The sequence below is a fragment of the Candidatus Neomarinimicrobiota bacterium genome, from assembly GCA_041154365.1.
Lineage (GTDB): Bacteria > Fidelibacterota > Fidelibacteria > Fidelibacterales > Fidelibacteraceae > Fidelibacter > Fidelibacter multiformis.
Genome location: AP035449.1, coordinates 2364530 through 2422200 on the forward strand (window position 1 = coordinate 2364530; position 57671 = coordinate 2422200).

General features: G+C 46.5%; 42 protein-coding genes and 1 tRNA gene (2 of these 43 running past the window's edge). 13 read left to right on the forward strand and 30 right to left on the reverse strand.

From position 1 onward, the window contains the following. Window positions 1–106: the end of a PIN domain nuclease gene (locus strainIA91_RS10125; RefSeq protein ID WP_400166661.1), read on the forward strand. It extends 305 nt beyond the left edge of the window; only the last 106 of its 411 coding nucleotides appear in the window; the start codon falls outside the window, past its left edge; its stop codon occupies window positions 104–106. Window positions 107–693: 587 nt separating this feature from the next. Here strainIA91_RS10125 and strainIA91_RS10130 read toward each other — a convergent pair. Further along, a tRNA-Asn gene (locus strainIA91_RS10130) sits at window positions 694–765 on the reverse strand. A 279-nt stretch (window positions 766–1044) separates the two neighbouring features. Between strainIA91_RS10130 and strainIA91_RS10135 the strand changes: the two genes are divergently transcribed. Continuing rightward, window positions 1045–1251, forward strand: a complete 207-nt coding sequence (locus tag strainIA91_RS10135; RefSeq protein WP_400166662.1) for a heavy-metal-associated domain-containing protein — start codon at window positions 1045–1047, stop codon at window positions 1249–1251. Next, a complete protein-coding gene (locus strainIA91_RS10140; RefSeq protein ID WP_400166663.1) occupies window positions 1251–3668 on the forward strand; it encodes a heavy metal translocating P-type ATPase in 2418 nt (805 codons plus the stop codon). The genes strainIA91_RS10135 and strainIA91_RS10140 overlap by 1 nt, the downstream gene beginning before the upstream one ends. A gap of 97 nt (window positions 3669–3765) precedes the next feature. Here strainIA91_RS10140 and strainIA91_RS10145 read toward each other — a convergent pair whose 3' ends face one another. The 4 genes from strainIA91_RS10145 to carA form a co-directional block, all read right to left on the reverse strand. Then, window positions 3766–6921: a family 10 glycosylhydrolase gene (locus strainIA91_RS10145; RefSeq protein WP_400166664.1), complete on the reverse strand. Its 3156-nt coding sequence runs from the start codon at window positions 6919–6921 to the stop codon at window positions 3766–3768. Between the two features lie 894 nt (window positions 6922–7815). Then, complete coding sequence (locus strainIA91_RS10150; protein ID WP_400166665.1) at window positions 7816–8154, reverse strand: hypothetical protein; 339 nt, start codon at window positions 8152–8154, stop codon at window positions 7816–7818. 152 nt (window positions 8155–8306) lie between these two features. Then, the gene (carB, locus tag strainIA91_RS10155; RefSeq protein ID WP_400166666.1) at window positions 8307–11528 is read right to left on the reverse strand and encodes a carbamoyl-phosphate synthase (glutamine-hydrolyzing) large subunit; all 3222 of its coding nucleotides are present in this window, start codon (window positions 11526–11528) and stop codon (window positions 8307–8309) included. Next, window positions 11521–12603, reverse strand: a complete 1083-nt coding sequence (gene carA / locus strainIA91_RS10160; protein WP_400166667.1) for a glutamine-hydrolyzing carbamoyl-phosphate synthase small subunit — start codon at window positions 12601–12603, stop codon at window positions 11521–11523. The genes carB and carA overlap by 8 nt, the downstream gene beginning before the upstream one ends. A gap of 215 nt (window positions 12604–12818) precedes the next feature. On the opposite strand from carA, the gene dacB reads away from it, so the two are divergent. Next, window positions 12819–14282 (forward strand): D-alanyl-D-alanine carboxypeptidase/D-alanyl-D-alanine-endopeptidase, encoded by a 1464-nt coding sequence (dacB, locus tag strainIA91_RS10165; protein ID WP_400166668.1) that lies wholly within the window; start codon window positions 12819–12821, stop codon window positions 14280–14282. A gap of 366 nt (window positions 14283–14648) precedes the next feature. Here dacB and strainIA91_RS10170 read toward each other — a convergent pair whose 3' ends face one another. The 6 genes from strainIA91_RS10170 to uvrC form a co-directional block, all read right to left on the reverse strand. Next, entirely contained in the window at window positions 14649–16703 is a 2055-nt protein-coding gene (locus strainIA91_RS10170; protein ID WP_400166669.1) for a beta-N-acetylhexosaminidase, read from the reverse strand. Between the two features lie 101 nt (window positions 16704–16804). Continuing rightward, entirely contained in the window at window positions 16805–17185 is a 381-nt protein-coding gene (locus strainIA91_RS10175) for a response regulator (RefSeq protein WP_400166670.1), read from the reverse strand. 93 nt (window positions 17186–17278) lie between these two features. After that, window positions 17279–18949 carry a formate--tetrahydrofolate ligase gene (locus tag strainIA91_RS10180; protein ID WP_400166671.1) on the reverse strand — a complete coding sequence of 557 codons (1671 nt, stop codon included), beginning with the start codon at window positions 18947–18949 and terminating at the stop codon, window positions 17279–17281. Between the two features lie 76 nt (window positions 18950–19025). Beyond that, window positions 19026–19685, reverse strand: a complete 660-nt coding sequence (locus strainIA91_RS10185) for a fumarylacetoacetate hydrolase family protein (protein ID WP_400166672.1) — start codon at window positions 19683–19685, stop codon at window positions 19026–19028. 19 nt (window positions 19686–19704) lie between these two features. Further along, window positions 19705–21705 carry an AIR synthase-related protein gene (locus tag strainIA91_RS10190; RefSeq protein WP_400166673.1) on the reverse strand — a complete coding sequence of 667 codons (2001 nt, stop codon included), beginning with the start codon at window positions 21703–21705 and terminating at the stop codon, window positions 19705–19707. Next, entirely contained in the window at window positions 21702–23552 is a 1851-nt protein-coding gene (gene uvrC, locus strainIA91_RS10195) for an excinuclease ABC subunit UvrC (protein ID WP_400166674.1), read from the reverse strand. Before uvrC ends, strainIA91_RS10190 begins: the two co-directional genes overlap by 4 nt. A gap of 497 nt (window positions 23553–24049) precedes the next feature. Between uvrC and strainIA91_RS10200 the strand changes: the two genes are divergently transcribed. Both strainIA91_RS10200 and strainIA91_RS10205 read left to right on the forward strand, forming a co-directional pair. Then, the gene (locus strainIA91_RS10200) at window positions 24050–24520 is read left to right on the forward strand and encodes a methylglyoxal synthase (RefSeq protein WP_400166675.1); all 471 of its coding nucleotides are present in this window, start codon (window positions 24050–24052) and stop codon (window positions 24518–24520) included. A 70-nt stretch (window positions 24521–24590) separates the two neighbouring features. Continuing rightward, window positions 24591–25070: a flavodoxin family protein gene (locus strainIA91_RS10205; RefSeq protein WP_400166676.1), complete on the forward strand. Its 480-nt coding sequence runs from the start codon at window positions 24591–24593 to the stop codon at window positions 25068–25070. Window positions 25071–25179: 109 nt separating this feature from the next. Here strainIA91_RS10205 and strainIA91_RS10210 read toward each other — a convergent pair whose 3' ends face one another. After that, a complete protein-coding gene (locus tag strainIA91_RS10210) occupies window positions 25180–25647 on the reverse strand; it encodes a DUF2147 domain-containing protein (protein WP_400166677.1) in 468 nt (155 codons plus the stop codon). 166 nt (window positions 25648–25813) lie between these two features. Between strainIA91_RS10210 and clpB the strand changes: the two genes are divergently transcribed. Beyond that, on the forward strand, window positions 25814–28396 hold the full coding sequence (gene clpB, locus strainIA91_RS10215; protein WP_400166678.1) for an ATP-dependent chaperone ClpB: 2583 nt from the start codon (window positions 25814–25816) through the stop codon (window positions 28394–28396). Window positions 28397–28644: 248 nt separating this feature from the next. On the opposite strand, the gene strainIA91_RS10220 is transcribed toward clpB, so the two are convergent. Then, complete coding sequence (locus strainIA91_RS10220; protein WP_400166679.1) at window positions 28645–29415, reverse strand: acyl-[acyl-carrier-protein] thioesterase; 771 nt, start codon at window positions 29413–29415, stop codon at window positions 28645–28647. 129 nt (window positions 29416–29544) lie between these two features. Here strainIA91_RS10220 and strainIA91_RS10225 point away from each other — a divergent pair, with 129 nt between their 5' ends. From strainIA91_RS10225 to strainIA91_RS10235, 3 genes are all read left to right on the forward strand, one after another. Further along, entirely contained in the window at window positions 29545–29883 is a 339-nt protein-coding gene (locus strainIA91_RS10225; RefSeq protein WP_400166680.1) for a NifB/NifX family molybdenum-iron cluster-binding protein, read from the forward strand. A gap of 10 nt (window positions 29884–29893) precedes the next feature. Continuing rightward, the gene (locus strainIA91_RS10230; protein ID WP_400166681.1) at window positions 29894–31252 is read left to right on the forward strand and encodes an FAD-dependent oxidoreductase; all 1359 of its coding nucleotides are present in this window, start codon (window positions 29894–29896) and stop codon (window positions 31250–31252) included. 113 nt (window positions 31253–31365) lie between these two features. Then, window positions 31366–32082 (forward strand): type II CAAX prenyl endopeptidase Rce1 family protein, encoded by a 717-nt coding sequence (locus strainIA91_RS10235; protein ID WP_400166682.1) that lies wholly within the window; start codon window positions 31366–31368, stop codon window positions 32080–32082. Here the strand turns inward: strainIA91_RS10235 and strainIA91_RS10240 are convergent. The 10 genes from strainIA91_RS10240 to strainIA91_RS10285 form a co-directional block, all read right to left on the reverse strand. Further along, the gene (locus strainIA91_RS10240; RefSeq protein ID WP_400166683.1) at window positions 32065–33216 is read right to left on the reverse strand and encodes a phosphodiester glycosidase family protein; all 1152 of its coding nucleotides are present in this window, start codon (window positions 33214–33216) and stop codon (window positions 32065–32067) included. The genes strainIA91_RS10235 and strainIA91_RS10240 overlap by 18 nt on opposite strands. Window positions 33217–33403: 187 nt before the next feature. Then, window positions 33404–35197, reverse strand: coding sequence for an NADH-dependent [FeFe] hydrogenase, group A6 (locus strainIA91_RS10245; RefSeq protein ID WP_400166684.1), 1794 nt, complete (start codon window positions 35195–35197; stop codon window positions 33404–33406). A gap of 14 nt (window positions 35198–35211) precedes the next feature. Then, a complete protein-coding gene (locus tag strainIA91_RS10250) occupies window positions 35212–36402 on the reverse strand; it encodes an NADH-ubiquinone oxidoreductase-F iron-sulfur binding region domain-containing protein (protein ID WP_400166685.1) in 1191 nt (396 codons plus the stop codon). 10 nt (window positions 36403–36412) lie between these two features. Next, window positions 36413–36871 carry an NADH-quinone oxidoreductase subunit NuoE gene (gene nuoE / locus strainIA91_RS10255; protein ID WP_400166686.1) on the reverse strand — a complete coding sequence of 153 codons (459 nt, stop codon included), beginning with the start codon at window positions 36869–36871 and terminating at the stop codon, window positions 36413–36415. Between the two features lie 147 nt (window positions 36872–37018). Then, the gene (locus strainIA91_RS10260; protein ID WP_400166687.1) at window positions 37019–37567 is read right to left on the reverse strand and encodes an HPP family protein; all 549 of its coding nucleotides are present in this window, start codon (window positions 37565–37567) and stop codon (window positions 37019–37021) included. 83 nt (window positions 37568–37650) lie between these two features. Then, window positions 37651–38697: a glycosyltransferase family 2 protein gene (locus tag strainIA91_RS10265; protein WP_400166688.1), complete on the reverse strand. Its 1047-nt coding sequence runs from the start codon at window positions 38695–38697 to the stop codon at window positions 37651–37653. A 32-nt stretch (window positions 38698–38729) separates the two neighbouring features. Next, window positions 38730–41375 carry a protein O-mannosyl-transferase family gene (locus strainIA91_RS10270; RefSeq protein ID WP_400166689.1) on the reverse strand — a complete coding sequence of 882 codons (2646 nt, stop codon included), beginning with the start codon at window positions 41373–41375 and terminating at the stop codon, window positions 38730–38732. A gap of 93 nt (window positions 41376–41468) precedes the next feature. Further along, window positions 41469–43547, reverse strand: coding sequence for an ATP-dependent DNA helicase RecG (gene recG / locus strainIA91_RS10275; RefSeq protein WP_400166690.1), 2079 nt, complete (start codon window positions 43545–43547; stop codon window positions 41469–41471). Window positions 43548–43553: 6 nt separating this feature from the next. Next, complete coding sequence (locus strainIA91_RS10280) at window positions 43554–44870, reverse strand: hypothetical protein (RefSeq protein WP_400166691.1); 1317 nt, start codon at window positions 44868–44870, stop codon at window positions 43554–43556. A 29-nt stretch (window positions 44871–44899) separates the two neighbouring features. Continuing rightward, the gene (locus tag strainIA91_RS10285) at window positions 44900–47554 is read right to left on the reverse strand and encodes a valine--tRNA ligase (RefSeq protein WP_400166692.1); all 2655 of its coding nucleotides are present in this window, start codon (window positions 47552–47554) and stop codon (window positions 44900–44902) included. Between the two features lie 559 nt (window positions 47555–48113). On the opposite strand from strainIA91_RS10285, the gene strainIA91_RS10290 reads away from it, so the two are divergent. The 3 genes from strainIA91_RS10290 to queF are packed head-to-tail and all read left to right on the forward strand — an operon-like array spanning window position 48114 to window position 50093. Continuing rightward, the gene (locus strainIA91_RS10290) at window positions 48114–48545 is read left to right on the forward strand and encodes a GNAT family N-acetyltransferase (protein WP_400166693.1); all 432 of its coding nucleotides are present in this window, start codon (window positions 48114–48116) and stop codon (window positions 48543–48545) included. Then, on the forward strand, window positions 48542–49681 hold the full coding sequence (mqnC, locus tag strainIA91_RS10295) for a cyclic dehypoxanthinyl futalosine synthase (RefSeq protein WP_400166694.1): 1140 nt from the start codon (window positions 48542–48544) through the stop codon (window positions 49679–49681). The genes strainIA91_RS10290 and mqnC overlap by 4 nt, the downstream gene beginning before the upstream one ends. A gap of 31 nt (window positions 49682–49712) precedes the next feature. Beyond that, window positions 49713–50093 carry a preQ(1) synthase gene (gene queF / locus strainIA91_RS10300; RefSeq protein WP_400166695.1) on the forward strand — a complete coding sequence of 127 codons (381 nt, stop codon included), beginning with the start codon at window positions 49713–49715 and terminating at the stop codon, window positions 50091–50093. A gap of 773 nt (window positions 50094–50866) precedes the next feature. Here the strand turns inward: queF and strainIA91_RS10305 are convergent. The 7 genes from strainIA91_RS10305 to strainIA91_RS10335 form a co-directional block, all read right to left on the reverse strand. Continuing rightward, on the reverse strand, window positions 50867–51451 hold the full coding sequence (locus strainIA91_RS10305) for a FumA C-terminus/TtdB family hydratase beta subunit (protein WP_400166696.1): 585 nt from the start codon (window positions 51449–51451) through the stop codon (window positions 50867–50869). Continuing rightward, on the reverse strand, window positions 51444–52331 hold the full coding sequence (locus strainIA91_RS10310; protein WP_400166697.1) for a fumarate hydratase: 888 nt from the start codon (window positions 52329–52331) through the stop codon (window positions 51444–51446). Before strainIA91_RS10310 ends, strainIA91_RS10305 begins: the two co-directional genes overlap by 8 nt. Before the next feature lie 12 nt (window positions 52332–52343). Next, on the reverse strand, window positions 52344–53201 hold the full coding sequence (locus tag strainIA91_RS10315) for a 2-oxoacid:ferredoxin oxidoreductase subunit beta (RefSeq protein ID WP_400166698.1): 858 nt from the start codon (window positions 53199–53201) through the stop codon (window positions 52344–52346). Window positions 53202–53203: 2 nt separating this feature from the next. After that, a complete protein-coding gene (locus tag strainIA91_RS10320) occupies window positions 53204–54988 on the reverse strand; it encodes a 2-oxoacid:acceptor oxidoreductase subunit alpha (protein ID WP_400166699.1) in 1785 nt (594 codons plus the stop codon). 226 nt (window positions 54989–55214) lie between these two features. Further along, window positions 55215–56732, reverse strand: a complete 1518-nt coding sequence (locus tag strainIA91_RS10325; protein ID WP_400166700.1) for a carboxypeptidase M32 — start codon at window positions 56730–56732, stop codon at window positions 55215–55217. An 85-nt stretch (window positions 56733–56817) separates the two neighbouring features. Next, complete coding sequence (locus strainIA91_RS10330) at window positions 56818–57474, reverse strand: energy transducer TonB (RefSeq protein WP_400166701.1); 657 nt, start codon at window positions 57472–57474, stop codon at window positions 56818–56820. Between the two features lie 13 nt (window positions 57475–57487). Next, window positions 57488–57671 carry the end of an ExbD/TolR family protein gene (locus strainIA91_RS10335; protein ID WP_400166702.1) on the reverse strand. Its footprint extends 227 nt past the window's final position, so 184 of the gene's 411 nt are visible here — the last part of the coding sequence; its start codon lies beyond the right edge, outside the window; it ends in the stop codon at window positions 57488–57490.

Genomic DNA, 57671 nt, shown 5'->3' on the forward strand with positions numbered 1-57671 from the left:
TTGCATCACCAATGGATTCATATTATTACACAATGATAAGGATTTTGAACCTTTTGAAAAGTATCTTAACCTGAACGTGTGCCATACAAATAATGCACAGAGTTAACACAAAAATGCTTCTGATGAGCATATTTTTTACGAATAAATTCACGCTCAAACATACATTTTGTAAAACCATTGAACGAATTGATATGCATTTTGTAAAATGATTTGACGAAATGCGGGTTATGCAAACATTAATATTTAATTAAAAATATTACATTGAAGACTTTGACTCTGCTGGCATCGATTACGCTGAGTCTCCGTTTTTTTATAATATCCATATCGTAAAAAAGCCCTGATAGTACATCAAGGCTTATGTCTTGGCTCCGGAGGAGGGGCTTCCCGACACGCTTTGCTATCGGGATAAACTTCTCGCCCCTACCCTTTTTTTACTTCATAACAAAAACCCCGACAACGTCGGGGTTTTAACTTGCTCCGGAGGAGAGGCTTCCCGACACGCTTCGCTATCGGGATAAACTTCTCGCCCCTACCCTTTTTTTATTTCATAACAAAAACCCCGACAACGTCGGGGTTTTAACTTGCTCCGGAGGAGGGGCTTCCCGACACGCTTCGCTATCGGGATAAACTTCTCGCCCCTACCCTTTTTTTATTTCATAACAAAAACCCCGACAACGTCGGGGTTTTAACTTGCTCCGGAGGAGGGGCTCGAACCCCCAACCTAGTGGTTAACAGCCACCCGCTCTGCCATTGAGCTACTCCGGATTGTTGGAAATTATTTTATTTCAAAAATCTTATACTGTTTCTTTTTACCGGAGATAAGGCTCGAACACCCATCCGTACAAACCTGTGCGGATAACAGCCACCCGCGATGTCCGCCTAGTGTCAGCGGTGGCGGAAGCTACTCCGGAATACCTCTTCATAAAGCCAGAAAATTTAAGGAGTCTCAACGATTTATGTCAATGATTATCTCAAATAAAATCTCGACCTCCCCCTGAAACTATTTGTCCCCTTTTTCATCATACGCTAAAACGGAGACATATCATGAAAAAAGACTATTACATACCCAATATCAGTTGCAAGCACTGTATTATGACCATTACCCGGGAACTGCAGGACCTGGTCGGAGTGACTTCCGTAGAGGGAGATGTTTCCACGAAACATGTGAAGGTGACGTGGAACGAACCGGCAACAGAATCCCAAATCCTGGATACTCTGGATGAAATCGGCTATCCGGCGGAAAATATTTGATGGCGGTTAAAAAGGAAATCCTCCCCGTACAAGGGATGACATGCGCCAATTGCGCCGCAACGATTGAAAGAACCGTTAAAAAACTGTCCGGTATCCGGTCCGCTTCGGTGAATTTTGCCACAGAAGAACTCACCGTTGAATACGATACGTCCTCCCTCTCTCTGGCGGATATCCTGTCCTCGGTGCAGTCCGCCGGGTATGATATCCCCCTGAAAAAGATCCGCATCCCCGTGGCCGGCATGACCTGTGCCAACTGTGCTTCCACCATCGAACGGGGACTCACCCGGAAGATTCCCGGACTGTATAAAGCCGCTGCCAGTTTTGCCGATGAATCGGTTTCAGTAGAGTATGTCCCGGGGCTGGCTTCCCCTGAAATGATGGCTGAACAAATTATTGATTTGGGCTATACGCCCTTAACCGATCAGGAACCGGGTGAAGAATCCACCATAGATACACATCACCGGTACCAACTAAGGGCTTTATGGACCGGAATTCTTTTTACAGCGCCCCTTTTTATTCTGAGTATGCTCCGGGATTTCGGCATCCTGGGCATGTGGAGCCACGCCCTGTGGATGAATCTTGTCTTCGCCTTTCTGGCCACCCCGGTCCAGTTTTATACCGGATTTGATTACTATAAAAACGGCTGGAAATCCCTCCGGAACGGATCCGCCAATATGGATGTCCTGGTGGCTTTGGGAAGTTCCGTGGCATATATCTATTCGTGGATTGTCATCCTGTTTCCAAATGCAGGAGACCACGTGTATTTTGAAACATCCGCCGTGATTATTACCCTTATCCGTCTGGGAAAATACCTGGAATCCCGGACCAAGGGACAAGCCGGAGCGGCTATCAAAGAGTTGCTGAACCTTCAACCGGAAACGGTGGAAAAAATCACGGATGCCGGAACCATCACACTCCCCCTCAGCCAGGTGGAACCGGGGGATATCCTCCTCGTGCGGCCCGGCGGGAAAATTCCGGTGGACGGGACAATCCTGGAGGGAGAATCGGCGGTGAATGAATCCATGCTCACCGGCGAATCCCTTCCGGTGGATAAAAGAAAGGGGGATCCGGTCACCGGCGGCACCCTGAATACATACGGTGTTTTAACAATCCGGGCTGACAACGTCGGCGAAGCCACTGTCCTGTCCCGGATTATTGCCATGGTCCGTGAAGCCCAGGGGAGCAAAGCCCCGATTCAGGCTCTGGCGGATAAAATCGCCGCGGTGTTCGTTCCCACGGTGATCGGCATTGCCTTCCTGACGCTGATCATCTGGCGACTTGCCCTGGGTGAATGGGTCCCGGGACTCCTCCGCATGGTGGCGGTCCTGGTGATTGCGTGTCCCTGTGCCATGGGACTGGCAACTCCCACAGCCATTATGGCAGGAACCGGCAGAGGGGCTTTGAAAGGTATTCTTTTCCGGAATGGTACAGCCCTGGAAACAGCCGCCCGGGCAGATGTGATTCTCTTTGACAAAACAGGGACCATCACCCGGGGAGAACTGACCGTCCAGGATGTCATCCCCCTGAAAAAGGCTCCGGATAACTGGCTCGCCCTCACCGTTTCAGCTGAAACCGCTTCAGAACATCCCCTGGGAAGAGCTGTTGTAAAATATGGTGAATCACAGGGGATCTCCCGGCAGCCTGTTAAAGATTTTAAAATTCACAGCGGGGACGGGCTTTCGTGCAGGATCGGGAAACAAAAAATCCGCGTGGGAAAACCGGAATGGATCCTCAAGGAAAAAAATGACACAAATGAAATCACATCACAGGTTCAGGACCTTCGCCAAAAAGGGCAAACGGTCATCCTGACAGAGATTGACGGACAGGTTGCCGGAATGGCAGGACTGGCGGACAGCCTCCGGGAAGATATCCCCGAAACGGTCCGGTCTTTACAGGATATGGGACTCAAAACAGCTATGGTCACAGGGGATAATCGTGTCACGGCAGAGGCCATCGCCCGGGAAGCCGGTATTGAAACGGTACACAGCGGCGTATTGCCCGATGGAAAAGCAGATATCGTTAAAGAATTCCAGCAAAAGGGTCACCGTGTGATCATGGTGGGAGACGGTGTGAATGATGCCCCGGCTTTAACCCTGGCGGATGTGGGTATTGCCATGGGAACCGGCACCGATGTGGCCATTGAATCCGGCGATATCATTTTATCCGGACATCAAAGTGCCCGGCTGACGGATACCCTCTCCCTGGCACGAAAAACACTCACAACGATTAAGCAAAACCTTTTCTGGGCCTTTTTCTACAATATCCTGCTGATTCCCGTGGCGGCAGGCATCCTCTATCCCATCGAAAACCTTCCGGATCTTCTGAGAGAACTCCACCCCATCCTGGCCGCCCTGGCCATGTCTGTCAGCAGTATTACGGTGATTATGAACAGTTTACGATTGTATTCCGCAAAATAGTTGTTTCATCTTTTCTCCTCCAATAACAGTACCCATAAAAAAAGCACCTTCTATCGATAGAAGGTGCTTTATGTTTCATGTGAATATGTTTTAAAAATTATTTCATCAGAACCATTTTTTGAATCCGTTGCACACCGTCTGCCTGGAGGCGCAGGACATAAATACCCGACGCAAGATGCGAGGCATTAAAATTCATGGAGTGATCCCCTGCCGTGATAAAGCCCTCATGGATAACCGCCACCCGGCGGCCTGTCACATCCAGGACATCCAACGAAATCCTTCCGTCCCGGGCAATGGTAAACGGTATGGTCGTCACAGGGTTGAAAGGATTGGGATAGTTATTTCCCAGGGCATAATCCAGGGGGACCTGCACCGGTTTTTCAATGGCAGTCAGACGACCATCCCCATAAACCACCTGGTAAAAATTATCCACCCCGATCGTCCCATAAAGGGCACTTCCCGGTGTCCGTTTCAACTGAAAGCTGTGAATCAGGTACTCATCCCCGTTCAGAATACCATCACCGCCACCTCCGGTCCAGGTTCCCACAGCGGCAGGATCATTCAGGGGCCATTCAAAAAGTTTCCAGCCCAGCCAGTTCAGGGTATCCCAGTTGGAAACTTCCAGTCCGGTAAGCACTCCGCCTGTCATTTCTTTCAGGCAGAGGCGGAAGAGATTTTCGCTTCCATCACTGTAAATGAAAACATGAAGTGTTTTTGTAGAGTCCAGGGTCCGTATCGCCGGTACACCATCCACCAATTCGACGGATAAAAAGCCGTCTGTGGTGTCAGGATTCCACATATAGGTCAGATAGCCGCTCTTTTCCGGTGTCTGTCCAGGCACGAAAAACTCCTCTGTATACCAGAAATTGGTCACACTTTCATTGATCCCATAGGTATAGGAAGACATTTGGGGATTATTCCAGGTTCCACGGGCAAACATCCGGTCAATATAGCGTGAATCAGCCAGATGACGGTTCTGGGTTGTAAAGGTCATTTCAAATGGTTCAGAAAGGGCATTCCCTTCGGCATCCTTCAGGTCCTGACTCAGGCTGATGGTATATTCACAGTCCGGAATAAATTCCGTATAGGATTTCAACGTAAGTACGGATCGATGATTGGCCGTTGTCACTTTCCATGCCACAGCCGGCGGATCGAGGGTATCGGGAATTCCTGCCGGTGTTTCTGTAACGGTCAGGGCCTGGTGAACGGTTGAACTGTCAATGATTTCATTAAAAGGAATTGAAATCAAGCCGTTGACGGAAAACCCCGTAATTTCAGTTGATCCGGGCTGTGGCCATTGACCCTGTGTATCCACAACGGGGCCTTCCGTATCCACCGGTTCAGTGGTAAAATTCAGGACAAAGGCATCCCCGCCATAGCCATCCCTGTTTCCATCCAGGGGAATCCGGTTATAAAGCCCTACGGCAGATGGTTCCACACGGAGTTGATAGGGGGTACCATATTGCAATTGTTCGGGGAATAGAATCGTTACGGCCTTCAGATCCTCCTGCCAATCGATCACCACATCCGCAGCCGGAGAGATGGACAAAGCAGATGAGAAAGTCTCGGGATCCACAGGATAATCAAAGGTAATTAAAAGATTCCGGTGGACAGGAATCTGCGTTTCATTTTCCCCTATGCTATGCCAGGTAACGGCCGGAGGATACATGGGAAGCGATTGTGTTTCAACCACATTGGATAATCCGCTTTCCATCCAGGCTCTGTTCAGGCTGGTGACAGAAAATTTCCAGGTATCCGGGTGGGGCATTTTGGGATCAAAATAGAGGGGGATATCAAAGGTAGAATCTGAGCGGACAATCTGGAAAATTGCCGAGGTATCGGGATCAAAATCCGGACTCTGCTGACGATAGACGGCAAACCAGTGTGGTTGATCCAAAGTACCCGGTTCCACATGAATCCGGTATCGGGCTGTATCATCCTGAATGAGGGTAATCACCGGATCGGCCGGAGCGGAATATCCCATAAACTCCGCAACCGGTGGTTTCACAAGCTGGTGAAAAATATTATTTCGTGCCCATTCCCAGCTGTTTGCATAGCTTTCCCAGCTTCCATAACTGAAAAACTGAAAGCCATCTACCCAGCCTAAATCCCGGGTATCATTTACAATTCCCCGATGATTGGTCCAGGCATTATAATCCAATAAAATATAGGAAGCAGGTCCGGCGGTATAATGATATCCGGCATCGAGTCCGGGACCAATATTGGGATACCAGTCCGTTTTCAAAGCATAGGAAAAAGTCAGACCCGTAGTCCAGTGGTAGTGCATGGGCATCAGGTGATTCACCCAGCCTTCATTGAACCATTTGGCAGCATCCTGGTAAACGCTGTAATATCCGTTCCAGCTGGCAGTCCCACCGGCTTTATAGCGACCCAGGGCAGCAGCAGATATCTTCACCCAGGGTTTTACCTGCCGGACTGAATCCGCCACCAGTTCGATAAACTGGTTCACCGATCCGCGCCAATAATTTTCCCAGGAACTGTATCCGGCGGGGACACCCCCACTATAAGGATGTTCCACGTCATAAAGGTAGCGGCCGCCCTTATTCTTTGTCAGGTCGTAGATCACTTCTTCAGGAGGGATATATCCATCGGGAAGGTCATGCTCTGCTACATCCCGGGCCCATTCCCGGCTGGTTTTGGAGTTGGTGTATTCATTCCAGCGGACATAGTCAAAATGGATCCCGTCGATATCATATTTATTGACAATTTCCAGCACCACATCACGGGTGTATTCACGCACTTCTGCCAGTCCGGGTGATAAACACAGGTTATCCTGCATGGGATTTCCATCCCGGTCCCGGCAGACCCAATTTGGATGTTTTTGTGCCGGAGCCCCTTTAGCGAGGGAAGCCGTGGCAAAGGTATTAAACCAGGCGTGGAGTTCCATCCCTCTGGCATGGGCTTCGTCAATGGCGTACTGCAAGGGATCGTAGCCGGGATAACTGTTATTGGTATACGTCCCCCAGGGTTCATAGTCGGAGTGATAATAGACCTCTCCTGCCCTACGGACCTGCCAGAGGACGGCATTCATATTGGCTGCTTTCATATTATCCAGGATTTCTCGGGTCCTGGCCTTATTTTTTTCAATCGATGCCTCGGTATCTGTTGAAGAAATCATATAATTCCAAATGATGACCCATGCCGTTCGAAATTCCCGGTTATTTAATTCAGTACCAAACATCTGTACGGCTAAAATCAAAATAATTAAGAGTGAAAAAATCCGATATTTCATACATACACCTTTATCTGTTGATTGATTCTTTTTACCATCGGTGATGTTAATGGTTTCTGTTTAAAAAAAACAGTCAAAAAGAGCAGGATTAGCCTTATGTATCTGATTGGAAAAATGATTTGCACCTTGACAGATCCCGCCAAACATAAGGTTTACCTGATAAGTGGGATAGTCTTGGAAATTGGAAATTAGAAGTTGAAATTTTGGGCACTTCGTGCCTGGTGTGTTTTTATAGTTCATAAGATTTTGGAGTTATAGCTGGCATTTCAATACGCCAGCTTTGCAGTTTACTCGGTAACTGGAATGGCTGACCTCCGATTTCAGTCCGATAGGTTATTCAACACATCATATATATGAATTACAATATTATCTTGCATTGTGTCGCATTTCGGTGTATTTTACCCCCGGGGTGGGGGGCGCTACCTAAACGAAATCATATATCCCAAATCTCTTATAATCCTTGCGCTAAATCAAATGAATCGCCAATTCTATTAAAGAAGTTGGAAGTTGGAAGTTGGAATTTGGAAGTTAGCGTCGCTTCGCTCCTGATATGTCCATCGATTTAATCATCCAATCAAACCAATCGAATCAATCCCCCGTGAAATATCCCGGTAAACCGGGTCCCTTTTCACGGGGCAGGCAATCATCTCCTAGAAGTTGGAAGTTGGAATTTGGAAGTTAGCGTCGCTTCGCTCCTGGTTTGTGTCGAGGTGTAGGGACAGGCTGCGGCCTGTCTGAAGTTGGCGTCGCTGCGCTCCTGATGGTTGGTTCAAGGGCTCAGGGGTTCAGGGGTTCATGGGCTCAAGGGTTCAATAGCCGCTACGCGGTATTCCAACGCCTGACGGCGTTCAACCCCCATTTCATGGGGTTCAAGTACCTCACTTCGTTCGGTGTTCAAATGCTGATGCCTGGAATCCTTGAACGCCGAAGGCGCTTGAATGCTGAACGCAGTGAAGCCATTGAACGGCACGAAGTGCCGCTTGAATTATTAATTGCCGCTTTGCGGCTTTCAAACGCTGCTGCGCAGCGTTCAAGGATCTCACTTCCTTCGATCTTCAATCCCAGCTTTGCAGATTTCAACAGGTGACTGAACTTCTTTTTTGAAGACTGCGAAGCAGTGCTGGAATGCTGAACGTAGTGAAGCCATTGAACGGCACGAAGTGCCGCTTGAATTATTAAACGCCGCAGGCGTTTGAACACTGAGCGCAGCGAAGTACCAATCCCCCCAATCATCCCCCCAGCCTCTCCGCGCTCTCTGCGAGAATCCCCAAAAAAACTCAGTCCCTCTGCGCCCTCTGCGCCTCTGCGGGAGAAAAAACTCAACACTCAAAACTCAACACTCAAAACTCCAACTCTCTACTCATCACTCATCACTCATCACTCTCTTAAATGTATTCTTCCCAACTCCGCACACTCAGATCCTTTTCTTCATAACGGGTCATGGCATAGACAAACGCGCTGGCCAGCCGGGCATTCGTGATAAGAGGGATATTATGATCAATGGCACTCCGGCGGATTTCATAATCGTTCTGAAGTTCACCCGTCGTCAGATTTTTGGGAATATTGATCACCAGGTCAATCTTTTTCTCCCGGATATAATCCAGGGTGTTGGGCTTTTTATCCTCATCAGGCCAATGGAGAACTGTTGTTTTAATCCCGTTTTTCTTTAAAAAATCATGGGTTCCCCTTGTGGCATAGAGCTTATATCCCTTTTCCTGGAGGAGCCGGCTGCTGATAATCATTTCCACTTTGGAGCGAAGGGGTCCTGTAGACAGGAGAATACTCTTTTGGGGGATACGGTAGCCGACTGACAGCATGGCTTTCAAAACAGCATCATACACATCTTCACCCAGGCACCCAACCTCGCCGGTAGAGGACATATCCACCCCCAGAACCGGGTCCGCTTTCGCCAGTCTTGAAAACGAAAACTGGGAGGCTTTAACCCCGACATAATCCAGATCAAAAATAGACTTATTCACGGGAGAAACATCCACCCCCAACATGACCCGTGTGGCCTGATCAATCAGATTCACTTTCAACACCTTCGAGACAAAGGGAAAACTCCGGGATGCCCGAAGATTGCATTCAATCACCTTAATCTGGTTGTCTTTCGCCAGAAGCTGCATGTTGAAGGGACCGGATATCCTGAGTTCCCGGGCAATACTCCGGGCAATTTTCTTGATACGCCGGACTGTTTCCAGATAAATCTTCTGGGGAGGAAAGACGATAGTAGCATCCCCCGAATGAACTCCGGCAAATTCGATATGTTCTGAAATGGCATAGAGAATCATGTTCCCGTCTTTTGCCACGGCATCAATCTCTATCTCTTTGGCTTCCTCAATAAATTTGGATACAACCACTGGATACTCTTTGGATACATTGGCCGCCAGGGAGAGAAAATGTTCCAGCTCATCCCGGTTGGATACGACATTCATCGCGGCGCCGGAAAGCACATAGGATGGCCGGATAAGGACAGGAAAGTCCACCATATCCACAAAGCGGTGAATATCCTCAATGGAAGTTAGTTCCTGCCATTCGGGCTGATCAATCCCAAGACGGTCCAGCATGGCAGAAAACTTGTGACGATTCTCGGCATTATCAATGGATACCGGCGACGTACCCAGTACCGGTATCTTTTGACGGTAAAGCCGCATGGCCAACGTATTGGGAATCTGTCCCCCGACAGATACGACAACGCCTTTGGGATTCTCCAGCTCCGCGATATCCATCACACGTTCCAAGGTCAGTTCATCAAAATAAAGACGATCACATACATCATAATCCGTACTCACGGTTTCAGGATTATAATTGATCATCACCGACCGGTATCCCTGTTCATGGATGGTTTTCAGGGCACTGACACTGCTCCAGTCAAATTCCACCGAACTTCCAATCCGGTACGCCCCGGAACCCAGGACAATCACTGATTTTCCATCCTGTGTGTATGTCACATCATGGGTTTGACCGTTATAGGTAAGATATAAATAATTCGTTTTTGCCGGAAATTCACCGGCCAGCGTATCTATCTGCTTCACAACAGGATGGATACCCCGGCGTTTCCGTTCCTCACGGACTTTGAACAAATCAGTTTCGATGGCATGGTTCGGACTTTTCAATACTGTCCGGGCAATTTGAAAATCAGAGAATCCAAACTGTTTTAACCTGAGCAGAAGCAGGTCGGGAATATCCGGGAGTGTTGAATACTCAGATAGCTGTCTGTGCAGGACTACGATATTTCTTAATTTTTCCAGAAACCAGGGATCGATGCGGGTAAGGGCATGAATTCTGTCCACGGAATAACCGGTCATCAGAGCCTGGGCTATCACAAAAATCCGCATATCAGTCGGCTCGGTAAGGGCTTTATCTACATCCCGGACCTCAAATCCCCGGTTCCCTACAAAACCATGCATTCCCTGGCCAATCATTCGGAGCCCCTTTTGGATCGCTTCCTCAAAGGTCCGGCCAATGGCCATGACCTCTCCCACGCTTTTCATGCTGCTGCCGATCTTTTTGGAGACTCCCTGAAATTTTTCCATATCCCATCGGGGAATTTTGCAGACGATATAATCCAGGGCCGGCTCAAAAAAAGCAGAGGTAGTTTGAGTCACAGAATTTTTTATCTCATGCAGTCCATATCCTAAGCCAAGCTTCGCCGCCACAAAGGCCAGGGGATAACCGGTGGCTTTGGAAGCCAGGGCGCTTGAACGGGAAAGCCGGGCATTTACCTCAATGACCCGGTAATCCTCCGAATCAGGATCCAGGGCATATTGGACATTGCATTCACCAACCACACCGATATGCCGGATTATCCGGATGGAGAGTTCGCGGAGTTTGTGATATTCACTGTTGGTAAGTGTTTGAGAAGGTGCGACAACAATACTTTCTCCGGTATGAATCCCCAGCGGATCAAAATTTTCCATATTGCATACGGTAATGCAATTGTCGTATTGGTCCCGCACTACCTCATATTCAATTTCTTTCCATCCTTTGAGGGATTCTTCAACGAGGACCTGGGGACTGTAGGAAAAGGCGGATTCGGCCATCCGGCGGAGTTCTGTTTCGTTGGAAGCAAATCCCGATCCCATACCGCCAAGGGCATAAGCCGCACGGAGTATGACAGGATATCCCAGATTTAAAGCAGCCTGACAAGCCTCTTCGACAGTGGATGTGGCCATGCTCCTGGCCGTGCTTACACCAATCTCCCGGAGTTTTTCAACAAAGATATCCCGGTCTTCCGTATCAATAATTGCCTGGACCGGTGTTCCCAAAACCTGAATCTTATATTTCTCGAATACACCGCTTTGATACAGCGCAATCCCGCAATTGAGAGCCGTCTGTCCGCCGAACGCCAATAAAATTCCATTGGGACGCTCCTTTTCGATCACCCGGGTGACAAAATGGGGCGTTACCGGAAGAAAATAAATTTTATCTGCCAGTTCTTCCGATGTCTGGACTGTAGCAATGTTGGGGTTTATGAGTACGGTCTGAATCCCCTCTTCTTTCAGGGCTTTCAGCGCCTGGGATCCGGAATAGTCAAACTCACCGGCTTCCCCGATTTTGAGGGCACCAGATCCTAAGACCAGGACTTTTTGAATCTGTTTATCCATCACACCTGCTTTTTATGCTATTTATAAAATTTTCAAAGAGAAACTGGGTATCGGTTGGTCCACCGGAAGCTTCCGGATGAAACTGTGTGGAGAAAAAGGGTTTTTCTTTGTGGATGATTCCTTCCACCGTCCCATCGTTGACATTTTCAAAATAGATATCCCATTCCGGGGGGATACTATCGGGATCCACCGCATAGCCATGATTTTGTGACGTGATATAGCACCGGGCGCTTCCTTTTTGCTGAACCGGCTGATTGTGACTCCGGTGCCCATATTTCAGTTTATAGGTATCAGCCCCTGCAGCCAGAGCCATGAGCTGGGATCCCAGACAAATCCCGAAAACAGGAATCTCCTTTTGCAGGACTTTTTTCAGATTATCAATCGTTGCACCACACTGCTTGGGATCTCCCGGACCGTTCGTAAGAAATATGCCGTCAAACGACTCCCGGCTCACATCAAAATCCCAGGGAAGGCGGGTTACCTTTGTATCCAATCGCAACAATTGCCGGATAATGTTGTTTTTTACACCACAATCGATCAAGCCGATATGGGTGCGACCGGATCCATACGTCACAGGAGTCTCTACACTCACTGTTTTCACCAGGTTTTCCCCGGAAGGATCATACCAATCCGGATCGCCTTCAATGAGGATTTTCCCCAGCATGGTCCCCTTTTCCCGGAGAATCTGGGTCAAAGCCCGGGTATCCACATCGTACACACCGGGAATTTTATGCTCGATAAGCCACTCCTGCAGACTTTTTGCGGCATTCCAATGGTGATAATTAAAGGAATAATCGGAAATAATCAATGCTGAGACATGAATCCTGTCTGATTCATAATAGGTATGAAGACCTTCATTCTTTTTCGGCGCCGGAACGCCGTAATTCCCGATTAACGGATAGGTAGATACAAGAATTTGTCCCTTATAGGAAGGATCTGTCAGGCTCTCGGGATATCCGGTCATCGCTGTATTGAAAACAACTTCACCTGAAACAGACTGTTCATACCCAAAGGATTTCCCTGTAAACTCCATTCCGTTTTCTAAAACAATTTTTGCAATACGTTCCTGTTTCATGAATCCTCAGTTTTCCCTATTCTTATAAATTAAAAGTTTTCATGGAGTTTTGCTTAATATTTATGCCTTTTTTTTAAATTTTATCGATAAGAAATCGGTAGGTGCCCTTATCTGACATTTCTTATCTGATCTTAAGAAAAAGTGGTTCACTTATTCATCAGGGATGGCTACTTTCATAAAAATTTATCATTGAAGACATTTGCCAGGAGGATCATGTGAAACGGACAGGACTCATCTTAAGTATTATTGCTTTATGTTCATCGCTCGTTTTGGGAGAAACACCGGCTGAGCTTACGGAACGGCTCGCACAGGAAACACCAGCCCTTAAACACGCCCAATGGAGTGTATACGCCATGTACGCAGATCATGGACAAGTCATTATTGATCACCATTCAGACGAGAGTCTGGCATCTGCATCGGGGCTCAAACTGGTGACCACAGCAGCAGCTTTACTGGAACTGGGTGAAAATTTTCAATTCAAAACAGAACTGGCATACCGGGGTGAAATCAACTGGCGCGGGGTGTTGGAGGGAGATCTGGTTGTCATCGGAGGAGGAGATCCGGTGTTGGGTTCGGATTGGTTAACATCTGCCATTCAGATGGATTCCCTGAAAATCCTGTTGGTGCAGGCTGTCAAAAAAGCCGGTATTCAATCTATTAAAGGAGATTTGATACTGGATATCAGCATCTTTGATGATCAGGTGATCCCTGATGACTGGGTCTGGACAGATATAGGGAATTATTACGGAGCCGGTGTATGGGGATTAAATATTTCCAATAATTTATATCACCTGACATTTCGTCCGGGAGAAAAGGCAGGGGACCCGGCACCGGTGATCGGTTTATCTCCCCAGATTCCCGGTCTTTCCTTTGTCAATCACATGAAAACAGGTCCTGAAGGATCCGGGGATCAGGGATACATTTATTGTCCACCGAGAGGAAAAACAGCTTTTCTCAGGGGAACTGTCCCTGCAGGATTTGAGGATTTTACGATACGTGGTTCTATCCCCAACCCCCCGGAGTGGATGGGACATTGGTTACAGGAAGCCCTCATGCGTGCAGGCGTTGAAATCCGGGGAAAGGTACACGTAACAGGTTCACCGGTAGACCGGGACGGATTCCATTCCCTTTTGATCATTCCTTCACCTCCCCTTCGGGAGATCATTGAGGTCACGAACAAACGGAGTGTTAACCTGTTTACGGAAGTGCTTTTAAAAATGACGTCTCTCCACCATTCAGGTAAAAGCAGCACAGCTGAAGGGACCCGGGTGATTCGGGATATTTTTACGGAGCGAGGACTGGTATTGGATGGATTCCGGATGAAAGACGGAAGCGGTTTATCACGCACCAACATGGTCCGGACCTCCCATTTTGCACACATCCTGGCGTATATGTCCCAGACCCCCCTTTCCCAAACCTATATGGAATCTTTCTCCCTCTGCGGATCGGATGAAGAACCGGGCTGGCTGAAAAATTTCGGTCGCGGGACTCCCGTAGAAATGAATGCCCGGATCAAAACCGGTTATATTGAAGCGGTTCGCTCCCATTCCGGCTATGTAAAATCCCGCTCAGGCAGGCTTATTACATTTTCCATGATGTGCAATAACTTTACAAGTTCTACGGGACCTATAAATGAGGTGCATGAAAAAATTATTATTTCTCTGGCGGAAATGCCATGAGATATAACGCGGGTACGAAGTTACAAGGGAAACAGAAGGAGTGAAGGAGATAAAGAACACCAGTATAAAAAGGAATGAGAAGAGAATTCCTTCGATACGCCAATATATTGAAAATAATATATTCTTGCATTTCCCGGCAGACCGGATTATTTTATCCCCGGGGGTTCTTTCATATAGATATCTTCCTATATAGAAACATAAAAATTTACCAACACTTCTTACCCGGTTTCAATCCCCAGAAATCACCTTATGGCGCCACGGACCTCTATACGACTAAACTTCCGCCACATTTACGTCTGAATGTCAGAAACTCTCAACATCTCAACAACGTCTCAACATATAAACGTCTAAACAACATCTCAACGTCTAAACGTTTACAACCAACTGTATCAACGCATCCAAATGCTGCAGTGTCAATTCGCCACGGGGAACTTTCATTTTTTCCAGTTCCTGAACATATTGATCAATATCTTTTGAAGACAGGCCGAACCAGCTGTCTTTTTTCTCCAGGACTTTGAGGCCGATCCGGGCAGAGCGGGAGAGATCCTCACTCAGTCCACGAATTTCCCATAAAATTGGGTTTTCGTCAATCACAGGAGCCAGTTTTTTATGGTTTTCAGCCCATCGATAAAGCATATAGCGAATTTGATTTTCTTTTTCTTTGGAAGGTTCCTTTAAATAATCCTCTACGAGATAGCGGAATTTCCGGGCATCCGGAGCATCGCTCCAGGCTGCATCCACCAGACGTGTCAAAGGGGCATGCTGCACATATTTTTTGCGCTCCACCGCCCGGTGACGGCTATAGTGCTCCAAAGGCTCCACCGTACCGGTCAATATATGCAATGCTGCAATATCCCGCTGACCGGCCAATCGCCTCAGCATCATATCCCGGTTCTTCAGATGATCCAGTCCTAACTCTTCCAGGCGAAGGCTGGTTTTTTCCAACCTCCGGTACATATCCTCCACATCGCGAATATGAGCCGGAGACCAAAACCGTTCGGCAATTGCGGCGGTCCGTGGCCAGATACGGAGTCCGGTCAGTTCCCCGGTGACAAACTCCGCCCAGCTTGCTGCCTCTCCACCCAAAATATTCCGGGCTGCCAAAGAATCCGTTACATACTCTGGCCTGACAGGATCCATCAGGTAGTGATATTCGGCTGTCCGGAAATGATCAATATAATAACCATTGGAAACAATTCCTTTGAATCCGTTTAACAGAGCTTCTTCCATCTCTTTCATCCGGGGCCACCAAAAATGGATCAGGACATCCTGTGGCATTTCCGGATCATAGATTTCCCCCCATCCCACCATAATCCGCTCGTGTTTCCTTACGATATCGTGAACCCGTTTTACAAAGTAAGACTGGAGTTCATGGGTTGTTTCAAAGCCCATGGAATCCATAAATGCCACAATATCCGGATTTTCTTTCCACCATTTCCCGTTATTTTCATCCCCCCCGATATGAAAATAGGGATCGGGGAAAAGGGTCGTCATTTCAGCAATAAACGTATCCAGAAAAGCATACGTAAATTCACTGGCAGGATTCATGCCCGGATCCTTCACTCCCCAGCTTCTTTCAATCGTATAGCTTGTATCCTTACTGGACAGTTCCGGATACCCGACAAACCAGGCAGTTGAATGGCTGGGCATATCAAACTCAGGCACCACCCGAATTCCCCGTTCAGCAGCATAATCCACAATCTCGCGAATCTGGCATTGTGTGAAGTAAAAACCATCGGACCCTTTTTGATGGAGAAGCGGATAGGCTTTGGATTCCACCCGAAACCCCTGGTCTTCTGAAAGATGGAGGTGGAGGACATTCATTTTCATCGCCGCCATGGCATCGATATTCTGTAGAATCACATGGAGGGGCTGGAAATGGCGGCATACATCAATCATGAGTCCGCGCCAGGGAAATCGAGGTTCATCTTCGATAATTACTGCAGGAAAGAAATATCCTTCATCACCCGATTCCAACAATTGCAACCAGGTTTCAAGTCCATGCATTAACCCCAACTCTGTTTCCGCTTCAATAATCATTTCCCGGGAACTTACCCGAAGTCGATAGGATTCATCCTCCCCCAGTTTCAATTCACCGGGTCTGTAACACATGAGTTCAAGTCCGGCTTCAGGGGACTGATTGATGCCTGTAATATAATCCTGATCAAAAAAGAGCCCGGTCCGCCCGCTTAGTCTCCGTAATGCACGGGTTGCCGCCTTAAAAGTGCGATCTCCGGCTTCACCTGCCACATTGATGCGAAAAGTATCATCCAGACGATATGTCCCGCTTTCCCAAAGTATCTCTTTCGGAACCGGCATCAATGTGTGTTCTCTTTCCAACGTCTGCATCCCGGTTAGACTGCTGGCCCATAAAAGAATGAATAAAAATAAAACTACACGCATGTTTTTACAGTGTATCATGGAAAATCTCCTTAAGCTGATAAAAAATCACTGGAATAAAATATCAATGTTTCACCTGACTTACAACCTGGGATTCCAATCAAAAATGATAGACTGAGAATTTATGACATGAGATATGAGTTCAACATCTCAAAAAGGCGGTTTTCCTTGATAGGTTTTTCAATCACATCCTGAAAAAGGTCTTCAGGGCCTTCCAATTCTGATTTATCGGATATAAAAGCTGTTTGTAAAATCATGATCAGGTCCGGGCGAAAAGTCCTGATTTGTTCTGCAGCCCGGTAACCATTCAGGCCGGGCATTTTCACATCCATCAGGACCAGATCAATTTCCGGATGGTTCCGGCAGAGTTCCACTGCCTGATCCCCGTCTTCGGCCTCCAGAATCCTGTATTTTTTATCCTTCAGGATTTCCGCCAGATACATTCTGTTGATGGCTTCATCTTCTGCAATGAGAATTGTTTTGGGCGTTTTATTGTTTTTCATATTTTTTTAAATATTTTATTAAAAAGAAAGTAAAAGGAATTCCTCATTCCGGCAATGGGAATTAAATGAATGTGACCCGTTTAACACATCCAATCAGAACAGATTTTCAATATCCCCTTTATCGTCAACCGTAATTTTCTTTGCTGCCGGTGCTTTGGGAAGACCGGGCATGCGCATAATATCCCCGGTAATGGGAATCACAAATCCTGCTCCGGAAGCGATGAGAATTTCCCGGACCGTCACCAGAAAATTTTCCGGACGTCCCAGGAGTTTTGGATTGTCCGACAAGGATTTCTGGGTCTTGGCAATACATACAGGCAATTCGTGATAACCATACTGGTTGATTTTTTTCAAATCCTTTTTGGCAGTAGATGTGTAATCAATGGCTTTTGCGCCATAGATCTCTGTCGCAACGGTCTTGATTTTATCTTCAATTGAATCTTTCCAGTCGTAGAGAGAATGCATCTGGCACCGCTTATCATCTACAAGCCGTTTAACCTCCTCTGCCAGTTCGAGTCCGCCCTCTCCACCTTTGGACCAAAAATCCACGATAGACGCATCAAAACCATGCTTCCGGGCGTAGGATTCGACTATTTCCAGTTCTTCTTCGGTATCAGTCGCAAAACGGTTAATGGCTACAACCGATTCCATTCCGAATTTTTTTATATTCTCAAGATGTTTGCCAAGGTTTGGAAGTCCTTTTTTCAAGGCTTCCACATTGGGTGCATTCAGATCTGAAAGTTTGGCACCGCCATGATGTTTCAAGGCACGAACGGTTGCCACAAGAACGACAGCTGATGTACACATAGGTCCGTTGGGACACACAATATCGAAGAATTTTTCTGCACCCAGGTCAAAACCAAAGCCCGCTTCCGTCACAACATAATCCGCCATACGAAGTGCTGCTTTGGTTGCTATGATACTATTGGCACCCTGAGCAATATTGGCAAAAGGTCCGCCATGGACAAGAGCCGGTGTGTTTTCTGTTGTCTGGACAAGATTCGGTTTCAGGGCATCTTTCAATAAGGCAGCGATGGCGCCTTCATATCCCAGTTCCTTTTCCAGTACCGGTTTTCCGTCGTAGGTAAAACCGATGGTTATATTCCCTATTCGTTCTTTCAGTTCGGCCAGATCTTTGGACAGACATAGAATTGCCATGATTTCGGAAGCAGGTGTAATATCGAAGCCATCCTCCCGGGGAATTCCCTGGGTCCGCCCCCCCAATCCGATGACAACATGTCTCAATGCCCGGTCATTCACATCCAGGACCCTTTTCCAGGTGACTCTCCTGGGATCGATTTGCAGGTCATTGCCGGCATGAATATGATTGTCAATCAGAGCTGCAAGGGTGTTATTGGCTGCCGTCACGGCATGAAAATCCCCTGTAAAGTGAAGATTGATCTCTTCCATGGGAAGCACCTGGGAATATCCCCCGCCGGCGGCACCGCCCTTAATACCAAAGACCGGTCCCAGGCTGGGTTCCCGGATGGCCACCATGGCTTTTTCACCGATTTTATTCAACGCCTGGGAGAGTCCGATTGACACTGTTGTTTTTCCTTCACCTGCCGGTGTAGGTGTGATGGCAGAAACCAGAATCAGTTTTCCTTCCGGGCGGTCTTGAAGTTTATCCAGGGCTTGATACGAAATTTTGGCCTTGTATTTGCCATATAGTTCCAGATCCTCTTCTTCAAGTCCCAAAGACCTGCCAATATCCTTGATGGGTTTTAAACCTACTTTTTTTGCAATATCAATATCCGACAACATAGAGCCTCCCGGTAATATTTTCATGAACTATTAATGATAAGATGTTTTGATTCCCGGGGGGTTACGGCATCGTTTCTTACAGGATCAGGAATTCTTCAGAGATCTCATCTTCCAATTCAATCAGGAGCCGGTCTCCTGAGGAAACCGGACCCACACCGGAAGGTGTCCCGGTGAAAATGAGATCCCCCGGCAAAAGGGTCATAATGGTACTGATATGGGCTAAAATTTCCGGAATTTTATAGATCATGTCAGCGGTATTACCGTTTTGCCTCAAAATCCCATTCTGAAAAATCCGGAAATGAAGATTATCCAGACGGGGAAAATGAAGGACAGAGACAAAATGTGATATCAGAGCAGACTGATCAAAACACTTGGCTTCGGTCCAGTCCCGGCCATCTTTCCGGGCATCATTCAAAACATCTCTGGCGGTAAGATCCACACCCACTCCAACTCCGGCAATAAGACCGGAAGCTTCAGATTCATCAATATTCCGGCCTTCGGCTCCAATCAACAGGGTTACTTCTACTTCATACTCCACCAAATTGGAATAAAAGGGGAGTTCTGCAGGTCCGGGGCTGTGGACAATTGCCTGAGAAGGTTTCATGAAAATAACGGGATGAAGATGGACATCCTGGTAATTCGCTTCGATAAAGCGGTCCCGGTAATTGTGCCCAACCCCTAAAATTTTAGGGACATGAAAGGCTTTTTCCACAGGCTGAAGAATGGCATGTGTCACGACAGAATCTCCGTCAGGATCAGGATTGGTTCATCAGTTTTCGTAATTCCTCCAGATCCAATTCAAACAAATCATTGAAAGAAATTTTACCATGGTCACGGACTCTTCCGACGGTTGTGCAAGCGACTCCGAAATCATTGGCAATCCGTTCCATATCCATCAGTTTGTGTTCTTCCAGTGTAATAAGAACCGTTGACGTACTTTCTCCAAAAAGCAGGGCATCATCGCGCATTTTTCGCATGGTATAAATATCACAACCCATGATTTTTACAGAGTTCAGGAGGCTACTTTTCACCAGTGCGACAGCTAATCCCCCTTTTTCCATATCCAGGGCAGATTTCAGGATCTTTTCCCGGGCTGCCTGCATCAGGGCCATATTCAAATGGGATGTAAAATCCCCGTCTGCCGGTACAAGCCGTCCGTCATCTATTCCGTGGACAAAGCGGACATACTCGGAAGATTCCAGTTCTCCCCGGAAACTTCCCAGGATACAGATAAAATCTCCATCAGTCTGAAAACCAGGCTTTACACACTGTGATCCTGTTTCCAGTACACCGGCAGCTGCTACTATCGGAGAATCTTTTGTAAAAGGATTGTACCATTCTATGTGTTCACCCAGGACAGGAATTTTTAATGCCTTTGCAGCACCAGCCACACCTCTGACGGCATCGAGAAATCGGAAATATTCACTGCTTTTTTCCGGATTCCCTTCCATAAAGGAGACGGAGACTCCCAGCACTTCTGCTCCCTGGCATGCAATCTGCCGACTTGCCCTGACCACGGCATTGTAGGCTGCCACATGTGCATCCCGCTCGTGGTGATAATCCTGAATCGTCATACTCAGCGTTAGCATTTTACGGCTTCCTTTCAGTCTCAGAAAAGGCTGTTCACTGGTGGAGCAGACGGTATTTCCCCTGATTGTTGAATCCACATTTGCAGGAGAGGAGTGATAAAAATGAATCCGTGGTGACGTGAGCAGCGTTTTCAGCACAACGCCATAATCCTCTGGTTCAGGGATATGCTCATCCTTACGGGTCCGCTTGTTCTTGACTTCCAATACCCGTTCAGATTCATTATGATTGACCGGTTCACCGCTGTAATGGAGAAGATGGTCAAAGGGAATCACCACCACATCTTCCCGGTTGTCCACTACCGTGAGTTTCCCGTCATCGGTAGAACGCCCCAGGGGAATACTTTCTGCATCATAACTGGACAAAATCTCACGGACTTCCCGCTCAAAGGTACGTCGGAAACAAATGATAAACCCTTCAGGGTTTCTGCCCAGGAGCATTTCTTCAGGTTCTTCATCCCAGGATTCAGTATCCAAATGGATTCCACGACGCCCTTCCCCCATCATATTCACCAGTGTGCAAAGTAATCCCGCACGTTGGACAGGGCTTGCTGCCAAAAGCCAGGGATGAGGCGAAAGTGCCACCATCATTTCATTCAGGCGGATGGCACGAATTCTTTCTTCCTGTTCGCTGGCAGAACGGCCGGTGTGAATCCACCAGATTTCAGCTCCGGAGGTCTGAAGGATTGTTGACGGGAATTTTTTATTTCTTAACAGAGCAAGCGAAGCCACGTTTAGTGTTGGATTTTTTCGGGAAATGCCTGACTTCCAGACCTTGAGGATAGGTGTACCGGCAGCGTATGCAGAAAGAGCCAAAGGTTGCAATGCCTTTTCCACATGCTTATCATCTCCTCCATGGGCAAACACTGCAGCTCCGATACTCCTGGCCCCTAACCCGGCAAAAGAGCATTCCGATTCGCGCATGTCTGGTGTCACCTGAAACAACATTTGATAATTATCCCCCAATTCCAGCATCTTTGGATGTTCTTTCACTGCCCGTGAGCTATCTGACGGCAGTTCGGACAAAAGGGCCCGGGAGTACTTCCCGCTGCATTCTTCCTGCCAAAGGCGTGTATATATGCTCATCTCAAGGGGGCGGGGTTCGCGGTTTAAAAGAGATTGAACCCTTTCGAGTTCTTCCTTTGTGTACGGTTGTTTTTTTGAAATCACACTTTACCTCTCTTCTCTGCATTCATAGGAGAATGCCGGCGTATATAAGCTATCATATCCGACACCAAAGTTACGGATATGCCTGTTTTTTCCGCAATTTCCTTTTCCTCATCCTGCATCATTTCATGGACTGACGGATACACACTGAAAATTTTTGCCTTCCGTTTGGGGCCGATGCCTGGAATGTCGTCCAGAACACTTTTAATCATTGCATCATCCCGGCGTTTCCGGTGAAACGTAATGGCAAAACGATGGGCTTCATCCCGTATACGCCGTAACAGATAGAGTGCCGGAGATGTTTTGGGAATATTTTGAGGATTGGCATAGCCGGGAATAAAAACATCTTCGAGCCGTTTGGCAAGACCAATGACCGGCAAATGATGCAATCCCAGTTTATCAAGGACCTGTTTTGCGGCATTGAGTTGACCCTTGCCGCCATCTATCAGGACCAGGTCCGGCAGTTTTCCTTTTTCTTCCAGTTTCCGGGAATAATGACGCTGAATTACCTGGGACATGGCAGCAAAATCATCCGGATGATCCAGATCGCGGATCATAAATTTCCGGTAATCGGATTTACGGGGCCGGCCATTTTCAAAAACCACACAGGATGCCACAATATGCATCCCCTGAATATTTGAAATATCAAACCCTTCTATCAGCATAGGAGGTGCCACCAGATTCAGGGCTTCCTGAAGGGCCTGTACCATTTTCCCCGGCTGCAAATCCCGTTTCATCCGATGTAACATGAGGTCTTTCAGCATCATATCGGCATTTTTCCGGGCTAATGTCAGTAATCTGGCTTTATCTCCACGCTCCGGTGTGATCATGTAAATCCGTTTGCCCGCCTGAGCCGTGAGAAAATCCTCAAAAAGTTCTTTTTCATCCTCCAGCTCACAGAATACTTCCCGGGGAATGAATGGGGTTTCCGTATAATATGAGCGAAGAAATTCTTTTAAAAGTTCATTCCGCGTCCGGTTTCCTGTTTGCTGAAGGGTAAAGGTCTCCCGGGCAATAATTCGTCCTTCCCGGACCCGAAAAAGGACTACCATAGCTGTCTCTTCAGAAACTGATATCCCAATAACATCCCGGTCCTCGAAATCTGTGTGGACCACATTTTGACGGGGAAGGGATTTCCGGATCACCTGGATTTGATCACGGTAACGTGCCGCCCTTTCAAAAGCCTGTCTTTTTGCGGCATCCTGCATCCGTTCAGCCAGCACATTCAAGGTTTCTTCTGTATGTCCTTCAATAAAACGGATCACCTGTTCCACCATAATATTGTATTCATTTTCTGAAATAAGTCCCTGACACGGACCTTCACAATTATGCAGATGATATTCCAGACAGAGGGGAATTTTCTTTGCCTGAATTGTATCCTCATCCAGTTTATATCTGCAGGTCCTCAGGGGAAAAGTACGGTGCAGGATATGGAGCAATTTCCTTACATGACGGACATCCGTATAGGGACCGTAATAACGGGACCCGTCTTTTTCCACCGTTCGGGTAATAAAAATACGTGGGAAAGGTTCGTTCGTAATGCGGATAAAGGGGAAAGATTTATCATCTTTCAGCCGGACATTATAACGAGGAGTATATTCTTTGATGAGATTATTTTCCATGAGGAGAGCTTCTGTTTCAGTGTCAGTGATAATCCATTCCACATCCCGTACATGTGATATCATAACACCTGTCTTGGGATCCGATGGTTCACCCCGGAAATAAGAAAGAACACGATTTTTTAATAAGCGGGCCTTCCCTACATAAATAATCTCATTTTTTTCATCACGGAACAGATAAACCCCAGGTTTCCGGGGAACTTGTTCCAATTTCTTTTTTAAGGTATCCATCTGTTTAAGATAGCATAAAGGCTTATAGATTGAAAGAGCTTTTACGTTTATACGTTCAGACGTTTAGACGAGATTTAGCAGTTTAGATGTTCAATAGTTCATGAGGTCAGTCTGCATGGAGAGAATCCGGGAAACAAGGGTTTGTAAATTTTAATGTTTCTATATAGGAAGATATTTATGTGTATGAACCCCCGGGGATAAAATAATCCGGTTTGCTTCTAAATGCAAGATTATACTATTTTTAATATATTGGTCCGTCGCATGAATTCTCTTCCTCATTCCTTTTTATACGGATGTCCTCTATCTCCTTCTCTCGATCTTGTCTTCACATTCTCGCCCCATTGCACTCTCATTTCTCCGGACTAAAGCACGGGGCTTTTTACACCCTCGACTCATCTCTCCCTCATGCCCTCTTCCCCCTACTTTATCCATCATTCAAAAATCCATTCCCCTCAAACTAAAAGGGGGTTAATTTATCCTATAAAATTGGAAGTATTATGAAAACACATAAAAACATTGCTCTTGTGGCACATGATAACCGGAAAAAGGACCTGATGGAATGGGTCCGGTGGAATGTGGAAACCCTGATCCCCCACCATTTAATTTGTACAGGAACCACGGGCCGGCTCATCGAGGAGACGATTCATGAACAACTGCTAAAAACCGGTAAAGAAACGACTATCCACATATCAAAGCTTAAATCAGGGCCATTGGGGGGTGATCAACAAATGGGTGCTTTCATTGCCGATGGCAAGGTAGATTTTATGATATTTTTTTGGGACCCCATGATGCCCCAGCCCCACGATGTGGATGTAAAAGCCCTTCTTCGTATCGCCGTCCTTTATAACATTCCAACAGCCTGTAACCGTTCAACCGCGGATTTCATGATCAGTTCACCGCTCATGAATGAAGCATACGAAAGAACGATAAAAGATTTTTCAGATTATTTAAACAGAGACATTTCATAGATTTTTGAAACACAGAGAGTTATTGAAGCGTACACAAAATTGACATGAAAGAAGAAAGGATTCGGGAAACATGAAAATACTGATTGTCTACGATTCATTTTTTGGAAATACGGAACAGATAGCCCTGGCCATTGGAAAAGGTTTTGAAGGGATGGGAGAGGTCCAGGTAAAGCGGCCAGGGAATGTCGAGGAAAAAGATTATAAGGGAATTGACTTTCTGTTTGTCGGATCCCCCACCCGAAAATTCACAGCGACAAAAGCCATTAAAATGTTTATTAAAAACATCCCCTCAAAAAGTCTTCAGGGCGTAAAAACAGCCGCTTTTGATACACGAATTGATGTTAAGAAAATCAATAACCGTCTCCTGAATACATTTGTCAGTTTTTTTGGATACGCTGCAGAGCCCCTGAGTGAGCGGCTGAAAAAAAAGGGCGGCAAGATAGTTCTCCCCCCGGAAGGTTTTTATGTACTCGATTCGGAGGGGCCTCTCCAGGAAGGAGAATATGAGAGGGCAATAGAGTGGGCCAAAGGAGCGTTTCAGGAATCATAATTCTTACAGATGCCAGCAGGATAAGAGAACTCCTATAGTTTTATATTTACATATTTAAAAAAGCCTGCACATAAGGCAGGCTTTCAAGAATTGATTTCTGCTTACGGATTTATTCGCCGGCAGGTGTCCATACCGTTGATCGACCGACGAGTCCCCACTTATCCAGGGATCCTTTTACATTCAGGTTTCCCTCTTCATCAAGCCACATATTGCAATTGTAGGTCTTGCCGCTTTCCGGATCATAGATACGGCCCTTTTCCCATTTTTCATCCTTTTCATCATAGGAAAATCCCCATACAATCTCAAGACCCAGGATAGGACGAAGACGAAGTTTATCATCAGGATTGTTCCTGTCATATTTGGTTTTGCCGGCATCCGGATCATCGGCAGGGTAGACTTCATCCTCCAGCCAGACAATTTTTCCCCGGTATTCATCTTTGTCACGAATAATCTCTACCTTGGAATCATTTCCTTCCGTGTACCACAATCCTACCACATCATCACCCGACGCAGCATACAGTGGCAAAGCCAGAGTCATTAAAAAAAGAACCAAAGATGCACATACGATTTTTTTCATTATTCCCTCCTGTTACAGGTTATGTATTGTAATATACGGAGACCTAACAGCATAATAAAACTGCCATAATGGCGCACTTTCATCGTCTAAATTGTCAACATGACAGAAGTTTTGCCTTTGGCACTTTATTTGTCCCTTATTTATGTAAAAAGAAAGGAGTGAAAGGATGAATTTTGATAAATATACAGAAAAAAGCAGAGAAGCGATTCAACAGTACCAGTTTGTTGCTGAAGAATACGGACAGGAAGAAATGCTTCCGGTCCATCTGCTGTATGCATTACTGACACAGGAGGATGGACTGATCCCCCGGCTGATTCAACTGAGTGATGTGTCTTTGGAGGGTTTCATCCAAAAAACAGAGTCACACATCCGTCAACTCCCCCGTCTGGGAAAAGTTACCCAGGGACGGCTAGGCCGTGAGATGGTGCTGGTCTTAAGAGAGGCAGAAAAAATTTCTGTCCGCATGAAAGACGAGTATGTAAGTGTGGAACACCTCTTTTTAGCCCTCTTGGATCAGGAAAGTCTTTCCGGATTATTTACGGAATTAGGTCTGGACAAGGACATCTTTTTGTCCGTCCTTCAAAAAGTTCGAGGTGGACAGACAGTCCGGGATGAGAATCCTGAATCAAAATATGAAGCCCTGGAACGGTTTGGTGTGGATTTAACCCAGAGGGCCCGTGAGGGAAAACTGGATCCTGTCATCGGCAGGGATGAAGAAATCCGCCGGGCGATACAGGTCCTGGCACGTCGCACAAAAAACAATCCGGTATTAATCGGTGAACCCGGTGTGGGAAAAACGGCCATTGTTGAAGGATTGGCACAGCGGATAGTCAATGCGGACGTTCCGGAATCCCTGAAAAACAAACGTATTATCATGCTGGATATTTCATCGATCCTGGCAGGAGCAAAATACCGGGGAGAATTTGAAGACCGGTTCAAGGCGGTCTTGAAGGAAGTGGAGAAATCAAATGGACAAATTATTTTGTTTATCGACGAATTGCATCTTATTGTTGGAGCCGGGAATGCTGAGGGTGCCGTAGATGCCGGCAACATGTTGAAACCGGCTTTGGCCCGGGGGGTGTTGCACTGTGTTGGGGCTACCACCCTGAATGAATATCAGAAACACATCGAAAAGGATTCTGCTCTGGAGCGTCGGTTCCAGAAAATTTATGTAGGTGAACCTTCTGTGGAAGATACCGTCTCCATTCTCCGGGGGATCAAGGATAAATATGACATCCACCACGGAGTAAGGATAACCGATGCAGCCCTGGTGGCCGCAGCACGGCTTTCAGACCGCTATATTTCTGACCGATTTCTTCCGGATAAGGCCATTGATCTGGTAGACGAAGCAGCTTCCCGCCTGAGAGTGGAAATCGACAGCATGCCCGAAGAACTGGATGAACTGGAGCGTCGCCGTGTTCAGCTTGAGATAGAAAAACAAGCCCTGAAAAAAGAAAAAGATGCCCGTTCAGCCGAACGGTTAAAAAAATTGGATCAGGAACTGGCTGATCTTAAAGGGAAGCTGGAAAACCTGAAAGACAAGTGGATGACCGAGAAATCACTAATTCAGGGCATCCAGCATCTGAAAGGCAGTATCGACAAACTGAAAGCAGAGGAAGCAGACGCTGAACGTCGGGGAGACTATGAAAAAGTGGCTCAGATCCGCTATGGAGCCCTGGTGGAAATGCAGGAAAAACTGGACAAAGAAAAGGGGAAACTGGAAAAACTCCATGGCGAATCCCCCCTGTTAAAAGAAGAAGTCGGTGAGGAAGATATCGCAGAAGTGGTTAGCCGCTGGACAGGAATTCCAGTGAACCGAATGCTGCAATCGGAAAATGAACGACTTTTAACTTTGGAAGGACACCTGCATGAACGGGTTGTAGGACAGGATCAGGCACTGGAAGCTGTGTCGAATGCCATCCGCAGAAGCCGGAGCGGACTTGCAGATGAAAACCGGCCTATCGGGTCATTCCTCTTTCTGGGTCCCACCGGTGTGGGAAAAACAGAACTTTCCCGTGCCCTGGCCAATTTTCTCTTTGATGACGAAAATGCCATGGTAAGGCTGGATATGTCCGAATTTATGGAACGGCACTCTGTGTCCCGGCTGATTGGTGCACCTCCTGGATACATAGGATATGAAGAAGGTGGAAAACTGACAGAAAGTATCCGCCGCAGACCCTATTCAGTGATCCTTTTGGATGAAATTGAAAAAGCCCATCCGGATGTCTTCAATATTCTGCTCCAGATACTGGATGACGGTCGATTGACTGACGGAAAGGGAAGAACAGTGGACTTTCGCAACACCCTGATCATTATGACCTCGAACCTTGGATCAGATCTGGGCAGGGAGGTCTTTGAAAAAGGGAGTTCGTATGATACCCTTGATCCCCGTTTACGAGACCGGATACGGCAGCATTTCAAGCCGGAATTTATTAACCGGATTGATGAAATAATGACATTTCATGCTTTAACACGTGAGCAATTAAAAGAGATTGTGGATATCCAGTTTAATAGAGTACAGAACCGACTCAGTCTGCAAAACATTCACGTTGAACTGGATGAGAGTGCCCGGGATTATCTGGCCGAAAAGGGATATGATCCGGATTTCGGTGCCCGTCCACTCAAACGCCTGATCCAGCGGGAAGTTGAAAACCGGCTTGCCCAGGATCTTTTGGAAGGCAAGATTATCCCCGGAAAAGAATATGTGTTAAAAATGAAAGATGGGGAATTACACCTTGATACCCGGTAACCGGCCCCTCGATACAAGTGCCTGTAGCGATCAAACCCCTTTTTGTGGTATTCAATAACCGCTATGCGGCTTTCAAACGCTGCTCGAGCAGCGTTTTCAGAAGTTAGCGTCGCTTCGCTCCTGATAGTTGGTTCATGGGTCCATGGGTTCATGGGCTCATGGGTTCAGGGGTTCATGGGTTCATGGTTCCGACTTTCGACTTTCGACTTTCGACTGATGACTGACGACTGCCGACTGCCCACAACCATTTAAACATACAAAAGAAATGCCCTGAAAGACGCTTTACCTGTCCGCTGTTCAATCCCCTCAACAATGAATGCATTATCCTGCCCGGCATCGGCTTTGAACAGATCGATTTTATCATCCCAGAAGACTTCTCTCAGGTAGTTGATTTCCAGTTGTATTAATGTATGTTCTTCAAGAAAATCCCGGGAAAAGACATCCATAATCCAATCTGCATACCGGGTGTTGTTGACATGCAAATTCAAATCGATATCACTGTATCCCACCTGTTTCCGGTACACCAGCATCGGATATTCGGATTCAGGAATCTTTCGGGGAACTTTGTTTAAAGCGTGTTTCCCACGGTTTTCAGGCATTTTGAGGGGGAATTTTTCTGCCGGTTGCAGTCGCTTCTGTTTAAAATCCAGCATCACCCATGATGAAGTGGCACGAACCAGACAATGACCTTCTGCGTCATTCATGAGAAAATCTCGGATGAAAACAAAATCATCCTTTGTCCCAGGGGATTTTTTACCACGATTCTCAGGAACCTTGGGCCAGGTAAGCACTTCTACTTCCTCATCATAAACAGGTATCCGTTCAATTTCGATATGAAAGCGGGTCACCACCCAGAAAAGTCCCAGTTTTTTCATATCCTCATAGCCCACTCCCAAAAGCAGGGCGTGTGTGACAGCCACATCCTGAAAATGCTGAAGCAATGCAGAAGCTTTTAATCGAAGCCGATAGTCTGTTTCATGACTTTTGATACGTGTCTTTTGAGAATACGATTCCTTCATAAAGCCCTCCTGTAAGGGGTAAATATACAATGAAATCTTTGGAACTTCCCTGTAAAGAAACTTGGAAATATCATGCTTTTCATTTAATTTTATGAACATTTGTTCATTACAACAAAAGAAAGGAGTTGAATGAAACGCATTGCCATCCCTCTGAATGGTTCCAAATTGTCACCTCATTTTGGGCATTGTGAATTTTTCGGGATATATGAGGTTGAAGCAGGAGAAATCAGAGATATAAAACATCTTGCTCCCCCTGCTCATCAGCCCGGTGTATATCCCCGTTGGCTGGCATCCCTGCAGGTCACAGATATTATTGCCGGAGGCATGGGGCAAAAAGCCCGGGACCTTTTTGAATCCAACGGTATCAGCACCCATATCGGTGTTCCGGACTGGCAACCGGAAGAACTTGCTAAAGCTTTGGGCGAAGGCATTTTACCCACAGGTGAAAATACCTGTACACATACTTAAAAGGAGATTTATGATGGAAAAAACAGATGTATTGGTTATTGGTGGAAGCGCTGCGGGAGTCGTGGCAGCGGCAACCGGGAAATTTTTTCATCCTGATAAGGATGTCCTCATGGTCCGAAAGGAAAAAACGGCCATGATCCCCTGCGGTATTCCTTACATTTTCAGCACTGTCGGCAGCACAGAAAAAAACATTTTCCCTCCTGCCATGGCAGAAAAAGCCGGTGTTCGCATTAAATATGATGAGGTATTGAGTATCAATAAGGATGAAAAAACTGCAGTCACAGCTGATGGTACCAATATCCGGTATGAAAAACTTATAATTGCCACGGGATCACTCCCCAAGAAACCCCGAAGTTTGCCTGGTGTGGATTTAGAAGGAGTTTTTACCATTCCCAAGAATAAAGAATATCTTGACAGCATCCAGCAATACCTGAAAGATAAAAAGAAAGTGATTGTTGTCGGGGGTGGATTTATTGGTGTGGAAGTCTCTGATGAACTGAATAAAGCCGGTTTGGAAGTGACCCTTGTAGAAATCCTGCCAAATATTCTGAACCTGGCGTTTGACAAAGAGCTGGCTGTCCGGGCAGAAGAGCTCCTGAAAGAACGTGGCATTAAAGTTGTTACAGGTACGGGTGTAAAAGAAATGATCGGTCAGGGTCAAAAAGTCACAGGGGTTCAACTGACAAACGGAACCTCATTAGATACAGATGCAGTTATTCTTTCTGTCGGTTATGCCCCCAATACATCCCTGGCAAAAGAAGCCGGGCTCAAGCTCAATGATTGTGGATTTATCGTTGTTGACGAATATATGCGCACACCCACACCCGATATCATGGCTGTCGGAGATTGCGCAGAAAAAAGAGACTACATCACACGTAAAACCACCGGTGTCATGCTTGCATCCACTGCCTGTGCCGAGGGACGGATTGCCGGTATGAATCTTTACAAACTGTCGGCGCTGAAGACATTCAGTGGAACTATTGCCATATATTCCACAGCCTTGGATAATCATGGTTTCGGAACGGCCGGGTTGACTGAGGCTCAGGCAATCGCTGAAGGATTTGATGTGGTTTCCGGGACCTTTGAGGCACCGGACCGCCATCCCGGATGTCTGCCGGGAATGCACAATCAGCTTGTGAAACTCATTGTTGCCAAAGATTCCGGGGTTGTGATCGGCGGAGAAGTCATCGGAGGTTCCAGTACCGGTGAACTGACCAATATTCTGGGTTTTATCATCCAAAATAAGATGAATCTGAATGCTGTTCTGACGGCTCAAATCGGCACCCAGCCCATGCTTACCGCTTCTCCAGCCGTCTATCCACTGACCAAGGCGGCCGAAAATGCCATGAAAAAGATCATGAACCTGTAAAAACCTATACAGATCCTGAAGGCGTTGAATATATTCAGCGCCTTTTTTTATTCCCTTGATTTTTTTTAGGATGATTATTGCGTAACTTTAAAAAAGTTGATCCGGGAGTTCTTATGGAAAAATTCATCCGTTCTGTGAATGTTGGAAAATCAATTGTCTATTTCGGCATCTTTGGGATTCTTTTGTGGATTCTAACCTGGTATGGCATCCCTCTGTTACAAAATTACAGTGGATTGGAAGCTGTTTATTGTTGGTTTATACTGGGTGGTTGCGGTGTGTTTCTTCCCATGCTTATCACGGTCATTATCAAAACACGGCGTGATGGTTTTAAAGATTCAGCCCATGAATTTTATAACCGCCTTCGGTTGACGGATTTCCGAACCGGGGATTTATTGTGGATCGTTTTGGGTATCCTTGTTTCAGCTGCCGGGATGGGACTGATATTAAAAGGGATGTCCTGGATTGGCCTCCCTCTCACTCTTGAGCCACCCTTCCTGAATTTTTCAGGTTTCCCGGAAGGAAAAGAATGGCACCTTGTTTTTTGGATTCCTTTTTTTCTATTAAATATCTTTGGCGAAGAATTTCTTTGGCGGGGGTATCTTTTACCACGTCAGGTGACAGCTTTCGGTAAATCAGGCTGGATACTGAATGCCGGACTCTGGTTCTTTTTCCATGCTGCTTTTGGCTTTGATCTCATGATCCTGCTTTTACCCATTCTCATAATCGTGCCCTGGTTCACCTATATGCGAAAAAACACATGGGTGGGTATAGGAATACACGGCATCATCAACGGGCTGGCATTTATCGCCCTGTCACTGAACTGGATCTGAACCACGGGTGACAACCAGCAAGGCGTTGGTTACAGAACGTTCCCCTGTGGCATCAGACGGTTTATTTACAACTTTTCCCTGAACCATCATGGTGGTGGATCCTCCTCCGTCCAGGTTCAATGCCTGATAGGCTCCAAGCTTTTTCAAATAATCCGCCAGCTCATCCAAGGACATCCCCACACTATGCCGGGGTTGGCGTCCGTCCACTGCCATCAGATACAAGGTGTCTTTCGTTTTATCAAAAGCAACAGCCGTCCGGGGATGACGGGTTGTCCGAAATTCTTCATATAAATTCTCTTCCATATGTTCAATGGAAATTTCACCATCCCGGATGATACGGGGGATTCCTCCTACCAGGGTGTAAACAGGATCTTTCACAGGTGGAAGACCGAGCATTAGATTCAAGGTATCTCCTTCTTCAATATGCCTGTCGGCAAACCGCTTGGCCTTTCCATGCGCCGATAATACCATTCCATCCTCCGGGATGACAGTGGGTTTCTGCAATGGCCCCAACAGACCTGATTTTTCAGTCACCACAACCTGAAACCAATCATTAACGGCATATCCGTCAAGACATCGGGCAGACATCTCGGTCCCCCACCGGTTTGCCGGAGATTCGGAGCCCACATAGGGTGTAAACAAGACCAGATAATCTTTATTCCTTGCCCTGTTAATGTGACTGATTTTATAACGGATATTGTCCGGGGTTAAGAGAAAGGCATCCAGATCTACAAGATGAATAAACGGTTCTTTGTCATTCGTTAAACCAAAAACAGACCGGTTTGTTGGATTTTTGATCAATTCTCCCTGAATCACCTGAGCACCGACAGGCATACCGTCACCCTGAAAAAAATCAGCATTCACAGCCGCCACAACATTTCCCTGGAATCGGGAAACCATGGAGGATGTCTTTTCCAGGGCCCGAAGCTGATTGCCGGCTTTTATCGTTTCCACGGATATTGCAGGATTTGAAAGGCATACCGTCACCACGTGGATATCCCAGGGGATGGACTCCTTACGGTCATGATAGTACCAAACACCTGGAGCGATAAGTTCACCTTTGGGTGTCCCGAACAGACAGGTGGCAAAAACAGAAAGGCTTAAAACAAGGAGAAAATATTTTTTTAAAGACATTGTGATTGCTCCAATGATTTCCATGAATATACGAAGAGGATCAGAAAAAATAAAAGCGGAACCCTTTACATTCTCTTGGAAAAATTTCGGATTCCATAGCACAAAGGAACGTCAAAAAAAATGTCCGGATAGTGAACGAGGGCCGGTTGCCCGGCCCTCGTTCTGGGGTTGGGGGATGGGAAAATATTTAGTTCTTTTCTCTTTTTACGTATGAAGTATGTAAAAGTTCATGAGATTTATGACCTAAGGGTTCTTTCAGAAAATCTTCATAGATCTCAATGATTTCAGGGTTATCATGAGATTTCCGGTATTGCATTTTCTCATCTTCATCATAGATGGCGTTTGCCCGTTTCGTCCGGATTTCATCGGTCGTGGGAATGGGTTGTCCTCCACCGCCGATACAACCGCCGGGGCAGGCCATAATTTCGATGAAGTGGTAGGGAGATTCACCGCTTTCCAGTTGTTTCATGATTTTCCGGGCATTAGCCAGCCCATGACCAATGGCGACTTTCAGCTCAACCCCTTCCAGGAACTTATATTTTTCAAGAGTCCCTTCTATTTTCAGGGTAGCTTCTTTCACGCCACTCAGGCCGCGAACCGGTTTGATATTCAGGTTTTCGAACGGAATTTCCCGTCCGGTAATGAGTTCATACGCGGTACGTAGTGCTGCTTCCATCACACCGCCGGTTGCACCAAAAATTGCACCGGCTCCTGTGGATTTCCCCAGAATGGAATCATAATCCCCTTCTTCAAGCTTCGTAAAATCAATACCTGCCTGACGGATCATGAGTCCCAGTTCACGGGTAGTCAACACATAATCCACATCTCTGAGGCCGCTGGCCATCATCTCGGGCCGGGCTGCTTCAAATTTCTTGGCTGTACAGGGCATAATGGATACAACCACCATATCTTTCGGATCCACACCGATTTTTTCAGCATAGTAGGTTTTTGCCAGGGGACCGAACATCTGCTGGGGTGATTTACACGTGGAAAGATGGTCCAGATGGTTGCTGAATTCATGTTCGATATATTTGATCCAGCCGGGTGAACAGGACGTGATCATGGGCAAAGCCACATCTTCTTTATCCCGAACCGCTTTGGTCAGCCGATGGAGCAATTCATTTCCTTCTTCAATAATTGTCAAATCGGCTGTGAAATCCGTATCCAGCACACTATCAAAACCAAGACGACGTAAAGCTGTCACCAGTCGTTTGGTCACACGCTGTCCAGGCTCAAGTCCCACTTCTTCACCTATAGAGACCCGGATCGCCGGTGCAGTTTGGACAACGACATGCTTGGTGGGATCATAAATAGCATCCCAAACATCTTCCACATAATTCCGTTCCGTAAGGGCCCCTGTGGGACAATGGGTCACACACTGGCCGCAATTGGTACACACCACATAGGCCAGGGCTTTATCCCAGAAAGTGGTAATACGCATATCCGCCCCTTTATGGGCAACACAGAGGGCACTGACAGACTGAAGTTCGGTACAGGCTCTGACACAGCGTTGACAACGGATACATTTACTGTCATCTTTCTGAATCGCCGGCGATGAAATATCCACCTGATCCTCTTTATGAAGATCAATAAAAACGCCCTGATCGATCCGGTATTCATTGGCCAGGGCCTGCAATTCACAATTCCCGTTACGGTAACAACGCAGGCAGTCTCCCCGGTGTTCACTCAGCAATAATTCTATGACGTGCTTCCGGGCTGTCCGGACCAGGCGGCTGTTGGTATAAATTTCCATCCCGTCAGACGCCGGTGTGGCACAGGATGCCTGCAGAGTCCGTGACCCTTTAACTTCCACCATACAGACCCGGCAGTTCCCTGCAACACAGAGATCTTCATGGTGACAAAGTGTTGGAATGTGCACACCCAGCAATTTTGCTGCATCCAGGATCGTGGTGTTCTCCGGTACGGTTACCGGGGTCCCATCGATGGTTACAGAAATCATTTTTTGTTTATTTTCACTCATGGATTCCTCCGGGATTAATAGATAATTTCTTCACGAAAATTTTCGACAATCGAAATAAAAGGATTGGCGACACTCTGACCAAGCCCGCATTTCGACGCGACCCGCATGGATTTAGCCAGTTTAACCAGGTCATCCAGATAGGTGGCAGGACGCTTTTTATGCTTGATCGCCTGGATTCCTTTCACCAATTGCTGGCATCCTACACGGCAGGGAGTGCACTGACCACAGGATTCTTCCTGCATGAATTCCATGTAATTCATCAGAATATGATACATGGAACGGGTACTGTTGAAAAGCATCATGGATCCACCGGTGGGGACTCCTTCAAAGCCGATAATCGTCTCTTTAAACTTCTTCCGGGGGACACAAAAACCGGAAGCACCTCCAACCTGAACAGCCTTGGTATCTCCGTCTCCGAACAGATCCACAAATTCCTGAATGGTCATGCCCAGTTCAAGTTCGTAAATCCCTTCCACATCGGCATCACCGGATACGGAAAATACCTTGGATCCTGCGGAGATTTCCGTCCCGAAGGTCTTGAATTTTCCCCCTTCATTCAGGACAATCATCGTACAATAAACCAGGGTTTCCACATTGTTAATCACGGTGGGCTTGCCCAAATATCCTTTTTCCACTGGATAAGGCGGTTTGTTCCGGGCTTCTCCCCGGTACCCTTCCATGGATTCAATCAGGGCTGTTTCCTCGCCACAGATGTAGGCACCGCTACCGCTCCGAAGCTTCAGAGTAAAATTGAGTCCCAGCTTATTCATCTCATCATTAAAGGCATTCATCTTTGTTGTCAGCAATGGGACCAGATAATTGTATTCGCCCCGTAAATAGACATACCCTTCAGGGGCTCCGATGACCTTGGCGCAAATTGCCATTCCGGCAAAAACCTTGTCGGCCTGCTCTTCCAGGATTTTCCGGTCTTTGAATGTCCCCGGTTCTCCTTCATCGGCATTACAAATCACATACTTCATGTCACTTTTCTGATCTGCCGCCAGTTTCCACTTCAGGTAGGTGGGAAAACCGGCACCACCCCGGCCTTTCAGACCGGATTCTTTGATATATTCCAAAATCTTGCTGTTTTCCAGCTTCATGACCTTTCCCAAAAGTCCCAGCGAGTCAATCTTCTCAAAAATCAGATTAACCCGCTCCTGATGGGCATTGATCCTGGCCAGTTTTTCTTCACGTGTCATGACCATGGTCGTCTCCTTACATGTATTCATCTAAAGCCTGAACGGCTTTTTCAGGGGTTAACTCTGTATACACCTTGTCGTTGATCAGCATAGCAGGTCCTTTGTGGCACCAGCCGATGCAGTTTGCTTCCAGAAGACTGAATTTACGGTCTGGTGTTGTTTCACCCATCTTGATGCCCAGGGCGTCTTCCAAAGCAGAGACAATCGAATCTTTACCCTTCATGAAACAGGTAATGGTTTTACAAATTCGAATAATGTTCTTCCCTTTGGGCTGCATATCCATAAAGGAATAAAATGTCGCCACCCCATATACATCGGCCGATGAGAGATCCATCTCCGTGGCAATCTCGCGCAACTGATCTTCAGACAGGTAATTGTGCTCTTTCCGTACCATCTGAAGAATAGGCAGAAGGTTCTCACGGCCCTTGCCGTATTTCCTGACGGCTTTCCGGACAATGTTTTCCGATCCTTGCATGAATCCATCCCTTTCTTCACTTCAATTTTATGTGTTTAATACTTGAGAATTATCAGCACAAGAATGTATTATTCCCTCAATAATTACCCAAGAAATAATCCTTTTTTTCTCGATTAAAAACCTTAAATCGTGATTTTTTTCTCGTTTTTACCGGGGATTTTGAGAACGATTCTCATGTTTGCGGGTGGATTCTCTCCCCGAGGTGTCGAAACCGGAAAAATCCAGGAGTAAATGCTTGCTGAAATGGTGAGCTATGGAGAGGATCACGGCACTCCCCAGGACAGCGATGGTAACTTCCCATTGAAATCCTGTCAGAGCAACACCCAGGGCGACACTGGCTGCCGGCGGATGTTTCGCGTCAGTGGCCAGCATGAAAAAGATAGTACATCCCACCGACATGGAATACACCAAGGCTAATAATATGACATTATGAACTGGAATCAGACCAAAGAGCGATCCAAAAACAAGCCCGGCAACATAACTTGGCAATACCGCTCTGGCCATGGCAGACTTTGCATGGGGCATGGCATATACAATGAAGGATGTGGCACCAATAGAAGCAATCACAACCATGTCCCGCGATGTTAAAAGCAAAAGGATGATAAAAAGAACGGATACAGATAAAAGAGTTTGCAACAAATAATATTTCCAGTAAGTCCGCAGACTTCGGCTTATATAGTATATGCGATTTTTCATCGTGGCCATCATTCAATCACTGTTATTCATGATTCATTTATATCATTATACAATTTTATTTTATTTTTTACAAGTGAAGCCGGTTACAAAGGAGAATTCTTTGTTTTTATGATTTCGGAAAATGTTTTTTTTCCAAAAATGTAAACCTTGAGAGGGATGGGAAATGGAACCATTTTATTTTGAATCTGAACATCACTGACTTTACGCATGCATTGATGCTTCCGGTGTTTTTTTACCAGGTAAGGCAGATGGCATAAAAGCCAGATATAAGCGGCAAACAGGGCGGCAACCCGTTTGAAATCTCCCTTGATCAGGGCAAATCCTCCCGACAGACAATCCAGAACGAAACGGAGGGGTGCGATCCATAACAGTGAAAGGACTGAATAATTGGCCAGAAGCATGATCAGATTGTTCCGGTGATTCAGGTATTTTTTGCGGTAGGAGTCGGGAGGCAGGGTCCATCCCGAATGGTGCCAGATAACCGAATCAGGAATGCAATAGGCGGACCACCCCAGCAAATGAAAACGCCAATGCAGATCAATTTCTTCCATGTGGGCAAAAAAGGTTTCATCAAACAGTCCGCTCTCGTCCAATGCTTTTTTCCGAACCATGAAAGCAGTTCCACTGGACCAGAATATTTCCATGGGTGTATCGTATTGCCCCTGATCGGTCTCCAGGTAATCAAAAAGTCTGCCTCTGGCAAAGGGATAGCCGTAGTAGTCCAGAAAACCACCAGCTGCACCTGAATAGTCAAAGCGGTCCCGTTGACTGTAGGAAAGAATTTTGGGCATCACCGTGGCTGTACGGGGATGGGTATCCAACCATTCAACCATTGCTTCAATCCAGGTTGGTTTGTGAATGGTGTCATTATTTAAAATTAAAAGATATTCCCCTTGTGCATGAGTCACGCCCACATTGCATCCCCCGGCATAACCCAGGTTCTTCTGATTCCGGATGATTTGTACCTGGGGATGTTCTTTTTCAACCATCTCGAGACTATCATCGGTGGACCCGTTATCTACCAAAAGAATCTCAACATGGGGATAGGTGGACTGTTTCAGCGAGTCCAGACATTCTTTAAGAATATCCCGGCCATTATAATGGGGAATAATGATACTGACTTTGATCATAGAAAAAAAGGGGGCTTTGGCCCCCTGCTTGTTTATTCCTGTTGGGTTTGTTCTTCTTTTAGTTTAAGAATCTGTTCTTTCATCTGAAGGGCATTGGGATCTCCAGGAGCCACATCGCTCAGCCAACGATCCAGCAATTCCAGGGCTTGGTCAAATTTTCCGGCTTCCCGGTAAATCAGCGCAAGCATCCCCACGGTTCTGGCATCCCGGGGACGGAGCAGATAGGCATTTTCCATGACGGACGCGGCTTTTTCGTAATCCTGCAAATCCATATAGTAAACCTGTGCAGCATTGAAATACTCGTTATAACCCAGATTTTCCCGGCTCACATAGCGTTCCACCCGTTCCAGCATTTCAGACGTATCACCGGTTTCCAGATAGAGTCTTCCCATCTGAAGCATGAGTTCAGGATGATAGATGGGGATATTTTCTTCCGGGATTTTTTCCTCGAGAAAATCCAGGAGATACCCGGCTTTTTCCTTTTCCCCCTCTTCAAGAAAAGCCATCACGGCCTGCATGGCACAGGTCCTGTAATTCTGCATTAACCGCTTGATGTTGTTGTTCAGGAACACATCGGGATTGGCAAGATTTCTGAACCGGTATGTTTGGGTAAAGTTTTCATAGATCTTGTCCGGATCCACGTGGGAGACTTTTTTCGGATGCAAACGCATTGCGAGTCCTTCCATGGAGAGATACTCTCCAAGGCCGATACGGTTATCATCAGGAACCGTGACGGCAAAATAAACCGGTCGTTCCCAGGCAGCCGCCCGGGCCAAAATATAAATCATCTGATCCTGTACCCTGAGTCCCATATCCCGGTAACCCGGATCCATACGCCAGGTGATTTCCCCTTTGGGATTCAATTCCTTGGGGACTTCAATAGACATTTCCCGGGATTTCCAGGGGATGACTGTCATCTGTTCAATCTGCTCATCCGGCAGTGGAATGTCCAATTTGGGTTCATTGTGTTTGAGCTGGAGAATGTACCATGGGGTATTTAAAAGACTCAAATTGACAACCCTGACATCTGTGCGGACCTTTTCTACCTCCTGCATATACCAGAGGGGAAAGGTATCGTTATCGCCATTGGTAAAAATGATGCCGTTGGGTGCAACGGAATTCAGCAAGTTATAGGCATAATCCGATGCCACATAATTGCCATGGCGGTTATGTTCCTTATAATTGGCCCGGAGCATATTCACCGGAAGCACCAGCAGAAGCACCACAGCGGTGGCCGGCACCAGCCAGGATTTGACTTTTTTGTTTTTCAGCCTGTCCACCCAGTTGAGTATACCGTAAACACCCAGGCCGATCCAGATAGAGAAGGCAAAGAAGGATCCCACATAGGAATAATCCCTTTCGCGGGGCTGTGGGTCGGGCTGATTCAGATAGATCACGATGGCCAGGCCGGTCATGAAAAAGAGGGCCAGAACCGACAAGGCCCTGTTCCGGTCCCGCATAAAGTGGTAAAACATGCCAAACCATCCCACAAGAAAAGGAATCCCCCATAATTTTGAAGGATCCAGCTGATCACCGGTCCGCCCGATAAACTGCCAGTTGAAATACCGGACATACATTTTTTTCACCTGGTATTTCCAGAAAAAGTCCCAGGGACCGGCGTACTGATTCCGGTTTGGAGATTCCCGCCATCGGGCTGAGCGGTCAGACGTAATATCTCCATACTGTTCCCGTTCCAGATAAGCAACTGCCTGACGGACCGATTCGGGATCGTTTTCATCAATATTGGGATTTTTCAGGGAACGGATAAAAATCGTTTCATAGGAAGAGTATCCAATGGTAATCAGTGCCAGGCCAATGAGGGCGATCTGGGTCCATTTCCAGGCAGGGGCATAATTTTTCAGAAGAGATTTCATCACCAGATAAGCCATAAAAATAATCAGGAGAATAACGGCGATGGCCAGGGGAAATGAGATCGCGGCGGGATTGATACCCATGAGCAGGGCCAGACGGGCCGTCCCCCGGATAATACCCGTATTGATAATCACAAAATAAAGTCCAGTTACGGCAGCCAGAAGGATCAGTGGCCCCCATTTGAATTCTTTATAGCGGAAATAGATAATCAGCGCGATAAAGGGGAGTGCCAAAAGATTCAGCATGTGTACACCGATGGCAAGTCCGATAAGGTAGGCAATAAGAATCAGATACCGCTCACCATGGACATGGTGTTCATCGGCTTCATGCCACTTAAGAACCAGCCAGACAACAATTGCCGTAAAGAAAGTACTCATGGCATAGACCTCGGCTTCCACGGCATTGAACCAATGGCTGGTTGTAAATGCAAATGTCATGGCACCGATGAAGGCACTGAGATAGACCATCCACTGTTTGTTTCCGTTCTGATCTTTTGTTGTAAAAAAATGGCTGAATTGAATGATAATCAAATACAGGAGAAGAACGGCACCGGCAGAGGCAATGGGAGACATCAGATTCATCCGCCATCCAATATCGGGATTCAGTGGAATCAATGTAAAGAAACGTCCTAAAATAAGAAAAATCGGACTCCCCGGAGGATGAGGGACACCCATAATATAGGATGTTGCAATGAACTCCCCGCAATCCCAGAATGATAGTGTGGGAGCCATGGTTCTGAAATACACTACAAACGATCCGAGAAGGGCAATCAGTCCCAACCAGAATTTCATCTTATCTTTTGTCATGAGTCCTTTCCTGTTTTTATATCAAAGGCATTAAAAAGTATATCCTTATAGATCTGCCAATCACAATGGTTCCTTTTCTGTTTTCGAAGAGCATTAGCCAATGGTGGCATAATCTAATTTATCCCGATAATGTTTCAAAAAGAAATCCAGGAGGTTTCTATGGCGCGGCAAAAGGATCTGGGGATCTTTTTCAACCAGTTTAAAGGCTTCTTTCCGTGCTTTGATCATAATTGGCATATCACTGACAAGGTCGGCTATCTTGAGTCCGGAATCCCCATGCTGCCGGGTGCTGAAAAACTCTCCGGGGCCTCGTAGCTGTAAATCCGCTTCGGCAATTTCGAAACCGTCGGAACTTTTTTCCAGAATACGCAGGCGGGTATTACCCTGTTCGGTATTTTTCCGGTTTACCAATAAACAATAACTTTGCTCGGCACCACGTCCTACCCGTCCACGGAGTTGATGAAGCTGGGTGAGTCCGAACCGTTCGGCATTTTCAATCATCATGATGCTTGCATTGGGGACATCCACGCCGACTTCAATCACTGTCGTAGAAACCAGTATATGGATTTTCCCGCCCTTAAAATCCTGCATCACCGCTTCTTTTTCCCGGGAAGGAGTTCTTCCGTGCAAAAGAGCGACTTTCAAATCGGGAAAAATCTCATCCCGCAATTCCTCATACCCGGCTTCTGCCGCTTTCAGATCCATTTTTTCACTTTCGCTGATCAGGGGATACACTACGTAAATCTGGCGGCCCTTTCGAACTTCCTTCCGGATAAAATCATAGGCTAGTGCCAATCCGCCAGGAGTAACCACGCGTGTCCGGACTGTTTTACGGCCCGGCGGCATTTCATCGAGGATGGATACATCCATATCCCCGTAGAGAGAGAGTGAAAGGGTCCGGGGGATGGGTGTTGCCGTCATGGACAGGACATGTGGATTCATCCCCTTTTTTATCAGTAGTCCCCGCTGATCCACTCCAAATCGATGTTGTTCATCCACTACAACAAAACCCAGTTTACTGAATGTTACCCCCTCCTGAATCAACGCATGGGTTCCAATGACAATGGGAGTCTGTCCGTTGGCAACATGGGTCAGGCTTTCACGTTTTTGTGCCGCACCCAGACGTCCTGTCAGCAAAGCAACCGGAATATTTAATGGCATAAACAGCTGGTTGAAATTGATGTAATGCTGATTGGCCAGAATTTCCGTAGGAGCCATGATAGCGCTTTGATAACCATTATCTATCATAATGGCTGCGGCTGCGGCTGCAACCAACGTTTTCCCGCTGCCTACGTCTCCCTGAAGCAGACGGTTCATGATGTGACCGGAACGTAAATCCTCATAAATTTCCCGGATGACCCTTTTTTGCGCATTCGTCAAATCAAAGGGAAGGGAGTGATAAAGTTTGTGAATCAAATCACCGGCATGTGAACACACATAGGGACTTTTTTGCTCCCGAATGGTTTTTTTCTTGATGGCCAGGAGCAGTTGAAGCATGAACAATTCCTGGAACTTGAAGCGGAACCACCCCTTTTTCAACGATGCTTCATCATCAGGAAAATGCATTTGATACAGGGCATCCCGGTAGGGTAAAATCCGGATTTGATGAAGCACATCGTCGGGCAGGGGATCCGGTAACTGGGGTGGACATTGATTAAAGAGGCGGTTGAAAATTCTTCGGAAGACCCGGGAATTGAGTCCGCGTTTTCGAAGTTCCTGAGTCAGAGGATAAACCGGTACCAGCATTCCTGTGTTCAGCTGATCACGATCCACAAAATCAAAATCCGGATGGGTCATGGTATGGCCGCGGAAAAAATCCACTTTTCCACTGACTGATATCGTCTCACCCGGTTTGAGGACTTTCTGAATCCATTGGTGTCCCTGAAACCAGTTCAGGGTCATATAGCCCGTGGCATCCCGGAGTGTTACATGAAGGATTTTCCGGCGCCGGTGTTGCTGGAGAACACTATTCACCACTTCACCCACCACCGTGCATTCTTCTCCGGTTACCAAATTCCCAATGCTTTTGATGGTGGTTCTGTCCAGATAACGGCGCGGAAAATAGGTTAACAAGTCTTCAACGGTCGCAATACCCATATCATTAAGAATCGTTTCCCGGGCACGACCTATATAAGGGACTTTTCCTACATTCTGATCTAAAAAGGGGTGCACGGCTCCTTACCGGTAACTGACATAACAGGTATATTCAACCGTCACGGATCCCCCCCCCTTCAATGACAGGGGAATTTCCAGTTCCGTAGCGGATTTTTTCTCCGTTTTATGGCTTGTGTTTTTCACCGTCCAGTTTCCATGCCAGCGATCCCGGAGAATTACAGGGAGTGTTTTATCACTTTGATTGCGGATCTCATAGCGGATACGGCCTTCCGCCGTTTCTCTTTCCCGTTGATAATCCAGGATGATTCTTTCATACACCAGATCAAAGGATTTCCCCGGTGATACGGTCAACGGTTCACCGGCAGGCGTATTGGGGACTGAAACTTCGCCGGCGAAAACACCTTTTTCATCAAAAATCCGGAGTATTCCTTCGGGAAGGATAAGGTCGTTCTTACCTGTTTTTTTCATATTCAGGGTTAATTCCAAATCGGCATGGAGTGGTATCGATCCTGAGGAAGAAAAGGAATTGCCGGTTACGATATACACTTTTTCAGGTGTCAGTTCTACTGGTTCAGCCAGCGCTTCCCTGAAATCGGTTCGCGGAAGAAAGGTCACAAAGTCTTTGAGTTTGAAAATATAATTATCCCCTGAACTTTGCGGTGCTTCGGCAGCTGAAGCTGACTCGGCGGCATAATTCATGCCCATTCCCTTGGGAGCTCTCATCATCATGTCTTCCCGTACCACCTGCCCGGTTTTCACATCACCGGCCAATAGGGTAACTTTTGCATTCATCAGGGTTCCGCTTCCCCGGTTGGTCAGCCGGAACCAGGGTGAAAAAACGGCTTTCTCGTCATTTATCCATCGAAGTTCATATTCAGCAGACCAGGCAAAATCACCCGTTTGAAAACCGTAATGCACGGGTACAATCCGTTTTTTTGAAGAGAGAGGCGGCGGAAAAAATTCCAGGGTTTTATCGATAGGAAGCTCGGAGATTTCATAATAGAGGATGTTGGACGGATCAATCAAAAGGATTCCATCGTCTTTCCCGACATAGAGTGTATTGTCCTTGAATTTCAGAAACCGCCCCCGGATATCCAGACTTTCTTTCAGAACCAGATGGATATCTGTTCCTTCTTCAAGTTCAAATAAACCGAACCGGGGATAAGAAAAACGGAGTAAACCTTCCGGTTTCCCTGATTTCCATACAGTACCGGGCCGTACATTCATTCCATAGGTAGGTAAATAGAGTCTTTCATGAATCTCTGTGGGCTCCTCTTCGAGAGTTACCCAGGCACCAGCGTTGGGTAAAATCAATATTTCAGGGACACCCGCCCCGAGTGTTGAGCAAAGGAATAATAAAATCATCAACAGACGAAACATAGACACCTCCATCCGGGATTACATAACCCTTAATCGTCCAGGCGGGCCAGATTTGCCTTAAGCAGGGAGAGATTATCTTCCATGGATTTTTCTTTATCCCGCTCATACTGCACGACATTTCCCGGAGCTTTTCGGATAAAATTGGGATTTTGCAGTTTTTTCCTCACACCGGACAGATGTTTTTCCAGGTTATCAATCTCTTTTTTCAAACGGTTTTTTTCCTTATCCACATCGATCAGGCCGGCCAGAGGGACATAAATTTCAAGATTTTCAACGACTGCAGCGGCGCTGAGTTTCGGTTTTTCAAGATTTTCTTTAATCATCAGGCTTCCAACTTTCGCCAGGGCACGGATATATTCCTCTTTTTCCTGCAGGACAGACCGCTGGTCAGGATTTCCTCCATGAATCAGGACATCGGCTTTCTTAGACGGGGGGACCGTCATTTCGCTGCGGATCGTCCGGATTGCCGTAATCACATCCATCAAGAGCCGCATTTCCTCTTCTGTCTTATCCACACCGGGAATTCCAGGGATTTCCGGCCAGTTGCTCACCATGATATCCGGCTCATCCTCCTGTTTGACCGATTGCCAAATTTCCTCAGTGATAAAGGGTGCAAAGGGGTGAAGGAGTTTGAGGATGTTTCTTAGCACATAAACAGCTGTTCCAAGGGAACTCTCTTTTCTGGCAGGGTCATCCCCGTAAAAACGGGATTTGATCAGTTCAATATACCAATCGCAAAAATTGCTCCAGGTGAAATCGTAAATATCTTTCGCCGCATCATTAAAACGATATTTTTTCAGATTTTTATTCACTGATTTAATTGTAGACTGCAATTTCCCCAGAATCCAGAGATCCGGTGTTTCCAGATTCATATTCCGGGGATTAAAGCGTTTGAAATCATAATCATGGGGACGGTTCATCAGGACAAAACGGCTGGCATTCCAGAGTTTATTCATAAAATTCCGTCCAACTTCAATGCGGTTTTCGTCAAAAAGAATATCCTGTCCCTGAGGAGCAATCAGCATAATCCCAAAGCGCAGGGCATCGGCGCCAAAACGGTCAATCAAATCGAGAGGATCGGGAGAATTTCCCAGAGATTTGCTCATTTTCCGTCCCTGGGCATCGCGAATGAGTCCGGTGTAGTAGACATTTTTAAAAGGGATATCCCCCATAAACTCGAGTCCGGCCATGATCATGCGGGCCACCCAGAAAAAGATGATATCCGGGGCGGTCACCAGATCGTCAGTCGGGTAGTAATATTTCAGATCCTCTGTCTTATCCGGCCATCCCAAGGTGGAAAAAGGCCAGAGCCAGGAGCTGAACCAGGTATCTAACACGTCATCATCCTGTTTGATCTTCTCGGAGCCACACCTGGGGCAGTGGTCCGGATCTTCCCGGAGGGCATTTTTCCAGCCACAGGCTTTGCAGGTAAAAACGGGAATCCGGTGTCCCCACCACAACTGCCGGCTGATACACCAATCCTTAATATTCTCAAGCCAGTGATTATAGGTTTTCACCCAGCGATCCGGGCTGAACTGAATGTCTCCATTATTCACTACTTTCAGGGCCGGTTTTGCCAGTTCTTCCATTTTTACAAACCACTGTTCCGATACCCGGGGTTCAATGGGTACATCAGCCCGTTCACTATATCCGACTTTGTGAATATACGTTTCCACTTTGACGAGAGCACCTTGTGCTTCCAGCTCTTTCACAATTTTCTTCCGGGCTTCTTCCCGGGTTAAACTTTCATATCCTGTCCCGGCAGATTCATTCAGGGTCGCATCAGAATGGAAAATATTGATAAAGGGCAGATCATGGCGTTGACCGATTTCATAATCATTGGGATCGTGGCAGGGTGTGATTTTCAGGGCACCCGTTCCAAATTCCCGGTCCACATACGCATCGGCAATGACAGGAATTTCACGGTTTGCCACTGGCAGGATAAGTGTTTTTCCGATAAAGTCCTTATAACGTTTATCATCCGGATGAACGGCCACAGCCGAATCTCCCAGCATGGTTTCAGGACGGGTTGTGGCAATTGTAAGCCCTTTGGATGGATCTTCTTTCAGGGGATAACGGATATGCCACAGATGACCGTGGACCTCTTTATAGATCACTTCTTCGTCGGAAAGGGCCGTCAGTGATACAGGACACCAGTTCACAATGCGGGTCCCTTTATAAATGTACCCTTTTTCATACAGGCGCACGAAAACTTCCCGGACAGCTTTCGAGAGCCCTTCATCCAGGGTAAAGCGTTCTCGTGACCAGTCACAGGACACACCCAGTTTTTTCAACTGTTTGATAATGATGCCACCGTACCGGTTCCTCCAATCCCACACAAGTTTGAGAAAATCCTCCCGGGAATATTCTTTCCGGCTTTTTCCCTTTCGACGTAAATCTTTTTCCACGGCAGTCTGTGTTGCAATTCCGGCATGGTCTGTCCCGGGAAGCCAGAGCGTTTCATATCCCTCCATTCGCGCTTTCCGAACCAGTATATCCTGAAGGGTATTATTTAAAACGTGACCCATGGTGAGCATCCCGGTGACATTGGGTGGAGGAATCATAACCGTATACGGTTTTTTATCCGGATTTGGTTCAGAGTGAAAATAATTTTTCTCTGTCCATGTCTGGTACCATTTGTCTTCAACCTGACTGGGGTCATATAATTTGGGTAGTTCTTTCATAGATTGGTGTGCATCCTGTATTTTTGATTGTCAATAATTTGTTAATTTATGAAACTAATTGAAGAATTGGAAATTGAGAATTGGAAATTGAGAATTGAGAATTGAGAATTGAGAATGGCGTTTCGATACAACAGCTTTGCAGTTTATCTGGTGATCGGTATCTCAATATACCCTGATGAGCAGAGTTATGCGATAACTTTACTGTGGAGATTGATTGTCTGCTTAATCACTGATATTCAATTCATCATACATCATTCTTCATTCATCATTAAATAAAAAAGCCTGCAGCATCTATTTTTGATGAATCCGTTCTTCACGGTGGGTACCTGCCCCCGGGTTCGGCCTTCCTCTCAAAGGAGGCCTGGCTTCCACCGGGATGAGCATGGGTTCCCATAGATTCAATGTTGATTCTCAAAAAATTCGGCTGCAGGCCATCTAATTCAAAGTATTGGAGTTTTCACCGATTTGCAAGATTTTTTGGGGAATTTTTCAGAATTTTCCCCTTGATTTTACCCAACTCATTCATTTTAGTTCACCATGATTTTCTCTAAATTCCGCTATGAAAAGAGTGAATATACGGACATACAGGACTTCTGATTATGAGGCGGTAAAAAATCTTTGGGAAGCTGCCGGTTTGTATCTTTCCCTTTCGGATACCCGTGAGGAACTGCACAAGATGCTGGATAAACACCCAGAATTATTTTTAATAGCAGAAGTAAATGATGTTCTCGTAGGAACCGTTTTGGGTTCTTTTGACGGCCGACGTGGATATGTCCACCATCTGGCAGTCCTTCCTGAGTTCCAAAATCGTGGCTTTGGTTCGGCCCTCTTAAAAGTCCTTGAAGATACATATAGGAGAATGGGGGTAGTCAAGATCCATCTGTTTATTGAAACAGTGAATGCTGAAGTGGAAAGTTATTATCAAAAAAAGGGCTGGCATCGCCGGGATGATTTGATTATGATGAGCAAAACCCTGCGGACAGATTCTTGAAAACAGACGTATATCCCCTTATTGAAAAAATTGAATCCGGTGAACGTATTAGCCGGGAAGAAGGGTTCATTCTACTCCATTGTCAGGATCTATCCTTACTGGCCGTCATGGCAGATATGATCCGCCGGCGCTGGCATCCCCATAACTATGTTACATACATTGTAGACAGGAATATTAATTATACCAATGTTTGCACGGCCGGTTGTGCATTCTGTGCCTTTCACTGTCCACCCGGGTCAGATATGGGATATATCTTATCCCGTGAAAAACTGGCGGAAAAGATTGAGGAAACGAAAACTTTGGGGGGAATCCAGATCCTATTGCAGGGGGGATTGAATCCCGCCTTAAGCCTGGAATGGTTTGAAGATCTCTTCCGTTGGATCAAGGAAGAACATCCGATTCATATTCACGGACTCAGTCCACCTGAAATTCTTTTTCTATCAAAGCAATCCGGACTGTCTGTAAAAGAAACCCTGAAAAGACTGATTGCAGCCGGTCTGGACTCCATTCCCGGTGGCGGGGCAGAAATATTGGCCGATCCGGCACGGAAACGAATGAATGCCTATAAAAAAGCAAGCAGTGATGCCTGGCTTCATGTGATGGAAACGGCCCACCGGCTGGGACTTCTTACAACGGCTACCATGATGTTCGGAGCCGTGGAAACGTTGGAAGAAAGGCTGGAGCACCTGTTGAAAATACGGGATTTGCAAGATCAGTCGACAGTCGGTAGTCGACAGTTGGCAGTGGACAGTCAACAGTCGGAAGCCGGCAGTGGGCAGGACAGGGGCCGTTTTACGGCTTTTATTCCCTGGGTTTATCAGCCCGCGAAAACCCGCCTGGGTGGGAAAAAAGCGTCTTCCTTTGAATACCTGAAAATGGTGGCCGTATCACGTATCCTGCTGGATAACATCCCGAATATACAAGCCAGCTGGGTCACTCAGGGTGGACAGATCAGCCAGCTTGCTCTCCATATGGGATGCAACGACCTGGGTTCAACCATGATTGAAGAAAATGTAGTGGCCGCAACCGGGGTTAAATTTTCAATGTCCCCCCAAAAAATTGAAGCCCTGATCCGGGCTGAAGGTTTTATCCCGGTCCGCCGGAATCAGGCTTATGAAATGATAGAAGATGCATAAAGTCAGAAAATTTGTATAAAAGGAGTAACCTATGGCAAAAGCAGACGGATTATCCCTGCCCTTTGAAAAACCTGAGAAAATCCGGACAGACCTGCTGGAACCCATCCCCTATGCAGGTAATGATCAGGTCATTACGCTGGAATATCCCGAATTCAGCGCGGTATGTCCCTACAGTGGCTTGCCGGACATTGCCCATGTGACCATTGAATATATTCCCAATGATAAAATTATCGAGCTTAAATCCCTGAAATACTACTTCGTTTCATTCCGAAATGTGGGAATCTACCAGGAAGATATGACCAACCGGATTTACGAGGACCTGCAAAAAGTCCTCGGACCCAAAAAATTGAAAGTTAAAACCATATACAACATTCGGGGCGGGATAGAAACGACATGTGTTATGGGGGAATAAGGAAATATCGAGAGTTGGTTTGTATAAGGTAGTCACGAGACAGTTAACAGTCGGCAGTCGGTAGTCGAAAGTCGGCAGTCGAAAGTCGAAAGTCGAAAGTCGAAAGTCAAAAAATCGATTGATTTGATTGACTTGATTAATACATCAGGAGCGCAGCGACGCTAACTTCCAAATTCCAGCTTCCAACTTCCAGGAGATGATTGCCTGCCCCGTGAAATGAGCGCAGTGTATTTCACAGGGGATTGCCTGCCCCGTGAAAAGGGACCCGGTTTACCGGGATATTTCACGGGGGATTGATTCGATTGGTTTGATTGATTTGATTGAAACTCCAGGTGCGAAGCGACGCTAACTTCAGACAGGCCACGGCCTGTCCCTACACCTCGACACACACCAGGAGCGAAGCGACGCTAACTTCCAACTTCCACCTTCTAACTTCTTTAATAGAATTGGCGATTCATTTGATTTAGCACAAGGATTATAAGAGAGATGGAATATATGATTTCGCTTAGGTGACGCCCCCCACCCCGGGGGTAAGATACAGCTAAATGTGACATAAAGCAAGATAATATAGTATTTCATATATATGATGTATCAAATAATTCAATGAATTCAAAGCAGGGGATCACTCCCATTAAATCTTGATTTTCAAGATGATATGCTTAGTGGCGATATCTTGTTAAACAGGTTATCCATCCCGGAAAAAATCAAAGTATATTTATATGAAAGTCTGTGCATCATAAAATAACACATTAAATTCGCAGATAATTTAAGGCTTAGACATCAATATGCAGTAATTTCTTCCGAATCTCATCTGAGTGATGAAAGATTTTATCGTGAAGAGATCCGCCATGGGAATCCATAGTGACTACAGCCGGAAAGTCCCGGACATCAATCACCCACATGGCTTCCGGTACGCCGAATTCTTCCAGTTTAAACACGGTATGGACCTTTACAACCGATTCAGCAATCAAAGTTGCCAGTCCGCCAATGGCATGAAGATATACAGCTCCATTTGTTTCCAGGGCTTTAAGCGTTTCAGGTCCCATTCCTCCCTTGCCGATCACACCCCGGAGTCCGTATTCCTGAATAACAGTCCCCTGATACGGCTCTTCCCGAATGGATGTGGTGGGTCCTGCTGCTACAAACTCCCAGTCATTTCCTCTCTTTTTCACAACGGGACCGCAGTGATATATCATGGTATCTTTCAAAAAATCCCGGACAAGATCAGGCCGTTCTTTCACAAGCCAGACATGTGCCGCATCCCGGCCGGTCACAAGACGACCGTTTAACGAGACTTCATCACCGACCTTAAGTTTTCGGATTGTCTTTTCATCGATAGGAAGTTTTAAATCAATCATAACTTACCTCATCCGGTGTAAAGCGCATGCTGTGTTTCCGGTCCGCCCAGCACATATAGGCTACTGAGACAAAAAAAGATGCAGGCAGGCGGTGGGCTACCCCAATTTTGACAGCCAGGGCCGTGGTTTTTCCTCCGAATCCCATGGGACCGATACCCAATGAATTCAAATCCTTCAAAAGCCGGAATTCCAATTGGGCCAGTTCGGGGTCAGGATGTGTATCATCCAGGCGTCGGAAAAGCTGCTTTTTTGCAAGCATCATCCCACTGGAACGATCTCCTCCCACGCCAACACCCAGAATTCCCGGAGCACAACCCCGTCCCTGCGCTTTTACCACAGCATCGACAACGCTTTTATATACACCCTCCAGGTCCCGGCCGGCTTTCAATGTAACATCCGGCAATGTATATTGGGTGGAGACATTTTCACATCCTCCCCCTTTTAACAACAGCTTTACACCGATCGCCGGCTCATCCCATTCCTCAAAATGGATATAGGGGGCAAACACACCCGTATTATCTCCGGAATTTTTACCTGTCACCGGATCCACCGCATTGGGTCGCAGATAAACTTTTTCCGTAGCCTCACGGGTCGCTTCCCGGATCAACGTATCAATCCGTCGCATGGAAACACCCAGGGGCAGGGTCACTTCGTACATATTTGTCCCTGTGTCCTGGCAGATGGGAGTACTTTTTTCCCGGGCTCTTTCGATATTTTTAAGGATTGCAGAAAGCACTCCCCGGGCTGCACTCCCTTCATCTTCATTCTCCCGGGCAGTCTGAATCGCCCGGACCACATCTGGTGCAAGATCGGTAGATGCACGGCGAATTAATTCCAGAACTGCCGCTCGGAATGCATGATCCTGAAAATCGAGTTTCATGGGGAATGACCCTTATGGTTCAAATTGTTTTAACAAATTAAGGATTTCCGGTTTCCCCATTTTTTCCGAAACCTGCTGCATTTTGCGCATTATATCAGTATAAATGGGGCGATCCTGCCTGTAAATCACACCCAGGCGGATAAAATCATTATCATTGGCAATATCAAACGCCCGGACTTCATCTGTCGGTTGATAATCTTCCGGGAGATGACGGACCTTTTCGCGGATCAGTTTAAACTGTTCTACCCCCCGAAATGTAGGACAGGGACTCAAGACCTCCACAAAGGAAAAGCCCCGGTGCTGAATCGCCTGGGTAATCACCTCAATGGCGTTTTTGGGATCTCCGGAAAAAACTCTGGCGACAAATGAGGCTTTATAGGCAATCATCATCCGGACCGGATTGATCGGCTCGTCCATGTTTCCGTAAAAGGTAGTTTTTGTCTGTTCACCCACAGGTGTGGTGGGTGAAGCCTGACCCTTGGTAAGGCCATAGATATTGTTGTTCATGACGATATAGGTCATATCAATATTTTTCCGGGCGGCATGGGGAATGTGTCCAGCCCCAATGGAAAATCCGTCTCCATCGCCTCCCACGGCAATCACCTTGATATCCGGGTTACTGAGTTTAACTCCGGTTGCCAGGGGAATAGCTCTGCCGTGAATCCCGTTAAACCCATATGTGTTGATATAGCCTGGTAACCGGCTTGAACAACCGATTCCTGATATAAGTGCCATTTGATGAGGAGGTATTTGAAGCTTTACAAAGGCCTGCATCAAAGCATTCAACACACCATAATCACCACACCCGGGGCACCAGATGGGTTTCAGATCACTTTTATAATCTTTGAGGGAATATTTTACTTCATCCATGCTTAGGCATCCTTCTTTTCATATTCTTCAACGATTTTATCGTATATCTGTCCGACAGTAAAGGGAGCACCGCCTGTCTGACGGTAGGAAACCGTTTCAACGCCAAAATCGCCAAAGCGGACAAATCCTCTCAAGTAGCGGCGAAAAGCTCCTGCATATGCCATTTCCACAAAGATAACACGCTTTTTGTGACGCAAGAAATCGTGAAAGGGTTGAATGAGAAAAGGATAGAGAATTTGGGGGATAATCGCCTGTACTTTGATCCCGTTCGCATTTGCCCTGGCGACAGCTTCTTTGACAGCTCCTTTTGTGGATCCCCAGGCAATGACACCCAATTCGGCATCATCCGGACCATAAAAACGTTCAAAGGAGAATTCCCGTTTAATTTCCCGGAATTTTTCCCAACGTTTTTTGGTCATCCTGGAATGAACTGACACGTCTGATGAGGGGAATCCTTTTTCATTGTGTTCAATCCCGGCAGCCTGATACATCCCCTTTTCCATACCAGGCCAGGTAACAGGAGAAATGCCGTTTTTCGTAATTTTAAACCGGTGATAATCTTCCAATTCTTTTTCTGTGGGAGTTATCCGGCGATTGATTTTTTTAAAACCATATTTCAGGTCTCTGAACCGGTTGGGATTAATGGATTCTTTCCGGTGGCCGATAAAGGCATCGGAGAGAACAATGACGGGAAGCTGATATTTTTCTGCTATGTAAAAAGCCAAAACCGTGCAATCAAAACAGTCCTCCACATCGGAAGGGGCAATGACCACTCTTGGGGCATCTCCATGACTTCCCCATATAGCCTGCATGAGATCTGCCTGCTCAGTTTTGGTGGGTATTCCTGTTGAAGGTCCGCCTCTTTGGACATTAATCACCACAATGGGGAGTTCGGCCATACCTGCCAGTCCGATTCCTTCAGACATAAGGGAAACCCCGGGTCCGGATGTGGCGGTCATCGCCTTACGTCCGGCAAAACTGGCCCCCACCACCGCATTGATTGACGCCAGTTCATCCTCCATCTGAATCACCACGCCATTGTAACGGGGAAGATAGACAGACAACCAGTGCATAATTTCCGTAGAAGGGGTAATAGGATAACCGGCATAGAATTCCACCCCGGCATAAAGGGCACCAAAAGCCGTCGCTTCATTTCCTTCCATAACAATCCGGGGATCTCCCGGTGTATATTCAAAAAGGACTGAATCTTTTTTTTCAATCTCTTTTTTTACGTAATCCCGGCCGGCTTTCAGGGCATTGAGGTTCTTTTCGATGACATCATCCCGTTTGCTACTGAATTTTTTCTTGACTGATTTTTCCAAAGCCGTTTTGGGCAGGTTGAAAAGTTCCGAGATAACTCCAAGCATAGCAATGTTTTTCGCCAGAGATGTCCCGGCTGCATTTGTTGCCAGTTGATTAAAGGGGACTTTATACCAGTTCTTTAATTTATCTGCAGGGATCGGAATATTCTCTTCAGAAAATGAATCTTCCGAATCACTGAGGATCACCACATGATCTTCCAGCAGCATTTCAGATTGAAATTTCAGATAGTCTTTCCAGCTAAGAACAACCAGGATATCCAGTTTATCGCCCTGGGTCGCCACCGGTTCACTACTCATCCGGACGCGGACGGAGCTTTCACCGCCCCGGATCTGCGCCCCAAAGCTTTTCAGCATAAAGACAAACAATCCGTCACTGGATGCAGCATTCACCAGAATTTCTCCGGCACTGATCACACCATCCCCACCTGAGCCTGCAATGCCAATTACAATATTATTACTTGCCATTCCTGCAATACTTCCTTCCTCATCTTTTTGGTGATATCGGCCATTTTACGGACACTGTCCACAATACGGCAATATATCCACATTTACTATTTGATTGACAGCTGCTTTCAAACGGAACCCTGCCCATTTTTCAAAGCTTTTGAAGTTACCAAAGAGCTTGGAATGAAACAAGCAAGAGTTCCTTTTCAAAAACTCTGCCGGGCAGGATTGTTGATTCATTTCACATTTATAACAATTTATAAATCACTTTATATTTTTCATTCAGATATTTCAGGAAGGGCTGTGGTGATAATTTCTCACCTGTCACTGATTTCACCAAATCCAAAGGATCCTTCCGACGGCCCAGTGTATGAACATTTTTTCTCAACCAGTTCAGGAGGATTGTAAATTCACCTGCCCGGATGATATCCCAAAAATCAGGATGGTCTTTCACGGCCTGATTGAGAAACTGGGCAGCATAAAGATTTCCCAGGGCGTAGGAGGGAAAATACCCCACAGCACCCATGGACCAGTGGACATCCTGCATCACACCCATTTTATCATCCGGTGGGACAACTCCCAGATATTCTTTCATTTTCTCATTCCAGATTTCTGGTAAATCTGAAACGTTGAGTCCATCATTGATAAGCATCTTTTCGATTTCAAAGCGAAGCATGATATGGAGGGAATAAGTCACCTCATCAGCTTCTACCCGGATCAGGGATGGTTCCACTGTATTGATCATACGATAAAAATCATCAACCAAAGTGTTCTGAAGTACAGGAAAAAGCTCTTTCAGGCGGGGATAGAAATGCTTCCAGAATGAGAGGCTTCTTCCGATCATATTTTCCCACAGGCGGGATTGGCTTTCATGGATACCATAGCTGGCAGCCTGACCGAAAGGTGTGCCGAAGTGCTCAGGCGGTAGTCCCTGTTCATACATGGCATGACCGGCTTCATGAACGGTTGAGAAAAAAGCGGATTTCATATCATTTTCAAAGACACGTGTGGTAATCCGTACATCCGTCGGATGAAATCCTGTGGTAAAGGGATGGGCCGAGCGGTCCTGACGACCTCTTGACATATCATATCCCAGTTTCTGAACCACCTCAAGTCCGAAAGCCCATTGATGGGCCGTATCGAAAGATTTTTTCAGAAGATGATCATCCGGTTTGTCTCCGGAATTTTTAATATTGTCCAGTAGCTTGATTAACCCCTCTTTCAATTCAGAGAAAAGAGCGGTTACCGTCTCTGTTGTCATGCCCGGTTCATATTGTTCCATCAGGGCATCGTAAGGGGTTGTGGTATACCCGTAATAATCAGCCTGTTTACGGCACATGTCCACAATTTTTTCAAGATAAGGCTGAAAGGCTTTGAAATCGTTATTCACCCTGGCTTTAGCCCAAACCTGTTGCGACTGGGAGGTCAGTCTGGAAAATTCCTCGACAAATGAAGCCGGAAGAACTGATGCATAGTGATAATCTTTCCAAACCAGATGCAGCAATCTTGTTGTTTCCTCATCACTTTCATCATTCAGAATATGTCCCGTATTCAAATCCACCAATTTTTCGAGTGCATTTTTAAACCGTTTACCCGTATGAATTTCATGGGCCAGCGCGCTGAGCCATGCCAATTGCTCACTTCGAAATTCGCCGGCTTTTTCAGGCATGTAGGTTTCCTGATCCCACTGGACCAGAGCCTGGACTGATTCGGCTTTAGCATACTCTTTCAGCAGGTCTTTCAGTACTTTCAGGTCTTCTTTCATTTTTCTCTCTCCTTAAAATGTAAAAAGCACACTCAGAAATCCAAGTGTGCTTTATGTAAACAGAGATCCGTCATAAAAGGACGGATTATTTCAGTTTAAAGACGACAGGAATTGCAATCCAGACGCCTACGTTACGGTCTCGCTGTTTTGCCGGTTTAAACCGTGTTTTTTTAATTGCGTCTATTGCGGCTTCATCAAGACCCGTATTGGGAATACCTTTCATAATCACACAATCAGTCACCACACCTTTTTCATTCACAAAGGCCTGGACAATGACCGTTCCTTCGATTTGGGCTTCCCGGGCAATTTCCGGATAGACGATATTACGGAGGATGGCACCGGCACCGCCGACAGGTTCGGGAGGTTCATCATACGGGATAAACCGGACTCTGGGACCGGATTCTTCTTCGTTTTCTTCCGGTGGCGGAGGAGGTGCATCCATCAGCTCAAAATCCTCAAAATCCAGCTCTTCCATCGTAATATCTTCCGCAATCTCTTCGTCCTCACTCATGACGGGAACGGTCGGCCGCTGGGGAGGCGCAGATTGTTGAACCTGCTGTGTGGGCGGGATATCCATCACTTCAATCTGAATCTGAGGTCCTGTGGTTTCGATGGTAGAATCAGATTCAAATTTCGGTGCAAAATAAAATACCAATATCAGGAGGAAAACCACCAGAATACTGGAAACTTCCGCGATAAACACAGACCGTTCTTTGAATCTTTCAAATTGTTTTACAGACATTGACTGTACTCCATTAGTAATTAGCTGTGGTGGCCGAATAATTCACCCGAAGCGCATCGGCTTCACGGAGTTCATTATGAATCTGAGAGATAACCCCCATCTGGACATTCCGGTCCGCCCTGAGGGATACGATCAGCTGGGGATCGGCCACACGTTTGGAATACATAACCTTACTTACATCAGTCGGCTGAATCAAT

Coding starts and splice junctions, on each gene's coding strand:
- strainIA91_RS10240 (WP_400166683.1), bottom strand. CDS start 33,216: ATGTCTTTAAAAAAATATTTTCTCCTTGTTTTAAGCCTTTCTGTTTTT.
- strainIA91_RS10325 (WP_400166700.1), bottom strand. CDS start 56,732: ATGAAAGAAGACCTGAAAGTACTGAAAGACCTGCTGAAAGAGTATGCT.
- strainIA91_RS10305 (WP_400166696.1), bottom strand. CDS start 51,451: ATGATTGATTTAAAACTTCCTATCGATGAAAAGACAATCCGAAAACTT.
- strainIA91_RS10180 (WP_400166671.1), bottom strand. CDS start 18,949: ATGTTGTCGGATATTGATATTGCAAAAAAAGTAGGTTTAAAACCCATC.
- strainIA91_RS10320 (WP_400166699.1), bottom strand. CDS start 54,988: ATGGCAAGTAATAATATTGTAATTGGCATTGCAGGCTCAGGTGGGGAT.
- strainIA91_RS10150 (WP_400166665.1), bottom strand. CDS start 8,154: ATGATTGGGGGGATTGGTACTTCGCTGCGCTCAGTGTTCAAACGCCTG.
- strainIA91_RS10315 (WP_400166698.1), bottom strand. CDS start 53,201: ATGGATGAAGTAAAATATTCCCTCAAAGATTATAAAAGTGATCTGAAA.
- strainIA91_RS10175 (WP_400166670.1), bottom strand. CDS start 17,185: ATGAAAAACAATAAAACGCCCAAAACAATTCTCATTGCAGAAGATGAA.
- strainIA91_RS10250 (WP_400166685.1), bottom strand. CDS start 36,402: ATGGTCATGACACGTGAAGAAAAACTGGCCAGGATCAATGCCCATCAG.
- strainIA91_RS10200 (WP_400166675.1), top strand. CDS start 24,050: ATGAAAACACATAAAAACATTGCTCTTGTGGCACATGATAACCGGAAA.
- strainIA91_RS10280 (WP_400166691.1), bottom strand. CDS start 44,870: ATGTTTCGTCTGTTGATGATTTTATTATTCCTTTGCTCAACACTCGGG.
- strainIA91_RS10290 (WP_400166693.1), top strand. CDS start 48,114: ATGAAAAGAGTGAATATACGGACATACAGGACTTCTGATTATGAGGCG.
- strainIA91_RS10270 (WP_400166689.1), bottom strand. CDS start 41,375: ATGACAAAAGATAAGATGAAATTCTGGTTGGGACTGATTGCCCTTCTC.
- strainIA91_RS10230 (WP_400166681.1), top strand. CDS start 29,894: ATGATGGAAAAAACAGATGTATTGGTTATTGGTGGAAGCGCTGCGGGA.
- nuoE (WP_400166686.1), bottom strand. CDS start 36,871: ATGCAAGGATCGGAAAACATTGTCCGGAAAGCCGTCAGGAAATACGGC.
- strainIA91_RS10245 (WP_400166684.1), bottom strand. CDS start 35,197: ATGAGTGAAAATAAACAAAAAATGATTTCTGTAACCATCGATGGGACC.
- queF (WP_400166695.1), top strand. CDS start 49,713: ATGGCAAAAGCAGACGGATTATCCCTGCCCTTTGAAAAACCTGAGAAA.
- strainIA91_RS10265 (WP_400166688.1), bottom strand. CDS start 38,697: ATGATCAAAGTCAGTATCATTATTCCCCATTATAATGGCCGGGATATT.
- clpB (WP_400166678.1), top strand. CDS start 25,814: ATGAATTTTGATAAATATACAGAAAAAAGCAGAGAAGCGATTCAACAG.
- carA (WP_400166667.1), bottom strand. CDS start 12,603: ATGAAACAGGAACGTATTGCAAAAATTGTTTTAGAAAACGGAATGGAG.
- uvrC (WP_400166674.1), bottom strand. CDS start 23,552: ATGGATACCTTAAAAAAGAAATTGGAACAAGTTCCCCGGAAACCTGGG.
- strainIA91_RS10225 (WP_400166680.1), top strand. CDS start 29,545: ATGAAACGCATTGCCATCCCTCTGAATGGTTCCAAATTGTCACCTCAT.
- strainIA91_RS10145 (WP_400166664.1), bottom strand. CDS start 6,921: ATGAAATATCGGATTTTTTCACTCTTAATTATTTTGATTTTAGCCGTA.
- strainIA91_RS10260 (WP_400166687.1), bottom strand. CDS start 37,567: ATGAAAAATCGCATATACTATATAAGCCGAAGTCTGCGGACTTACTGG.
- strainIA91_RS10330 (WP_400166701.1), bottom strand. CDS start 57,474: ATGTCTGTAAAACAATTTGAAAGATTCAAAGAACGGTCTGTGTTTATC.
- strainIA91_RS10235 (WP_400166682.1), top strand. CDS start 31,366: ATGGAAAAATTCATCCGTTCTGTGAATGTTGGAAAATCAATTGTCTAT.
- strainIA91_RS10205 (WP_400166676.1), top strand. CDS start 24,591: ATGAAAATACTGATTGTCTACGATTCATTTTTTGGAAATACGGAACAG.
- strainIA91_RS10140 (WP_400166663.1), top strand. CDS start 1,251: ATGGCGGTTAAAAAGGAAATCCTCCCCGTACAAGGGATGACATGCGCC.
- strainIA91_RS10220 (WP_400166679.1), bottom strand. CDS start 29,415: ATGAAGGAATCGTATTCTCAAAAGACACGTATCAAAAGTCATGAAACA.
- strainIA91_RS10310 (WP_400166697.1), bottom strand. CDS start 52,331: ATGAAACTCGATTTTCAGGATCATGCATTCCGAGCGGCAGTTCTGGAA.
- carB (WP_400166666.1), bottom strand. CDS start 11,528: ATGGATAAACAGATTCAAAAAGTCCTGGTCTTAGGATCTGGTGCCCTC.
- strainIA91_RS10210 (WP_400166677.1), bottom strand. CDS start 25,647: ATGAAAAAAATCGTATGTGCATCTTTGGTTCTTTTTTTAATGACTCTG.
- strainIA91_RS10170 (WP_400166669.1), bottom strand. CDS start 16,703: ATGATACACTGTAAAAACATGCGTGTAGTTTTATTTTTATTCATTCTT.
- strainIA91_RS10285 (WP_400166692.1), bottom strand. CDS start 47,554: ATGAAAGAACTACCCAAATTATATGACCCCAGTCAGGTTGAAGACAAA.
- strainIA91_RS10135 (WP_400166662.1), top strand. CDS start 1,045: ATGAAAAAAGACTATTACATACCCAATATCAGTTGCAAGCACTGTATT.